The organism is Streptomyces sp. NPDC008150, assembly GCF_042956945.1.
In the GTDB taxonomy this organism is placed as follows: domain Bacteria; phylum Actinomycetota; class Actinomycetes; order Streptomycetales; family Streptomycetaceae; genus Streptomyces.
Genome location: NZ_JBIBHJ010000018.1, coordinates 115,344 through 170,035, shown reverse-complemented (window position 1 = coordinate 170,035; position 54,692 = coordinate 115,344). Strand labels below are relative to the sequence as shown.

At 71.7% G+C, this 54,692-nt stretch carries 43 protein-coding genes and 1 pseudogene (1 of these 44 only partly in view); 22 read left to right on the top strand and 22 right to left on the bottom strand.

Annotated elements, in window-relative coordinates:
• From ACFZA0_RS33420 to ACFZA0_RS33405, 4 genes and pseudogenes are all read right to left on the bottom strand, one after another.
• Positions 1-116, bottom strand: a pseudogene (locus ACFZA0_RS33420) (sulfate adenylyltransferase small subunit); the annotation flags it as partial.
• Positions 113-664, bottom strand: a complete 552-nt coding sequence (gene cysC, locus ACFZA0_RS33415; protein ID WP_391023955.1) for an adenylyl-sulfate kinase — start codon at positions 662-664, stop codon at positions 113-115. The gene cysC and the pseudogene ACFZA0_RS33420, both read right to left, overlap by 4 nt.
• A gap of 201 nt (positions 665-865) precedes the next feature.
• The gene (locus tag ACFZA0_RS33410; protein WP_391023953.1) at positions 866-1,678 is read right to left on the bottom strand and encodes a PaaX family transcriptional regulator C-terminal domain-containing protein; all 813 of its coding nucleotides are present in this window, start codon (positions 1,676-1,678) and stop codon (positions 866-868) included.
• Between the two features lie 123 nt (positions 1,679-1,801).
• Positions 1,802-1,996, bottom strand: a complete 195-nt coding sequence (locus tag ACFZA0_RS33405; RefSeq protein WP_391023951.1) for a DUF5999 family protein — start codon at positions 1,994-1,996, stop codon at positions 1,802-1,804.
• A gap of 281 nt (positions 1,997-2,277) precedes the next feature.
• On the opposite strand from ACFZA0_RS33405, the gene ACFZA0_RS33400 reads away from it, so the two are divergent.
• Positions 2,278-2,727: a DUF6299 family protein gene (locus ACFZA0_RS33400; protein ID WP_391023949.1), complete on the top strand. Its 450-nt coding sequence runs from the start codon at positions 2,278-2,280 to the stop codon at positions 2,725-2,727.
• Positions 2,728-2,796: 69 nt separating this feature from the next.
• Here ACFZA0_RS33400 and ACFZA0_RS33395 read toward each other — a convergent pair whose 3' ends face one another.
• Positions 2,797-3,426, bottom strand: coding sequence for a hypothetical protein (locus ACFZA0_RS33395; protein WP_391023948.1), 630 nt, complete (start codon positions 3,424-3,426; stop codon positions 2,797-2,799).
• Positions 3,427-3,776: 350 nt separating this feature from the next.
• On the opposite strand from ACFZA0_RS33395, the gene ACFZA0_RS33390 reads away from it, so the two are divergent.
• Positions 3,777-4,202 (top strand): SAV_915 family protein, encoded by a 426-nt coding sequence (locus ACFZA0_RS33390; protein ID WP_391023946.1) that lies wholly within the window; start codon positions 3,777-3,779, stop codon positions 4,200-4,202.
• 16 nt (positions 4,203-4,218) lie between these two features.
• On the top strand, positions 4,219-5,583 hold the full coding sequence (gene lysA / locus ACFZA0_RS33385) for a diaminopimelate decarboxylase (protein WP_391023944.1): 1,365 nt from the start codon (positions 4,219-4,221) through the stop codon (positions 5,581-5,583).
• Between the two features lie 40 nt (positions 5,584-5,623).
• On the opposite strand, the gene ACFZA0_RS33380 is transcribed toward lysA, so the two are convergent.
• The 3 genes from ACFZA0_RS33380 to ACFZA0_RS33370 form a co-directional block, all read right to left on the bottom strand.
• The gene (locus tag ACFZA0_RS33380; RefSeq protein WP_391023942.1) at positions 5,624-6,505 is read right to left on the bottom strand and encodes a sigma-70 family RNA polymerase sigma factor; all 882 of its coding nucleotides are present in this window, start codon (positions 6,503-6,505) and stop codon (positions 5,624-5,626) included.
• Positions 6,502-7,455: a haloalkane dehalogenase gene (locus ACFZA0_RS33375; protein ID WP_391023940.1), complete on the bottom strand. Its 954-nt coding sequence runs from the start codon at positions 7,453-7,455 to the stop codon at positions 6,502-6,504. The genes ACFZA0_RS33380 and ACFZA0_RS33375 overlap by 4 nt, the downstream gene beginning before the upstream one ends.
• Before the next feature lie 88 nt (positions 7,456-7,543).
• Positions 7,544-8,479 (bottom strand): alpha/beta fold hydrolase, encoded by a 936-nt coding sequence (locus tag ACFZA0_RS33370; protein WP_391023938.1) that lies wholly within the window; start codon positions 8,477-8,479, stop codon positions 7,544-7,546.
• A 274-nt stretch (positions 8,480-8,753) separates the two neighbouring features.
• Here ACFZA0_RS33370 and ACFZA0_RS33365 point away from each other — a divergent pair, with 274 nt between their 5' ends.
• The gene (locus ACFZA0_RS33365) at positions 8,754-9,752 is read left to right on the top strand and encodes a helix-turn-helix domain-containing protein (protein ID WP_391023936.1); all 999 of its coding nucleotides are present in this window, start codon (positions 8,754-8,756) and stop codon (positions 9,750-9,752) included.
• Between the two features lie 407 nt (positions 9,753-10,159).
• Here ACFZA0_RS33365 and ACFZA0_RS33360 read toward each other — a convergent pair whose 3' ends face one another.
• Complete coding sequence (locus ACFZA0_RS33360; protein ID WP_391023934.1) at positions 10,160-11,419, bottom strand: amidohydrolase; 1,260 nt, start codon at positions 11,417-11,419, stop codon at positions 10,160-10,162.
• A gap of 116 nt (positions 11,420-11,535) precedes the next feature.
• Positions 11,536-12,210 (bottom strand): hypothetical protein, encoded by a 675-nt coding sequence (locus tag ACFZA0_RS33355; protein WP_391023933.1) that lies wholly within the window; start codon positions 12,208-12,210, stop codon positions 11,536-11,538.
• A gap of 265 nt (positions 12,211-12,475) precedes the next feature.
• Between ACFZA0_RS33355 and ACFZA0_RS33350 the strand changes: the two genes are divergently transcribed.
• The 4 genes from ACFZA0_RS33350 to ACFZA0_RS33335 all read left to right on the top strand — a co-directional run bounded on the left by ACFZA0_RS33350 (position 12,476) and on the right by ACFZA0_RS33335 (position 18,519).
• The gene (locus ACFZA0_RS33350; protein WP_391023931.1) at positions 12,476-13,699 is read left to right on the top strand and encodes a HupE/UreJ family protein; all 1,224 of its coding nucleotides are present in this window, start codon (positions 12,476-12,478) and stop codon (positions 13,697-13,699) included.
• 156 nt (positions 13,700-13,855) lie between these two features.
• A complete protein-coding gene (locus ACFZA0_RS33345; protein WP_391023929.1) occupies positions 13,856-15,832 on the top strand; it encodes a fibronectin type III domain-containing protein in 1,977 nt (658 codons plus the stop codon).
• A gap of 101 nt (positions 15,833-15,933) precedes the next feature.
• Complete coding sequence (locus ACFZA0_RS33340) at positions 15,934-17,010, top strand: WxL protein peptidoglycan domain-containing protein (RefSeq protein ID WP_391023927.1); 1,077 nt, start codon at positions 15,934-15,936, stop codon at positions 17,008-17,010.
• A 123-nt stretch (positions 17,011-17,133) separates the two neighbouring features.
• Positions 17,134-18,519, top strand: a complete 1,386-nt coding sequence (locus tag ACFZA0_RS33335) for a DUF3500 domain-containing protein (protein WP_391023926.1) — start codon at positions 17,134-17,136, stop codon at positions 18,517-18,519.
• A 31-nt stretch (positions 18,520-18,550) separates the two neighbouring features.
• On the opposite strand, the gene ACFZA0_RS33330 is transcribed toward ACFZA0_RS33335, so the two are convergent.
• Positions 18,551-19,600, bottom strand: coding sequence for a lysylphosphatidylglycerol synthase domain-containing protein (locus ACFZA0_RS33330; RefSeq protein ID WP_391023979.1), 1,050 nt, complete (start codon positions 19,598-19,600; stop codon positions 18,551-18,553).
• A 494-nt stretch (positions 19,601-20,094) separates the two neighbouring features.
• Here ACFZA0_RS33330 and ACFZA0_RS33325 point away from each other — a divergent pair, with 494 nt between their 5' ends.
• Positions 20,095-21,411 (top strand): hypothetical protein, encoded by a 1,317-nt coding sequence (locus ACFZA0_RS33325; protein WP_391023924.1) that lies wholly within the window; start codon positions 20,095-20,097, stop codon positions 21,409-21,411.
• Between the two features lie 608 nt (positions 21,412-22,019).
• Here ACFZA0_RS33325 and ACFZA0_RS33320 read toward each other — a convergent pair.
• From ACFZA0_RS33320 to ACFZA0_RS33310, 3 genes are all read right to left on the bottom strand, one after another.
• A complete protein-coding gene (locus tag ACFZA0_RS33320; protein ID WP_391023922.1) occupies positions 22,020-23,549 on the bottom strand; it encodes a UDP-N-acetylglucosamine 1-carboxyvinyltransferase in 1,530 nt (509 codons plus the stop codon).
• A 136-nt stretch (positions 23,550-23,685) separates the two neighbouring features.
• Positions 23,686-23,883, bottom strand: coding sequence for a DUF4236 domain-containing protein (locus ACFZA0_RS33315; protein ID WP_391023920.1), 198 nt, complete (start codon positions 23,881-23,883; stop codon positions 23,686-23,688).
• A 159-nt stretch (positions 23,884-24,042) separates the two neighbouring features.
• Positions 24,043-24,561, bottom strand: a complete 519-nt coding sequence (locus ACFZA0_RS33310; RefSeq protein WP_391023918.1) for a DUF6193 family natural product biosynthesis protein — start codon at positions 24,559-24,561, stop codon at positions 24,043-24,045.
• 288 nt (positions 24,562-24,849) lie between these two features.
• On the opposite strand from ACFZA0_RS33310, the gene acnA reads away from it, so the two are divergent.
• The 11 genes from acnA (at position 24,850) to ACFZA0_RS33255 (ending at position 41,981) form a co-directional block, all read left to right on the top strand.
• Positions 24,850-27,564: an aconitate hydratase AcnA gene (gene acnA / locus ACFZA0_RS33305; protein WP_391023916.1), complete on the top strand. Its 2,715-nt coding sequence runs from the start codon at positions 24,850-24,852 to the stop codon at positions 27,562-27,564.
• A gap of 611 nt (positions 27,565-28,175) precedes the next feature.
• Positions 28,176-29,630 (top strand): N-acetylglucosamine/diacetylchitobiose ABC transporter substrate-binding protein, encoded by a 1,455-nt coding sequence (gene ngcE / locus ACFZA0_RS33300; protein WP_391023914.1) that lies wholly within the window; start codon positions 28,176-28,178, stop codon positions 29,628-29,630.
• A gap of 82 nt (positions 29,631-29,712) precedes the next feature.
• Complete coding sequence (locus tag ACFZA0_RS33295; RefSeq protein ID WP_391023912.1) at positions 29,713-30,639, top strand: ABC transporter permease subunit; 927 nt, start codon at positions 29,713-29,715, stop codon at positions 30,637-30,639.
• A gap of 4 nt (positions 30,640-30,643) precedes the next feature.
• A complete protein-coding gene (locus tag ACFZA0_RS33290; protein ID WP_391023910.1) occupies positions 30,644-31,579 on the top strand; it encodes an ABC transporter permease subunit in 936 nt (311 codons plus the stop codon).
• Positions 31,580-31,841: 262 nt separating this feature from the next.
• Complete coding sequence (locus ACFZA0_RS33285) at positions 31,842-33,041, top strand: ROK family protein (RefSeq protein ID WP_391023908.1); 1,200 nt, start codon at positions 31,842-31,844, stop codon at positions 33,039-33,041.
• A gap of 133 nt (positions 33,042-33,174) precedes the next feature.
• Entirely contained in the window at positions 33,175-34,278 is a 1,104-nt protein-coding gene (locus ACFZA0_RS33280) for a substrate-binding domain-containing protein (RefSeq protein WP_391023977.1), read from the top strand.
• 185 nt (positions 34,279-34,463) lie between these two features.
• The gene (locus tag ACFZA0_RS33275) at positions 34,464-35,255 is read left to right on the top strand and encodes an ATP-binding cassette domain-containing protein (protein WP_391023906.1); all 792 of its coding nucleotides are present in this window, start codon (positions 34,464-34,466) and stop codon (positions 35,253-35,255) included.
• A complete protein-coding gene (locus ACFZA0_RS33270; protein WP_391023904.1) occupies positions 35,252-36,544 on the top strand; it encodes a sugar ABC transporter permease in 1,293 nt (430 codons plus the stop codon). The genes ACFZA0_RS33275 and ACFZA0_RS33270 overlap by 4 nt, the downstream gene beginning before the upstream one ends.
• 306 nt (positions 36,545-36,850) lie before the next feature.
• The gene (gene dxs, locus ACFZA0_RS33265) at positions 36,851-38,776 is read left to right on the top strand and encodes a 1-deoxy-D-xylulose-5-phosphate synthase (protein ID WP_391023975.1); all 1,926 of its coding nucleotides are present in this window, start codon (positions 36,851-36,853) and stop codon (positions 38,774-38,776) included.
• 145 nt (positions 38,777-38,921) lie between these two features.
• A complete protein-coding gene (locus ACFZA0_RS33260; RefSeq protein ID WP_391023902.1) occupies positions 38,922-40,445 on the top strand; it encodes an amino acid permease in 1,524 nt (507 codons plus the stop codon).
• 72 nt (positions 40,446-40,517) lie between these two features.
• On the top strand, positions 40,518-41,981 hold the full coding sequence (locus tag ACFZA0_RS33255; protein ID WP_391023900.1) for a glycosyltransferase family 39 protein: 1,464 nt from the start codon (positions 40,518-40,520) through the stop codon (positions 41,979-41,981).
• Positions 41,982-43,326: 1,345 nt separating this feature from the next.
• Here ACFZA0_RS33255 and ACFZA0_RS33250 read toward each other — a convergent pair.
• Positions 43,327-43,698 (bottom strand): NTP pyrophosphohydrolase, encoded by a 372-nt coding sequence (locus ACFZA0_RS33250; protein ID WP_391023898.1) that lies wholly within the window; start codon positions 43,696-43,698, stop codon positions 43,327-43,329.
• Between the two features lie 149 nt (positions 43,699-43,847).
• Here ACFZA0_RS33250 and ACFZA0_RS33245 point away from each other — a divergent pair, with 149 nt between their 5' ends.
• Positions 43,848-44,867, top strand: a complete 1,020-nt coding sequence (locus ACFZA0_RS33245; protein ID WP_391023896.1) for a hypothetical protein — start codon at positions 43,848-43,850, stop codon at positions 44,865-44,867.
• A 31-nt stretch (positions 44,868-44,898) separates the two neighbouring features.
• On the opposite strand, the gene ACFZA0_RS33240 is transcribed toward ACFZA0_RS33245, so the two are convergent.
• From ACFZA0_RS33240 to ACFZA0_RS33215, 6 genes are all read right to left on the bottom strand, one after another.
• Positions 44,899-45,999: an LCP family protein gene (locus tag ACFZA0_RS33240; protein WP_391023895.1), complete on the bottom strand. Its 1,101-nt coding sequence runs from the start codon at positions 45,997-45,999 to the stop codon at positions 44,899-44,901.
• Between the two features lie 339 nt (positions 46,000-46,338).
• Positions 46,339-48,468, bottom strand: a complete 2,130-nt coding sequence (locus tag ACFZA0_RS33235) for a 3-hydroxyacyl-CoA dehydrogenase NAD-binding domain-containing protein (protein WP_391023893.1) — start codon at positions 48,466-48,468, stop codon at positions 46,339-46,341.
• The gene (locus ACFZA0_RS33230; RefSeq protein ID WP_391023891.1) at positions 48,465-49,682 is read right to left on the bottom strand and encodes an acetyl-CoA C-acyltransferase; all 1,218 of its coding nucleotides are present in this window, start codon (positions 49,680-49,682) and stop codon (positions 48,465-48,467) included. The genes ACFZA0_RS33235 and ACFZA0_RS33230 overlap by 4 nt, the downstream gene beginning before the upstream one ends.
• Before the next feature lie 213 nt (positions 49,683-49,895).
• Positions 49,896-51,188, bottom strand: coding sequence for an HRDC domain-containing protein (locus ACFZA0_RS33225; protein WP_391023889.1), 1,293 nt, complete (start codon positions 51,186-51,188; stop codon positions 49,896-49,898).
• Positions 51,189-51,368: 180 nt separating this feature from the next.
• Positions 51,369-52,031: a LuxR C-terminal-related transcriptional regulator gene (locus ACFZA0_RS33220; protein ID WP_391023887.1), complete on the bottom strand. Its 663-nt coding sequence runs from the start codon at positions 52,029-52,031 to the stop codon at positions 51,369-51,371.
• 386 nt (positions 52,032-52,417) lie between these two features.
• Positions 52,418-53,044: a DUF3000 family protein gene (locus ACFZA0_RS33215; RefSeq protein ID WP_391023973.1), complete on the bottom strand. Its 627-nt coding sequence runs from the start codon at positions 53,042-53,044 to the stop codon at positions 52,418-52,420.
• A gap of 185 nt (positions 53,045-53,229) precedes the next feature.
• Between ACFZA0_RS33215 and hemE the strand changes: the two genes are divergently transcribed.
• The gene (gene hemE / locus ACFZA0_RS33210) at positions 53,230-54,345 is read left to right on the top strand and encodes a uroporphyrinogen decarboxylase (protein ID WP_391023885.1); all 1,116 of its coding nucleotides are present in this window, start codon (positions 53,230-53,232) and stop codon (positions 54,343-54,345) included.
• A 42-nt stretch (positions 54,346-54,387) separates the two neighbouring features.
• On the opposite strand, the gene ACFZA0_RS33205 is transcribed toward hemE, so the two are convergent.
• Positions 54,388-54,692: the 3' portion of a ricin-type beta-trefoil lectin domain protein gene (locus ACFZA0_RS33205; RefSeq protein ID WP_391023883.1), read on the bottom strand. The gene runs 994 nt beyond the window's last position; only the last 305 of its 1,299 coding nucleotides appear in the window; its start codon lies beyond the right edge, outside the window; its stop codon occupies positions 54,388-54,390.

The following is a 54,692-nucleotide window of genomic DNA, read 5'->3' as shown; positions in this document are numbered from 1 at the left end:
TCCTTGCCGCCGGAGAAGAGGATCACCGGCCGTTCGAACTCGCCCGCGACCTCGCGGAAGATGTGCACCGCCTCCGACTCCAGGGCGTCCAGGTGAGAAAGCGTGAAGGAACTCACACCAGCCCCCGTTCGGCCAGCACCGCGTAGACGGCGTCCGCGGACTCCGCGGGCGTCTGGGACTGCGTCCGCAGGACCAGGGAGGGGTCGGCGGGTTCCTCGTACGGGTCGTCGACACCCGTCAGGCCGGACAGTTCACCGGCGGCCTGCTGCGCGTACAGGCCCTTGACGTCGCGCTCGCTGCACACCTCGACCGGGGTCGCCACGTGCACCTCGATGTACGGGGTGGCGCTCGCCTCGTGCCGTTTGCGCACCGCCTCGCGGCTGTCCGCGTAGGGGGCGATCACCGGCACCACCGACAGGACGCCGTTGCGGGCGAGTACCTCGGAGACGAGGCCTATGCGCTGAACGTTCGTGTTGCGGTCCTCTCGTGAGAATCCAAGTCCCGCGGAGAGAAAACGGCGGATCTCGTCGCCGTCGAGGACCTCCACGCGGTGTCCCTCGGCCTTCAGCCGATCGCCGAGACATCGGGCGATGGTGGTCTTGCCCGCGCTCGGCAGGCCGGTGAGCCAGACCGTGGCTCCCTGAGCCCTTGCCGTGGTGGTCATGCGCAATAGACCTCTTTCTTACCTGGCGTACGACATCTCGCAGCGTAGGTAAGAAATCTGAGAGCAGTGCCGGAGGAGTCTGAGGTTTGTCTGAGTGACTGGTGGTGCCCGTGGGGTGACTGTGAAAGGGGTGGCGGAACCGGGACGGAACGGCCGACGACGTGAGCGGCGGAACCGGTGGGACCGGTGGGACCGGTGGGGTCACAGTCCGGCGAACGTCGCTCCCGCGTCCCGCAGCCGCGCGTGCAGGCTCCGGAACACCGCCGTCGACCGGATGCCCGGCCAGTCGGCCGGCAGCAGCCGCGCGGGCAGCCCCGGGTCGGTGTCCGGCAGCCGCCGGAAGGAGTCGACGGCCAGCAGATAGTCCCGGTACGCCTCCTCGGGCGGGGTGTCCGGGCGCGTCTCCCACGCGCGCAGCACGTGCGCGTGGGAGTCGAGGAACGCCTCGTGCCGCTTCGCTATCGCCGCCAGGTCCCACCAGTCGGCGACGGCCTCCTCGGTCGCCGCGAACCCGAGGTGCTCGCCGCGGAAGAAATCCACGTACGGCTCCAGGCGCAGCAGCCGCAGGGTGTGCCGGGTCTCCTCGTAGCGGCCGGCCGGGGCGATCCACACGCCGGGCGCCGCCGTCCCGAAGCCGAGTCCCGCGAGCCGGGAGCGCAGGACGTGCCGCTTCTGCCGCTCCGACTCCGGCACGGAGAACACCGCGAGCACCCAGCCCTCGTCGTCCCGGGTGGCCGGGGCGAACACGCGGCGGTGACCGTCCTCCAGCAACTGCCGGGCACCGGGGGAGAGTTCGTAGGCCGCCGCGCCCTCCGGCGTGCGGGCCGGACGCAGCAGGCCGCGCCGCTTCAGCCGGGACACCGAGGAGCGGACGGACGGGGCGTCCACGCCGACCGCCGCCAGCAGCCGGATCAGCTCGGCGACGGGCAGCGGGCCCGGCAGAAGACGGCCGTACGCGCCGAAGAGCGTGACGACGAGAGACCGGGGTGCGTGCGGGTCGGACACGTTGATCATCTTAGGTCGTCGGTATCACCGCTGGTCACCGGGTCGTGTCCGGTCGCCCGGGGTGCGGCGCGGTGACCGCGGGGGCCGTGCGCCGCACGCTTTCGGACGGCCCGTCAGCAGGCCCGGGGAAGCTCAGACGGTGGTCGTGGCACGGGGCAGGACGGCGCGGCGCGGGGCCACCACCCGTCCGTCCGGGCTCAGTTCACCGCTGTCGTCGAAGACGATCGCACCGTCGCACAGCAGACTCCAGCCCTGTTCGGGATGGGCGGCGACGATGTGCGGCGCGTCCGGTCCCGCCGTGCGGGACGAGGTCTGGTGGGAACACATGGCGCACCTCCACGTCGGATGCGATGGATGCCGGCGGCGCCGTCGCCGCCTCGCACGACGCAACCATGCTCCCGGCGTGAGCTCATCGGAACAGCCTGCCGCGAAGCGTGACAACACGCGGACAACACGCGGACGTTTCCACGACGGGCCGCGCGGACTCGCCCCGAAGGGGTGAGGGTCACCGGTCCGGGGGCGGCGGCCCGGTACCAGTAGGGGTACCTGTCGGCACCCGCCGAGCGCGCGGCCGGCCCACCCCCGCACCGTCCTCCTGGAGGTACTCCATGTCCCTGCGCCCCGTCCTCGGCGCCCTCACCGGTGCCGTGCTCGTGCTCGCGGCACCCCTCGCGTCGGCCCCGGCGGCGAACGCCGTGGTGTCCGCCCCCGGGGGCACCGAGGCGGTGACCGTCGACCCGACCGGCACCCTCGCGTCGGACGGCACGGTCACGCTCTCCGGTACCTACCGCTGTTCGGGCAACACCGGTCCCGCGTACGTCAGTTCGTCGGTCGCCCAGGGCGACTCCACGGTCCGGCACGGCATCGGCGGCAGCACCGCCGTGTGCGACGGCGCCGAGCACGCGTGGCGCAACACGGGCCGGGTCGGCGCCGACGCGCTCGAACACGGCACGGCCCAAGTCGAGGCCACCGTCATGGAGTTGCGTCCCTCCGGCGGCCTTCCGCTGCCCCACTTCCACGCGGCGCGGCGGCAGGACGTCACCCTGACCGCGGTCTGATCCGCCGGGACGTGAGGCGGGGGCGGGCCGGAGGCGGGGGCGACTCCCGTGCCTCCGGCCCGCCCTCCCTCACTCCAGTCCCGACGTCCGGAACACGTTCAGGGCGGTCTCGCGGTCGATGCGTTCGGCGACCCCGTGCAGCAGGGCCGCTCCGTACGCCAGCGAACCGCACCGCTCCGACCGGCGCGCCCCCTCGTCGAGGCGGTGCCACAGGCCGGGGTTCTCGCTCAGCACGGCCGGGTCGATCTCGACCCGGCCGCCGAACACGTCCTGGAGGGCCAGCGCGCCGGACACGCCGTTCACGCACCGCACGCTCACCAACAGGTCGGTGCGGACGCGGTGTTCGCGCAGCAGGCCGCGGGACGCGAGCCAGCCGTCACCGGCCCGCACCCGCGCCGGGCAGAGCACGGCGAACAGCAGCACCGCGAGGCCGAGCCACAGCGCGGCGCGGACCGGCGTGAGCCCGCCGAAGCCGTAGTCGACGCCCAGCAGCAGCACGAACGACAGCGCCGCGCACCGCGCCCCGCTGCGCACGTCCCGCGCCCAGTTGCGGTCGTACTCCTCCGCCCGGTCGCGCGGCACCGGACGCGCCCCCCGCCCGCCGGCCGCTCCCGGCTCCGGCAGTGGCCCCGGCAGCGGCCCGGGGAGCGGCCCCGGGCCGGCTTCCGGTTCCCGTCGTGTGTCGTCGTCGCGTCCCATGCCGCCGACGGTAGGAGCGGTGGGGGCCGGGACACCGTTCCTTGACGGCCCTCTGACGGGAAACGTCCGTATTTTGACGCGCGGGGACCGGGGCGGACCGGAAAGGGCCGGGGCGAGCGCCGTCGGGGCCGGACGGGGCCGTGACCAGGCGTGTCAACGTCGTGTCAGCGTCGCGTCAGGAACCTGTCGGCCGCCGTCAGTGTCGCGTCAGGAGGGGCCCGAGGGGCGGCGGGGGCGGGCATAACGTCGGCAGCGGCGCGTCCCGGACACCTCCCCGTGTCCGGGGCCGCCGCCAACCGGCGCACAGCGCCCGTCACTTGCGTCATCGCGTCGTCATCTGGAGGACCGACATGGCTGACTTCCCGTACGGCGAGGACCCCGAGCCCTCCGATCGGTTCCCGGCCGGACCCCGCCGCGCATCCCTCTGCGTGCCGGTCCGGCCGGGACCGGCGGGCCACACCGTCCGCCTCTTCCGCACCCCGCTCGGCGCCCGCACCGCGGTGGCCTTCACCTCCGAGAGCGCCCTCACCGCCGCCCTCGGCCCCGGCCGGCCCTGGATCCGCCTGGCCGAGCCCGCGCTGCGCGCCCTCACCGCACCGCTCGGTGTCACCGCCCTCACGGTGGACCCCCAGCTCTCCGCCCCGCCCGCCGCCCCGGCCCGCCCGGCGCCCGCACCCACCACGGCCCCGGCACCGGCACCTGCGAGGGCACCGGCATCCACGCCGGTACTCGCAACGGCAACGGCAACGGCAACGCGGCTCGGCCGACTCGGCTGAACGGAAGGGGAACACCATGACCACCCTCGACACCACTCCCGCACCCACCCCCGTCCCGGCCCTCGCCGCCCCCGCCCCCGCGGCCGACCCCCTGTCGGTCTGGCCCGCCTCCACCGCCGAGCCCCGCCAGGGGGACATCGAGGTCGGCGGAGTGCCCCTGGCCGAGTGCGCCGAACGGTTCGGCACCCCCGTCTACGTACTCGACGAGAACGAGGTGCGCGACCGCTGCCGCGGCTACCGGGCCGCCTTCCCGGAGGCCGAAGTCCTCTACGCGGCAAAGGCGTTCCTGTGCCGGGCCGTCGCCCACTGGATCGAGGAGGAGGGTCTCGGCCTCGACGTCTGCTCGGCCGGCGAACTCGAACTCGCCGTGACCACCGGCTTCCCGCCCGACCGGATCACCCTGCACGGCAACGCCAAGTCGCCGCGCGACCTGGAGACCGCGCTGCGCCTCGGTGTCGGCCGGATCGTGATCGACAGCCCGTCCGAGATCGCCCGGCTCGCGGCCGCCGTCGGGCCGGACGGCCGGCAGAAGGTCATGGTCCGCGTGGTCCCCGGGATCAGCGCGGGCGGCCACGCCAAGATCCGCACCGGCACCGACGACCAGAAGTTCGGCATGTCGATCTCCGACGGCTACGCCCAGCACGCCATCGTCCGCATCCTCGACCAGCCGCAGCTCGAACTCACCGGACTGCACTGCCACTTGGGCTCCCAGGTGACCAGCGTCCGCCCGTACCTGGCCGCCGTGCGTCGGCTGGTGGGTCTGATGGCGACCCTGCGGCGGCAGCACGGGCTGCTGCTGCCCGAGCTCGACCTCGGCGGCGGCCACGGCATCGCCTACCGCCCCGGCGACCCGGTCCTGGACGTCGCCGCGCTGGCCCGCCGGGTCCGCGCGGAACTCGCCTCGGCGTGCGCGGCGGCCGGGCTGCCCGTGCCCCGCCTGGTGCTCGAACCGGGCCGCGCGATCACCGGCCCGGCGGGCGTCGCCGTCTACCGGGTGCTCGCCGTCAAGCGCACCGGCGGGCGGGTCTTCGTCGCCGTGGACGGCGGCATGAGCGACAACCCGCGGCCCGCGCTGTACGGGGTCCGGTACGCACCACGCCTGACGGGCCGTCACAGTGCGGCGGCGAGCGCACCGGTGACCGTCGTGGGCCGGCACTGCGAGGCGGGCGACGTGCTCGCGGCCGACGTCCCGCTCCCGGCCGACGTGCGCCCCGGCGACCTGCTGGCACTCCCGGTCGCCGGCGCCTACCACCTGTCGATGGCCTCCGGGTACAACCTGGTCGGCCGCCCGCCCGTGGTCGCCGTCCGCGACGCCCGCGCCCGCCTCCTGGTGCGCCGCGAGTCCCTGGACGACATCCGCGGCAGGGACGTGGGCCTCTGACGGCACGCCGCACGGGGGGAGCCCGGCCCGTGCCTCACCCTCACCCCAGCAGCGGGAACCGCCCGGACCGCAGCACCGTCAGCACCGCGTCCGTACGGTCGCGGGGTGCCGCGTAGTCCGGGTGGGCGCGCAGGACGGCCGCCGTGTCGTGCAGGCGCGCCAACTGCGCCGCCGCGTCGGCCACGTCGCGGCCCGGCCGGGTCACCGGATGACCCGCGTACACCGGGCGGCGCGGGTCGACGCGGCCGGAGGCGACCGCCCTGTCCACCCTGCGGGCGCACCGGCAGAACGCCTCCGGGTTGACGATCCCGCACGTCGACTCCATGAACGCCCGGATCCGCCGACGGGCCCGCTCCAGCCGCTTGCGGTACGCGGCGGGCCCGACGCCGAGCACGTACGCGGCCTCGGCGGAGGACAGTTCGAAGACGTCCGCGAGGACGAACGCGACCCGTTCCCCTCGCTCCAGGCACTGCAACACCGCCTGGGTGCAGCCCAGTCGGACCTCCGCGGTCAGCAACTCCGCCTCGGGGCCCGTGTGGTCGGCGGCGGCGAGACCGTCGGCGAGGTCGGCCCCGAACTCGTCCAGGCTCAACGACCGCTGCTCCTGGGGTGACTTGCGCCGCAGGTTGAGGAGATGGTTGACGCCGATCCGGTAAGCCCAGGTCAGCAGCCGGGCCTCGGCGCGCCAGGTGGAGAGGCTGGTGACCGCCCGGACGAGGATCTCCTGCGTCGCGTCCTCGGCGTCCGCCGGGCGCCACACCATCCGCAGGGCCAGCCGGTAGAGGGGATCCTGGAGCAGGCGGACGACCTCCTCCAGCGCGGTCGCGTCGCCACCGGCCGCCCGCGCGACCAACTCCCGCTCTGCGGACGGGACATCACCGCTGCGGCCGTCGTCCCCGCCGTGCTCTACGGTGCCGTTCACGCGGGTCCCTTCGCGATGCCGTGCCGGAGCAGCCAGCCGGCCACGGCCGTGCCGATGGCGTCGGGCCGGTCCTCCGGCGCCTGGTGCCCGGCGGGTCCGATGCCCTCCACCTCCACCGACGCGAAGGTCTCCCGCGCCCACGCGGCCGTCTCCGCCGATCCCATGCCCACACCGCCGTCGACGGTCATCAGCAGTTTCGGTACCTCGGGCGTGCGGGCCATCCACGCGCCGTAGGCGAGCATCCGCGCGTGCACGTCGGCCGGTTCGCCGTCGAAGGGGATCTCGCGCGGCCACGCCAGAAGCGGCCTGCGGGAGGCCGCGTCGGGATACGGGGCGCGGTACACGTCGTGGTCCTCGGCGGCCAGGCCGCCGAGCACCCCGTGGGGCAGGTTGAACTCGATGAAGCTGTTGTCGCGCAGGACCATCTCCTCGCCCGCGGGCGAACGGATCGCGGTGAACACCTCGCGCCCCAGGGGCGGCATCTCGGCCCAGCTCAGGGGCCGCAGGAACGTCTCGACGAGCGCCACGCCCCGCACCCCGGGGTGCCGGGCCGCCCGGTCCATGCCGAGGGCACCGCCCCAGTCGTGCCCGACGAGCACGAACTCGTCGAGGGCCATCTCCTCGAACCACGCGTCCAGGTACGCCGCGTGGTCCGTGAAGCGGTAGCCGGACTCGGGCCTGCCGGAACCGCCCATGCCGATGAGGTCCGGTGCCAGGCAGCGGGCCAGCCCCGCCACGTGCGGCACGACCCTCCGCCACAGGTACGACGAGGTGGGGTTCCCGTGCAGGAACACCACCGGGACCGAGGACGCGCCGCCCCCGGGCTCCCCGGTGTCGGTGTGGACCATGAACGAGTCGCGCACCCGGACCGTCGTGAGCGGCGTGCCCGCCGCGTCCGCGGTGCCGCCCGTGCCGCCCGTGCCGCGCGTGCTGTTCTCCGTGTGTCCCATGCGGGTCGCCTCTTCCCCGGTCGAGTGGGTGTGTCACTCGGTTGGACACGGCGCGCGCGGGGCCTGTGACACCCTCGGGGGAAGTTTCTCAGTCGCCCGCGACGAACTGCAGGGCGTTGCAGTACGGGAGCTGGTCGATGGCTTGGTCGGTGCAGAACAGGCCCAGCAGGTCGGCGAGTTCCTCGCTCCGCTCGACCGGCAGCAGATGGTCGGCGTCCTTGACGGTGGTGAACCAGGCCCCGTTGAGGCAGCGCGCGGCCTGGAGGCCCATCGCGGGCGGCGTCAGCGTGTCGTGCTCCCCGGTCAGCACCAGCGAGGGGACACGCGCCGCCGGGTGCCGTACGTACCAGGGGTGCGCCATGAGGCGGTGGTTGTGCTCCACGTCCATGCGGACCTCCTCGGGGCTGCGCCCCGCGAACTGCCGGTACAGCAGCCGGGACACGGCCGCGTGCCGCCGTACCTCGCCGGTGCCCTCGGGGGACATGAAGCGGTCGACCAGTTCGCGGGCGATCTCGTCGTTGCGGCCGTCCGCCAGCATCGCCATCCACCGCGGCACGCAGTCGGTGTAGTCGCTCGGCAGGTCCCTGGTCATGCCGATCAGCACGAGGCGCTGGACCCGCTCGGCGTGCCGCTGCGCCAGACGCAGCGCGACGGCCCCGCCGAAACAGGCGCCCAGCAGGTTGACGCGCTGCGCCCCGAGGTCGTCCAGGGCGTACCGGGCCGCGTCGGCGAGGAAGTCGATGCCGTGCTCGGCGGGCAGGAAGTCGGCGCCGCCGTAGCCGGGCAGGTCCACGGTGACGACGTGGCCCAGGGGACGCAGGACACGCTCGTGCCGGGTCCAGGACAGCCGGTCCTGCGACGAGCCGCCCAGGATCAGGAACGGCTCCGTCACGGGCTCCTCGCACCACGCCACCCGGACGACGAACCGGAAGCCGCCGGCGCGCAGTTCGCGTTCCTCGACCCCGCTCCGGTGGCCGGTGCCGTGCTGGACGGGCAGAAAGGCCGTCGGCGTAGTGATAGTCATACCGGGATGCTCCAGGTTTTTCGGACAGGGCGAAGTTGCATGCCTATCACGACGGCACACACGCGCGGAGCCGTCCGCCCGCTCCGGCCCCGGGGCACGTCCGTACCCGCGTTACCCCTTGCCGGGGACGCCCGTACCCGCGTGCGGCACCGGCCGCCCGGCCGTCCGCGGCGCGTTCGGGGCGGCGGCGGGCGGAGGATTTTCGCGGATACGGTTCTGCCCGTGCCGCGGCTGCCACATGCTGGGAACAGAAGCGACAGTTCGGGGGACGGTTGTGACAGCGGAGACATCGGAACGCGGACGGGAGGCCGTCTACAGCAGGTACCGCACGCGCTCCCTGGAGGAGATCCGGGACGCGCTCTCGGTCCACTACTACGACCTGGCGGTGGATCTGACGGGGTCGCGGGAGGACTTCCGGGCGAACCTCGGCGTCAGCGACCTCGGGCCGTTCACCATCGGCAGACTCAGCCTGGGAACGGAAGTACGGCTCGCCTTCGGCGAACCCGGCTACTACCACCTGGCCGTGCCGCTGGTGGGTGCCTTCAGCGTCCAGCAGGGTTCCGCCGAGGCCACCTGGGCCACCCCGCGGCAGGCGGTGTTCTTCGACCCCGAGTACGACATCCGCGTCGACGACTGGTCCGGCGACTGCGACGCCCTGACCGTCAAGCTCGACAAGGCCGCCGTGCACGCCCAGTTGGAGAACCTGCTGGGCCGGCGCCTCGCCCGCGCGCCCCGCTTCGACCCGTCCTTCGACGTCACCCGGGGAGCCGGACGCAGCTGGGTGAGCCTCGCGACGTGGGGGCTGCGCGACCACGAGGAGGACGGCGGGCTGCTCCAGGAGGACCTGTTCCGCGCCCGCTTCGAGCAGTCGCTGATGTCGGGGCTGCTGCTCGCCGTGGGGCACTCGCACCGCGAGCAGTTGGAGACCCCCCGCCCGTCCGTGCCGCCGGTGGCGGTCACCCGGGTGATGGACGCCGTCCGGGAGCGGCCCGGCGACCCCTACGACGCGGCGGCACTCGCGGCGATCGCCCGGGTCGGGGTGCGCAGCCTCCAGGACGCCTTCCGCCGGTACGTGGGCATGTCGCCGACGGCGTTCGTCAACGAGGTGCGTCTCCAGCACGCCCACACCCAACTGCTGCGCGGGGAACCGGGGATGACGACCGTGGCGGAGGTCGCCTACCAGTGGGGGTTCTCGCACCTGGGCCGCTTCGGGCAGCGCTACCGGGCCCGCTTCGGCGAGACTCCCTCACAGACGCTCCGCAGGGCCGTGTGACGACGCCGGACCCCCGCGCGTGCGCCGCCGGTCCCGGGGTGCGCGTACGAAACCGTGCACGAATCCGCACGCGACGGCGCGGGCCGCGGCGCCGTGGCGCCGGGTGCGCACGCGCGAATGGGAGTACGGCCGCGCGAAGCGGAGCGACACTCCCCGGCGCGCGCTTATACGGTTCACCTGTCACCAGGGCCCGGCGGAAGGTGTGAGAACGAACGGTGTCGGCGCCGCTCGTCTCCACCCGGTTACCGGTTCACCCGGCGGTGTCCACACGGACGGCGAACGCCGAACCGTCCGGCGTGCACCCGGGTCCGGCCTCCCCTCGAGAACAGCGGCCGGACCCGGATCGGCGAACCGGAACCGGAACCCGCGGCCCGGGGAGCCGGTTGAAGCGGTCACAACGCCCTTGCTCAGCGCGCGAGTTCACCCAGCCAGGTGAGGGCGGCCACGACGAGGGCCTCGACGCCCGTGCTCAGCGTCGGCTCGATCAGCGGCGCGAAGTGCGGCGAGTGGTTGCCCGGCAGTTCGTCGAACCGCCCCTCCATCAGGGCCGTGACGACCGTCTCGGGGTCGAGTCCGCCCCAGAACCAGAAGACGGTGGGCACCTGGAGCACCTCCCCGAACACCCCTACGTCCTCACTGGCGTTGACCTGCGGGATGGGCTGCACACGGTCCTTGCCGAAGTGCTCGGTGAACGCCGCCACGGTGGTCCGCGTGCTCTCCGGGTCGCTCACCAGCGCCGGCGCGCTCGCGAACCACTCCAGGGTGGGCTCGGCGACCGCGGCGCTCGCGTCGGACTCCGCCCGGACGATCCGTTCGACGGCCGCGCGCACGGTCGTGCGCACCTCGGGCGTGAACGTGCGCATGTTGACGCCGAGTTCGGCGTTGTCCGGGATGATGTTCTCCTTCGTGCCCGCGTGCAGCCGGCCCACCGTGACCACGGCCGTCTCGCCCGGCGGCACCTCGCGGGAGACGACGCCCTGGAGCCGGGTCACGACGTTCGCGGCCATCAGCACCGGGTCGACGCCGGCCTCCGGGCGGGAGCCGTGGGCGCCGCGGCCGTGCAGGGTGACGTTCAGCGAGTCGGTGGCGGCCATCACCGGGCCGCTGCCGTGCCCGACGTATCCGGCGGGCAGCGGTCCGACGTGCTGGCCGAGCACGATCTGCGGCTTCGGGAAGCGCTCGAACAGCCCGTCGTCGATCATCGCCCGTGCCCCGGAGGCGAGTTCCTCGGCGGGCTGGAACACGACGAGCAGGGTGCCGGCCCACTGCTCGCGCGTCGCCGCGAGCAGGGTGACGGCACCGATCAGGCAGGTGGTGTGCATGTCGTGCCCGCACGCGTGCATCACCGGAACGTCGCGGCCCTCGCCGTCGACCGCGCGCGCCGTGCTCGCGTAGGGCAGGCCCGTCTTCTCCTCCACGGGCAGCGCGTCGAAGTCGGCGCGCAGCATCACGACCGGTCCGTCGCCGCTGCGCAGCACGCCCACGACCCCGGTCCCGCCGACGTGCTCGGTGACCTCGTCGCAGCCCGCGTCGCGCAGCCGCCCGGCGACGATCGCCGCCGTCCGCGTCTCCTGGCGCGAGAGTTCCGGGTTCCGGTGCAGGTCCCGGTACAACCCGGCCAGGTCCTCACTGATCGTGGCCAGCCCGGCGGTCACTGTCTGCTGCATGTCCCGAACCTCCTCGCGCACCGATGTACGCCCGCACCGTACCTCCGCGGTGATCACGCGTTCGGGAAGCACGCGTCGGGCGGACGCGGCGGCCGGACCGGACGCCCGCACCGGCCCTACGCGTAGTCGTCCATCCACACCACGACGCCCGTGACGCCCGAGACCACCGCCGCCGTGCCCGCGCGGACGGCGGCGGCGCAGCGGGCGGAGGTGAAGGTGGCGGCGTCGTACTCCGAGGACGCGCCGAGGCCCTCCCCGCGGAAGGACGCCCCGGTCCAGTCGACGGCGGTGACGTTGCCGGTGGGCTCGGCGAGTTCGGCGCCGACGACCAGGAACCGCTGGGCCAGGTGGTTGGGCGTGATCATGGCGAGCGGGTCCACGAGGTCGTCGCCCGCGCTGACGACGAGGTCCGGGCGCAGGGCGAGCGCCCTGTTGATCGCGGGGACGAGGTCGGTGTCGTCGGCGGCCGTCTCGGTGCGCAGGTCCACGTCCGCGTCCTTCGCCCACTGCCGCACGGCCGCCACGAGCGTCTTCGTCGGCCGCCCGGTGCCGGCGCTCAGCAGCACGACGCGGTAGCCCTCGCCCGGCCGGACGCCGGACCACGAGCCGGGCGCCGGGGTAATGGTCGACTCCGGCACGGGTGTGGCGGACGGGGCGACGAAGCCGGCCTCCAGTTCGCCGATCGCGGACGGCTGCGGGCGGGGCTGTGACCAGTCGTCACCCCGCGCGCAGCCGCCCAGGAGTGCGACGGCCGCGGCGGCGAGGGCCACGGCCAGGTACGGGCGGCGCAAGGTCGTCCTCCGAGGGGCTCCGGCGCCGGGCGCGGCGCGGTTCGTGCGGTGCGTGCGGGTGGTGCGGCTCGCCGAGTGGCGCGACCGGCGCCGTGGGGCGGGACGCGGTTCGCGGGGGTGCCGCGCCCACATCCTGCGGCGTCCCGTCACGTTTTCTCCATCCCGCGACCCCCGTTCGATCACCTGTTCCCGCACGGTTCTCCGAATCGCCGGTTCCGGTTCACCTCCGGCCCCCACGGTGCACGGGCAACCTCAAGGAGTTCCCATGTCACACCGTGTTCGCCGCCTTCTGCTCGCCTGTGCGGCGGCGGTACTCACCCTCGTCGGGGGCCTCGCCCTCGCCCAGCCCGCCGCCGCGCACGGCTTCTCGTCCACCGTGTACGCCCACGTCACGGGCGACGGCAACGGCCCCCTGCGCACCCAACTCAGGCTGGAGTACGACCTCTTGGTCGTCTCGGCGGCCGACGCCGGGCACGACGACGCGCTGTTCCGGGCGGGCACCGCCGCGTTCGACGCGCAGGACGACGCGGCCCAGGCCGCGGCCCTCACCGCGCACACCCGCTCCGTCGTCGACTACGTCACCGGCCGCCTCACCGTCACCGCGGGCGGCGAGGCGTGCGTCCCGTCCCGTCGCGGCGGCTTCCGCACCACCACGGCCGACGGCGTTCCGTACGCCGTGCTGACGCTGGACTGGGCGTGCGGCGGCCACGACGGCGACGACCACGTGGTCCGCGCCGGTCTCTTCCCCGACTCCGAGGGCTACGTCAAGGGCACCAAGACGATCGTCACGTACGCGGTCGGCGGTCACGACGGCAGCGCGGCGCTCGACGCCGCGCGGCCCTCGTTCTCCGTCGGCCAGTCCTGGACCACGCGCTTCTGGGAGTTCTTCCGGCTCGGCGCCGAGCACCTGCTGACCGGCATCGACCACATCCTGTTCCTGCTGGCCCTCATCGCCGGCTCCCGCAGACCCCGGGAGATCGTGCTCGCGGCGACCTCGTTCACGCTGGCCCACTCGGTGACGTTCCTGCTCGCCGCGCTCGGCCTGGTGGACGTGCCGTCCCGGGTCGTCGAACCCGTCATCGCGCTGTCCATAACCGTCGTCGCCGCCTGGCACCTGTGGCGGCTGCGCGAGCTCGGCACCCAGGTCTACGACCTCCAAGTGCCGGACGAGGAAGGCAGGTTCGGCCTCGACCGGGCCGGCCGGCTGCGCCTGGCCGTCGTGTTCTGCTTCGGCCTCGTGCACGGTCTGGGGTTCGCCGGGGCGCTCGGCATCGACGCGGCCTGGTCCTGGACCCTGCTGTGGTCGCTGCTGGTCTTCAACGTCGGCATCGAGACCGTGCAACTCGGCATCGTCGCGGCGGTGTTCCCCCTGCTGATGCTGCTGCGCCGCAGGCACCCCCGGGCCGGTCTGTGGGCCACCGGGACCATCGCAGCGGGCGTGACCGCGATGGGCCTGGTCTGGTTCGTGCAGCGCCTGGCAGCGGGCTGACGGGTCGTCAACAACTGGCAAAAACCCCTGGTGAAGCAGCAGGTCCCCGACGTTCAGCCATTTCCAAGATCGCATTCGCACGCCGTTCATCTCTTACCGAAAACTTACTGTCTCCACCACATGCGCACGTCATGTGCACAGAAGAAACGAAACCGAATGAGACCCAAGCACTCCGGCAGGGCCCGCGGGCCCCTGCGTCACCGCGTGGCCGCCGGTGCCACCGCGGCCCTCCTCGGCCTGGCCGTGGCCCTCGCGGGCTCGGCGGCCACCCCGGCCGCCGCGGCCGACACCGCCACCGTCTCCGGCATCGTCCTGGGCGTCGGCGCGAACGAGACCCAGCGCACGCTGAGCTGGTACTCCTCCGCCGACACCGCCCAGGCGGTGCAGCTCGCGCCGACCTCGCAGCTCGTCGCGGGCGACTTTCCGGCCGGCGCCGCCACGTTCGACGCCCTGGGCGCCGCCAACATCGCGACCAGCGGCGGCTACAACCGGCACGCCACCGTCACCGGCCTGAAGGAGAACACCACTTACTCCTACCGGGTCGGCTCCGCGGGCAACTGGTCGGCGACGTACTCCTTCAAGACGCAGGACTTCGAGGGCGACTACGACTTCCTGTTCCTCGGCGACCCCCAGATCGGCTCCTCCGGCGACACCGCCGAGGACGGGACGGGCTGGAAGGACACGCTCGACGTGGCCACCACGGCCAACCCGAACGCCGAACTCCTCGTCTCCGGCGGCGACCAGGTCGAGACCGCCAACAACGAGACGCAGTGGAACTCGTTCCTCGCCCCCGACGAACTGCGCCAGTACCCGTGGGCCGCGACCATCGGCAACCACGACGTCGGCGGCAAGGCGTACGAGCAGCACTTCGCCACGCCGAACACCGACAACTCGGCCGCGTACTACGCCAACGGCCAGCCCGCGTCGAACACTTCGGGCGGTGACTACTGGTACATCTACAAGGACGTGCTGTTCATCGACCTGAACAGCAACAGCTACTCCGCCTCCACCGGCGGCGGCGGCGACGAGGCGCACACCAAGTACGTCACCGACGTCGTCAACGCGCACGGCGCCGAGGCCAAGTGGAAGGTGCTGGTCTACCACCACTCCATCTACTCGCCGGCCTCGCACGCCAAGGACAGCGACAACAAGACGCGGCGGACGGACTTCCCGACCACGTTCTCCAAGCTGGGCATCGACCTGGTCCTCCAGGGCCACGACCACAGCTACTCCCGCAGCTACCTCATCAAGAACGGCCAGAAGGCCGACGCGGCCGAGCAGCCGGGCCAGGACGAGGTCTACCCGGGTCCCGGCGGCGTCCTCTACGTCACCGCCAACTCGGCCTCGGGCTCGAAGTACTACGACATCACGGCGCCCGACAGCAGCGGCACCAGCGGCTCCGGCAACGGCGCCGACCCGCTGAACCCCGGCAACTACTGGTACAACTCGGTCGAGAACCAGGAGCACGTCCGCTCCTACGTCAAGGTCCAGGTCCGCGACGACAAGCTCGTCGTCGAGAACCTGCGCAGCGGCACCTGCGCCGCGCCCAACTCTGAGGTAGAGCACGGTGCTTCGTGCACCAACACCACCACCACGAAGGGCGTCGGCTCGGTCGTCGACAAGGTCACCGTCCACCCGTACAACGGTGACGGCCAGTCCCTCCAGGTCGACGTCCCGACCGCCGCACCCGGCGAGTTCGGCTGGACCGTCGACGGTTACAACGGCCTGGTCGACCTCGGCACCGCCGAGGAGACGGAGAACTTCAACTTCGTCGCCTCCGGCAGGATCAACCCGATCGTCGTCAAGGACACCCGCCGCACGCTCTCCCCGTGGTCGGTCTCGGCCGACGTGAGCGACTTCGCCGACGCCGGCAAGACGTTCTCCGGCGCGTACCTCGGCTGGACGCCGCACGTGACCGAGGCGGGCGCCGGTGCGCGGGCCGGGGCCACCGTGGCCTCCGGCTACGACGACAAGGGCCAGGGCCTCGCGGTCTCCCGCAGCCTCGCCTCCGCCGCACAGGGCCACGCCCGCGGCTCGGCGAAGCTGGGTGCCGACCTCGACCTGAAGATCCCGGACAGCGTCGACAAGGGCGACTACCGGGCCACCCTCACGGTCACCGCGCTCAGCAGCTGACCTCCCCGTTCCACCCCCGGGGACGGGTCGCCGGACCGTCCGGACCCGCCGCGGTCCGCGCCCGGCGGCCCGTCCCGCCCCCTGTCCAGGAGAAGCCCGACATGCACGCGTCCCCGTCCCGCCTCCTTCACCCGGTCGTCGCCCTCACCCTGGCCGTCCTCGCCGCCGTCGCGACCGTCTGGGGGTCCACCGCTCCCGCCCGCGCCGCCGACGGCGACGTCACCTGGACGGTCCGCACGGCCGCCAACGGGTACGGCGACGACCGGTCGAGCTTCAGCTACACCGTCAACCCCGGCGGCACCGTCAAGGACGAGATGGTCGTCGCCAACAAGGGCGACGAACCGCTCACCCTCACCCTCTACGCCGCCGACGGATTCACCACGGACAAGGGCCAGTTGGACGTCCTGACCAAGGAAGGCAGGTCCACCGGCGTCGGCGCCTGGGTCCGCCCCGCGAAGAGCGCGGTCACCATCGGGGCCGGGCGGACGGCCACCGTCCCCTTCACCGTGCGCGTCCCCGCGAACGCCACCCCCGGCGACCACGTCGGCGCCCTCCTGACCTCCCTGCGCCAGGCCGACGACACCGAGGGCATCAACGTCGACCGGCGCCTCGGCATACGCGTCAAGCTCCGCGTCAGCGGCCCGCTCAGGCCCGCCCTCGCCGTGGAGAACCTGCGCGTCGCCTACGACGGCACCGCCGCGCCCTTCGCCGGGGGCGACGCCACCGTCACCTACACCCTGCACAACACCGGCAACGCGATGCTCTCCGGCAACCAGAAGGTGCGCGTCGACGGCCCCTTCGGCACGCTGCGCACCGACGCCCCGAAGATCGCCGCCGCGCCCCAACTCCTGCCGGGCGAACGGTGGAAGGTCTCGGTGAAGGTGCACGACGTGCCCCCGGCCGTCCGCCTCAGCGCGACCGCGACCGTCACCCCGCTGCTCACCGACGACGCCGGTTCCACCAGCTCCCTGCGCGCCGTCACCGCGACGGCCGGCACCTGGGCGGTCCCGTGGACGCTGCTCGCCCTGGTACTGCTCCTGCTCGCGGCCGCCGTCGGCGCGTTCCTCCTGGTGCGCCGCTCCCGTGCCCGGGGCCGCGACCGCGAGGACGCCCGCGTCCGCGAGGCGGTGGACAGGGCGCTGCGCGCGAACGGGAAGGAAGACGCACGCAAGGCCTGAGTCCACAACTGCCGTACATGGCACAGCAATTGACACCAAAGTGCGATGGCTCGGCGAAGACTCACATCGCCCGCACAGCGTCCTGCCACGGCAGCCTTATCTCCCGCCGACAGGGTGTTTGGCATGACCGAATCACCGAACGGACACAAGCCGCGCACCCCGGGGGCCCACCGCTCCCGCCGCTGGTTCATGAACAAGACACTGCTGGCGGGCGGCGTCTCCGCCGTCGCCGTCATGGGCGGCTACGTCGCCACCACGGCCGACGCGGAGGAGCCGGCCGCCGATGCCACCGCCGGCGCGTCGGCGAGCGCGACTCCCTCGGGCCCGCCCGCCGGCGGCGGCTTCGGCCAGACCATCGCCTACGACGACTTCGTGGGCGTCACCACGGACGGCACGGTCGACTCCGGCCTCTACGCGGTCCACTCGACGGGCGTGTCCACCACACCCGTCGTCCGCGCGGCCAGGGCCTTCGTCGACTCGCTCACGACGGCCCAGCGGGCGGCCACCCTCTACGACGTCGACTCCGACCAGTGGCTCGACTGGACGAACGTCGACTCCAACGATCGCGACGGCGTCGCCCTGCGCGACCTGACCGCGAAGCAGTACGCCCTCGGCACGAAGCTGCTGAAGTCCGCGCTCTCGGCCCGCGGCCTCAAGCAGGCCACCAGCATCCGCAGGCTCAACCAGTTCCTGGGCGAGTACTCCGGCGACACCACCAAGGCCCTGAACGAGGACGCCTACTGGTTCACCGTGATGGGCACCCCGTCCGCGAGGGAGCCGTGGGGCTTCCAGTTCGAGGGCCACCACCTCGTCGTCAACTACTTCGTCCTGGGCGACCAGGTCGTGATGACCCCGACCTTCATGGGCTCCGAGCCGACGAAGATCACGTACGGCGGTGTCGACTACCACCTGTTCCGGGAGGAGACGGCGGCCGGTCTCAAGCTGCTGCGCTCCCTGGACGCCACGCAGCTCGCGGCGGCGCTGTCCACGGCGGAGAAGACCGGCACCGACCTCGTCGTGGGCGCCGGCAACGACAACGCCGTCCTCGCGTACGCGGGCGTCAAGGGCTCCGCGCTCGGCCACCGCCAGCAGCAGCTCCTGCTCGACCTGGCCGAGGTGTACGTCGGCTACCAGGACGAGGGCCATGCCCGGGTCCGCATGCGGGAGATCGAGAAGCACCTCGACGACACGTACTTCTACTGGATCGGCGAGCACGAGGACGACTCCGCGTTCTACTACCGCGTGCACAGTCCGGTCGTCCTCATCGAGTACGACGCGGAGTCGCCGCTCGCCTACCACGAGGACGGGACCGGCACGTCCGCCTCGCCCTCGGCCTCCGCGTCCCCCACCGGCACGGCCTCGGCGTCGGCGGGTCCCGGCGGCGGTCTCCCCGGCGGCGGCCCCCAGGGCACCCCGACCCAGCAGCACATCCACACCATCGTCCGCACGCCCAACGGAGGCGACTACGGCGTGGACCTGCTCAAGCTCCACAAGGAGACGGACCACTGAGAACGGCCGGGGCCCACCGTCCCGGGCGTGCTCACAGCGCCTCGCGCTGCACCAGCGCCGACAGCACGAGCACGCCCGGGACCAGGGGCAGCCAGACCGTCAGGACGCGGTAGCCGATCACCGTCGTCGTGGCCAGACCCAGCGGCGCCCCGAGCGCCGTCATGGCGAACACCAGCGCCGCGTCCACCGGCCCGATGCCACCGGGCGCGGGCACGGCCCCGGCGGCGGTGCCCGCGACGAGGAACGCGAGCAGCACCTGCGCCCAGGGCAGCGGCAGCCCCAGCGCGGTGCCGACCGAGGCGATCACGCACCCCTGGAGCACCGGCGCGAGGGCCGCGCCGCCCCACAGGGCGAGGACGCGGCAGGGCCGGGTGTGCACCGCCCGCGCGTCGCACAGGGCGGTGCGCAGGAAGGCGAGCACGGGCCCGCGCAGTGACCGCACGGTCGTCACCAGCAGGAGCGCGGTCGTGAGCGCGAGCAGCAGGCCCCCGGTGACCAGGAACAGCGAGTCGCCGTCCGGGACGAGTTCACCGAACTCCAGCGCGCCGGGCACGGTCAGCACCAGGACGACCAGGACCGGGATCTTCGCCAAGGGTCTGACCAGCGAGTACAGGGCGATCGAGGCGGTGCCCCGGGCGAGCGGCACGCCTTGGCGCCGCAGGAAGCGCAGGGTGACGGCGTGGGCGCCGACACCGGCGGGGAGCACGTGGTTGGCGGCCCCGGCGGCGACCTGCGAGGCCAGCAGCAGCCCCGGCGGCAGCCGGTCGGGCACGGCCCCCTGCCGGACACAGGCGGCGACCACCCAGCCCAGGCAGGTGAACAGCACCCCGAGCAGCAGCCACCGGGGATCGGCGGCGAACAGCCGGGTCGCGCCGTCGCGCACTCCGGGCCAGTCGACGACGGCCCAGACACCGATCAGCGCGACCGGAAGCAGCACCGCGGCCCGCTGGAGGAGCCGGGAGCCCGGGGGAGCGGCGAAGGGGGAGGGGGAGCCGACGGCGGGGCCGACGGGAGAGACCGGAGCGATGGCGACCGGGCCGGGAAGCGGCCCGGACGAGTCGTCGAGCGGCAGCAGGGGCACGAGGGAGAGATGCCCGCCGGGGATGACGCGCAAATGTCCGGAGGCCAACAAGGCGCGGACGGGCGGGAGTTCGGCGAAAACCGCCGACATCCGAAGCGCTGCGTCCGATCGGCCGGCATCGAGACGCGTCACAACCGCCCCAGAGGCGCGGGCGGGTACGAGGACGACACCGCGCACGGACTCACCGCCGGGCAGATCGAAGAACCGAGGACGTGGGCGTCGGAGTGGAGGGATGCTCTGGGAGCACTGATCCACGGCGGTCCGGCACCCACGGGACCGCGTCGGCCTCATCGTTAACCCCATGGCGTACTCAGTCATGATCACCCGTACCGGGGACCGGCCTGGGCCGCGCGGTGGGGAGTTAACTACCGAGGCACCTGCCCGAGTTGGCAGGATGGATCTGGATGGAGTCGCGGTGACGGGACACCGACGACCGGGCGGCGCTCTCGTCCGGTGCGACACACGCGCTGGTGCAAGGAAAACAGGGGAAGACGATGACTGACGACCGCAGGACGACCGTACCTGTGTGGACGCTGGCGACCGCCGACGTCCGGGTGCCGGGACTGACCATGGGCGAGTCGATGACCGCCGAGCGCCTGGCCGAGATGCGCGGGGTGCTGGCGGTCATGGCCGACCAGCCGATCGTCACGCTGGAGGCGCACCCGCTGTCCGACAAGCTCGACCGCGACCTTGGTCTTCCGCTCGACGCCGCCAGCCCCCTGGCGCAGCACCTGTCGCAGTTCATCACACAGACCACCCGCACGTCCCTCACGGCGGCCAGGGCGACGGCGTCCGGCGAGACCCTCTTCCGCATGGTCGTCCCGGCCAAGGTCGCTTCCCAGCTCGGGCAGGGCTGCGTCCGTTCGATGACGGCGAAGGGGGGAGCCGGGGCCATCCTGAGCCCACTCGTGGACCGGTCGGGCAAGATCGTCGCCGGCGCCACGTTCGTGCCGGTGGGCGGGGCGGCCGCTGCGGGTACGGCAGGCGGGGCGGCAGCCACGGCCGGTGCCGCTGCGGCCGGTGGGACGCTGCTCACCGTGGCCGCGCCACTCGTGCTCATGGCCGTCGCGGTGGGGGTGAGCGCGCACGCCGATCAGAAACGGCAGCAGGCCGTCGCGCACATCACGGAGTTGCTCGAGCAGCTACAGGAGGATGCACTCGACAAGGAGCGCAGTGCGCTCAGCGGCTGCCGTGCGGCGGTCGACAAGGCAACGTCTATCCTGCTCGACCAGGGCAGGCTCGGTGTCTCACTGGGGCTCGACTCGGCGGTGCACGCCATCGACACGGCCTTGAGCGACGTCGAGATGCGCCTCGGCCGTTGGCGGAGCGCGCTCGACGCACTGCCCGTGGGGCAGGCCGTCGAACTCGCCACGCTGACCAAGGCGTTCCCGGGTTTCGACGACGAGGGCGGCACGTTCCGCACCCACCTCGAACTCGCTTCTCTAGCCGTCGCGTTGAAGCGCCGGGTCGTCGTCCTCCAGGCCGTGGAGCATGCCCAGAGCGATCCCGGCAACCCGTTCGAGAACTTCACCCGGCAGCTCAGGAGCGATCAACGGTGGCTCGATGAACTGGAGTCGGGCATCGGAAGTGTCCTGATCCGCCTGTCCTCCCTGGAGCTCGCGCGCCCGGGCGGCCGGCGGCCCGTCTTCACGAACAGTGAGGTCGAACGCCTCCTGAACGCGTCGCACCGGCTTCACCAGTTGGGCCGTGGCGTCACACCCGACGGCCGCCCGGCCGACGTGGCGATCGAGATCGCCCGTGACAAGGACGGCTCCGTGACCGTCTTCCCGGCGCTCTCCGTGCAGGTGTGACGCGGCCCGGGCACGGCGGTGAGCGGTACAGGGCGCCGGACGCCCCGAACGTGTTGTGATCGGAGACTGTGTTCTCGACGGGATCACCCAAGTCATATATATCAAGGTCGAGTTGACCGGTACCCACGGCAACGGCGCCCCTTCCCTGCCGCAGGTGCGAGGGCTGCCACCCCGCCTGTACCCGCGTGTTCCCCATGCGTAACGGCGATCCCCCCGCGGGCCGTACGGTCTTGCCGCTGGGCGGAAGGCCGCTGGGGCAGTCGAAAGCGGCGGTGGGTCAACGCGGCACGTCGCCAGCGGACTGGGCGGGACAGGAGGTGAGGACTCGGTAGCGCAGGGGCAGCGGTCGGGTCCTTCTGCGGGGCCACGGTCGCGCCGGTTACCCCTCGTGGGGACAGGCCGTTCTTGAAGTCGCCCCGCGACAGGCTCAGTCCGGTCGACTCGCGAAGGTCTGGTCGGCGTAGCGGGCGGCATCGTCCAGGTTTGCTGGCCTCGCAGGCGGGCCGGGAGATCGCCTGCGGGTGCCGCGCTATTCACAGTGCATGACTCTGAAGACGCCGCCGCGCCCCCACCCGTCGTGCTCGGGTGAGGGGCGCGGCGGCTGTCCGTCAGATGTCCCGGAAGATCTCGATCTGCGCCCCGATCGAGTTCAGCCGTTCCGCCAGGTCCTCGTAACCGCGGTTGATGACGTAGACGTTGCGCAGGACCGACGTGCCCTCCGCCGCCATCATCGCCAGCAGGACGACCACCGCCGGGCGCAGGGCCGGCGGGCACATCATCTCCGCCGCGCGCCAGCGGGTCGGGCCGTCCACCAACACCCGGTGCGGGTCCAGGAGTTGGAGGCGTCCGCCGAGGCGGTTCAGGTCGGTGAGGTAGATCGCGCGGTTGTCGTAGACCCAGTCGTGGATCAGCGTCTGGCCCTGCGCCGAGGCCGCGATGGCCGCGAAGAAGGGGACGTTGTCGATGTTGAGGCCCGGGAACGGCATCGGGTGGATCTTGTCGATGGGCGCCTCCAGCTTGGAGGGCCGGACCGTGAGGTCCACCAGCCGGGTGCGGCCGTTGTCGGCGACGTACTCCGGCGTGCGGTCGTGGTCGAGGCCCATCTCCTCCAGCACGGCCAGCTCGATCTCCAGGAACTCCACCGGCACGCGCCGCACGGTGAGTTCGGACTCGGTGACCACCGCGGCGGCGATCAGGCTCATCGCCTCGACCGGGTCCTCGGAGGGCGAGTAGTCGACGTCGACGTCGATGTCCGGCACGCCGTGCACGGTGAGGGTGGTGGTGCCGATGCCCTCGACGCGGACGCCGAGCGCCTCCAGGAAGAAGCAGAGGTCCTGGACCATGTAGTTGGAGGACGCGTTGCGGATGACCGTGACGCCGTTGTGGCGGGAGGCGGCCAGCAGCGCGTTCTCGGTGACCGTGTCGCCGCGCTCGGTCAGCACGATGGCCCGGTCCGGGGAGACCGAACGGTCCACCTGCGCGTGGTAGAGCCCCTCGGTGGCCGCGATGTCCAGGCCGAAGCGGCGCAGCGCGATCATGTGCGGCTCGACGGTGCGCGTGCCGAGGTCGCAGCCGCCCGCGTACGGCAGCTTGAAGTTGTCCATGCGGTGCAGCAGCGGGCCGAGGAACATGATGATGGACCGCGTGCGGCGGGCGGCCTCGGCGTCGATGGCGGCCATGTCGAGGTCGGCCGGCGGCACGATCTCCAGGTCCTTGCCCTCGTTGATCCAGCGGGCCCGCACGCCGATCGAACTCAGCACCTCCAGGAGGCGGTACACCTCCTCGATGCGGGCGACCCGGCGCAGCACCGTGCGGCCCTTGTTGAGGAGCGAGGCGCACAGCAGGGCCACGCACGCGTTCTTGCTCGTCTTCACGTCGATGGCGCCGGAGAGGCGGCGTCCGCCCACGACCCGCAGGTGCATCGGGCCGGCGTAGCCCAGGGAGACGATCTCGCTGTCGAGCGCCTCGCCGATGCGGGCGATCATCTCAAGGCTGATGTTCTGGTTGCCGCGCTCGATCCGGTTGACGGCGCTCTGACTTGTGCCGAGCGCCTCGGCGAGCTGTGCCTGTGTCCAGCCGCGGTGTTGCCGGGCGTCACGGATGAGCTTGCCGATGCGTACGAGGTAGTCGTCTGCCATGAGGTTGAGGCTATCTCAGATATGAGATTGCGCATGCGCAGGGGGCCGTCCGGGTGACGGACGGCCCCCTGAGTGGCGCCGATGGGATGCCGGTGCGATACCGGCGGCACGAGCCTCGCGGGCGACGGGCCGCGGGTCAGTCCTTCTTGGCGTTGCGGGTGCGCCGCCAGCCGAAGGGGCCGGGCAGGTCCATGGAGGTGGTCCGGCGGCCGGTGGTGCTGTGGGTGTAGTGAGGTCCGTGCTTGGCGCCGGTGCTGATGGACAGCGACTTCTTGTTGATGTTCAGGCGCACGCCGGGGAAGATCTTGAAGCTCTTGCGGAATGTGAGCGGCATGGTGTCTCCCGTCGAGGATCCGCCGGGAGGCTCCCGGCCCCCACCTCGTACCCCCACTTCTCGAACTGATGGCTGGGAAGCGGGGGTTGGGGAAAACAGCCGGCCCGGCTGCCGCGCCCGGGTGCCGCGCGCGGGTGCCTCGCCCGGCTGCCGCGCGGCTCAGCCGTCCAGCGCCGTCGCGTCGGCCACCGCGGGCCCGAGTCCCTCGGGCAGATGGGCGCGCACGAGGGCGACGGCCTCCGCGGCGCTGCCGACGACGCCGAGCATCGCCGGGACCTCGCGCCGGTGGACGCGGTACGTCCCGTCGGGCAGCGGTGTGACCGACGGTGCCCGCACCACGTAGGGGAACTTCACGGTGCTGCTGAAGCTCACCGTGAAGTGGCTGGTGAAGGGGTAGAGCCGCCGCAGCTCCGGGTCGGCGCGGGCCGCCTCCAGCAGGGCGACGATGCCCGGGTAGGGGGTGTCCGGCGCGTTCGCCTCCTGGCGCTTGCGCTCCCACTGCCAGACCAGTACGAGCTGTCGCCAGCGCGCTTCGACGGCCGTCCCGACCGCGTGGTCGGCGGCGGTTCCGTCCCCGCCGCCGTCCGCGAGGCCGCGTGCGGTCGCCGGTTCGGGGAAACCGGAGGAGGGCGGCACCGGCCCGGGGCCGTCCGCGCGGATGGTGCCGTCGGCGTTCACCGCGTCAGTGTGCCTCCGCGCCGCCGTAAGGGGAAGATCCGCGCACATGCGCCCTCGGGCGACATGTCCGGGCGGGGATCCCGGGGCGCGGCGGGCCGTCGCCGGAGGCCGGGCATGACCAGTCGGCGCCCATGTACTAGAGTTATCTCGACATCGAGATATCTGCCGAGGCGCACCGCAGTCGCCACCCCGGTAAGGCTTACCTAACTTAGCCCTACCTTAGCGGATCGGCCAGGACGTGTGGCGGCAGGATGCGGTGGAACGCGCACAAAAATGAAGGAGACTGTCGTGTCGGCGAACAGCTTCGACGCCCGTAGCACGTTGCAGGTGGGCGACGAGTCGTACGAGATCTTCCGCCTGGACAAGGTGGAGGGCTCTGCCCGGCTCCCTTACAGCCTGAAGGTCCTGCTGGAGAACCTGCTCCGCACCGAGGACGGCGCGAACATCACCGCCGACCACATCCGCGCGCTCGGCGGCTGGGACTCCCAGGCGCAGCCCGCGCAGGAGATCCAGTTCACGCCCGCCCGTGTGATCATGCAGGACTTCACCGGCGTGCCCTGCGTCGTCGACCTCGCCACCATGCGCGAGGCCGTCAAGGAGCTCGGCGGCGACGCGGCGCAGATCAACCCGCTGGCCCCCGCCGAGCTGGTCATCGACCACTCGGTGATCGCCGACAAGTTCGGCACCAACGACGCGTTCAAGGTGAACGTGGACCTGGAGTACGGCCGCAACAAGGAGCGCTACCAGTTCCTGCGCTGGGGCCAGACCGCCTTCGACGAGTTCAAGGTCGTCCCCCCGGGCACCGGCATCGTCCACCAGGTCAACATCGAGCACCTGGCCCGCGTCGTCATGGTCCGCGAGGGCAAGGCGTACCCCGACACGCTGGTCGGCACCGACTCCCACACCACCATGGTCAACGGCCTCGGTGTGCTGGGCTGGGGCGTCGGCGGCATCGAGGCCGAGGCCGCGATGCTCGGCCAGCCGGTCTCCATGCTGATCCCGCGCGTCGTCGGCTTCAAGCTCACCGGTGAGCTCCAGGCGGGCACCACCGCCACCGACCTCGTGCTGACCATCACCGAGATGCTGCGCAAGCACGGTGTCGTCGGCAAGTTCGTCGAGTTCTACGGCGAGGGCGTGGCCGCGACGAGCCTCGCCAACCGCGCCACCATCGGCAACATGTCCCCGGAGTTCGGCTCCACCGCCGCGATCTTCCCGATCGACGACGAGACCCTCAACTACCTGAAGCTGACGGGCCGCAGCGAGCAGCAGGTCGCGCTCGTCGAGGCCTACGCCAAGGAGCAGGGCCTCTGGCTGGACCCGCAGGCCGAGCCCGACTTCTCCGAGAAGCTGGAGCTCGACCTCTCCACGGTCGTCCCCTCCATCGCCGGCCCGAAGCGCCCGCAGGACCGCATCGTCCTCGCGAACGCCGCCGAGCAGTTCAAGAGCGACGTGCGCAACTACGTCGCCGACGACGACGAGGCGGGCAAGGAGTCCTTCCCCGCGTCCGACGCCCCGGCCGCCTCCAACGGCGTCCCGACGAACCCGGTCCCCGTGACCGCCCCCGACGGGACCACGTACGAGCTGGACCACGGCGCCGTGACGGTCGCGGCCATCACGTCGTGCACCAACACCTCGAACCCGTACGTCATGGTCGCCGCCGCGCTCGTCGCGAAGAAGGCCGTGGAGAAGGGCCTGACCCGCAAGCCGTGGGTCAAGACCACGCTCGCCCCGGGCTCCAAGGTCGTCACCGACTACTTCGACAAGGCGGGGCTCACCCCCTACCTCGACAAGGTCGGCTTCAACCTGGTCGGTTACGGCTGCACCACCTGCATCGGCAACTCCGGCCCGCTGCCGGACGAGGTCTCCAAGGCCGTCAACGACCACGACCTCGCGGTCACCTCGGTCCTCTCCGGCAACCGGAACTTCGAGGGCCGCATCAACCCCGACGTCAAGATGAACTACCTGGCGTCCCCGCCGCTGGTCGTCGCCTACGCGCTCGCGGGCTCCATGAAGGTGGACATCACCCGCGACGCCCTGGGCACCGACCAGGACGGCAAGCCGGTGCACCTCGCGGACATCTGGCCGACCGAGGCCGAGGTCAACGAGGTCGTCGCCTCCGCCATCGGCGAGGACATGTTCAACAAGTCCTACCAGGACGTCTTCGCGGGCGACGCCCAGTGGCAGGCGCTGCCGATCCCGACCGGCGACACCTTCGAGTGGGACTCCGAGTCCACCTACGTGCGCAAGCCCCCGTACTTCGAGGGCATGACGATGGAGACCACCCCGGTCTCGGACATCGCCGACGCGCGCGTGCTCGCCAAGCTCGGCGACTCGGTCACCACCGACCACATCTCGCCGGCCGGTGCCATCAAGGCCGACACCCCCGCGGGCAAGTACCTCACCGAACACGGTGTGGAGCGCCGTGACTTCAACAGCTACGGCTCGCGCCGCGGCAACCACGAGGTCATGATCCGCGGCACGTTCGCCAACATCCGCCTGCGCAACCAGATCGCGCCGGGCACCGAGGGCGGCTACACCCGCGACTTCACGCAGCCCGACGCGCCCGTGTCGTTCATCTACGACGCCTCGCGCAACTACATCGAGCAGGGCGTGCCGCTGGTCGTCCTGGCGGGCAAGGAGTACGGCTCCGGTTCGTCCCGCGACTGGGCCGCCAAGGGCACCGCGCTCCTCGGCGTCAAGGCCGTCGTCGCCGAGTCGTACGAGCGCATCCACCGCTCGAACCTGATCGGCATGGGCGTCCTGCCGCTCCAGTTCCCCGAGGGCGCCACGGCGCAGTCGCTCGGCCTGACCGGCGAGGAGAGCTTCTCCATCACCGGTGTCACCGAGCTGAACGACGGCACCACGCCGCGCACGGTCAAGGTCACCACCGACTCGGGCGTCGAGTTCGACGCGGTCGTCCGTATCGACACCCCCGGTGAGGCCGACTACTACCGCAACGGCGGCATCATGCAGTACGTGCTGCGCAGCCTGATCCGCAAGTAGGCGGACGGTCCGCGCGGCGGACAGACGCACCGGCCACCACCAAGGGCCGGTACGGCACAACGAAGTGGGCCGCACCCCCGACCGGGGGTGCGGCCCACTTCGTTGTCCGGACCCAACTCCCGCGGCGGGCAGGGGGATTGCCGCGGCCGCCCGCGCCACGGCTCAGGCGGCGGTCAGGGGCCGGGAGGGGGCGGTACCGGGGGTCGTACAGGAGTTCCCCGGCCCGCGAGGGGTTCGGGGGCTCACAGACGGCTCATATTTCCGCGAGGTCTCAACTCGGAAAAGACCAACGGCCAACCTTGTGTTCGATCTTGCTCCGCCGACCGGAAGTGGACTATACCTGTCGGCGTCCGGGTAGCCCTTCGACCGGTCGCCGGCGGGCCCGCGAGGGTCCGGACCGGGGTGCTCCGGTGCCCCGAAAGCGCAGGCCACAACTGCGCACGCCCGGCCCGGACTTCACGCACGGCGCACGTCCAGCACGATCCGCACACCCCGTACGGACCGCACGTCCCCGTACGGCAGCACTTCCTGCACGACCCAGTACGACCAGAACGCGGTGCCGGGAGGATCCGGTTCACCGCCTGAGTCCTGGAGAAGGCGAGGACTTGAGCATGGGATCCACAACTGCCGGTAACCACGGTTCCGAAGGCGTCGGCCGCCGCGACCTGATCAAGCGGTCCGCTGCGCTCGGCCTGATCACCGTACCGACGATGAGTTTTCTGTCCGCGTGCGCCAGCAGCGGCGACGGGGACAACGACGACAAGGCGAAGACCGGGACGAAGTCCGCGAAGAACCCGCTGGCCGTCAACGCCACGGCGCAGATGGAGTTCGTCCTCTTCGACGGCGGCTTCGGCAAGGAGTACGCCGAGGACGCGACGAAGATCTACCAGAAGGACTTCCCCAAGGCGAAGGTCAAGTTCTCCGCCACGCAGAAGATCCAGTCCACCCTCCAGCCCCGCTTCAACCAGGGCACCCCGCCGGACCTCATCGACAACTCCGGCGCCGAGCAGATGGACATGGGCGTTCTCGTCGGCAAGAAGCAACTGACCGACCTCACGCCGCTGTTGGACGCCGCGTCCTACGACGACCCGTCGAAGAAGGTCCGCGACACGCTGCGGCCCGGCATCGTGGAGATGGGCCAGTTCGACGGCGACCCGGTGTGGATCATGTACTACGCGTACACGGTCTACGGCGTCTGGTACTCGCAGAAGGCGCTCGACTCGCTCGACGCGACGTACCCGGAGACCTGGGACGAGATGCTCGCGGTCTGCGCCAAGGCCAAGAAGAAGGGCATGGCGGGCTGGACCTACGCGGGCAAGTACCCGTACTACATCCCCTTCTCGCTCTACCCGATGATCGGCAAGGTCGGCGGGCGCGAGGTGCTCGACGCGATCGACAACCTGGAGCCGAACGCCTGGAAGGCGCCCGCCGTCAAGGCGTGCTTCGAGGCGTACTACGAGCTCTACAAGAAGGGCTACATCCTCAAGGGCACCCCCGGCCTCGACCACATCCAGTCGCAGACCGCGTGGGCCCAGGGCAAGGCGCTGTTCATCCCGAACGGCTCCTGGGTGGAGAACGAGTCCGCGAACGTCATCCCGAAGGACTTCGACCTCGCCGTCTCCGCGCCCACCGGCATCGACAGCTCCGACAAGATGCCCTTCGGCACCATCTGGGCCTCCGGCGGCGAGCCCTTCATCGTCCCCGCCAAGGCCAAGAACGCGGCCGGCGGCATGGAGCAGCTGCGCATCATGCTCAGCGAGGCGTCGTCGAAGAACTTCACGGCCAAGGTGAAGTCGCTGACCGCCTTCAACGGCGGCACCACCGGCATCAGCCTCACCCCGGGCCTCAAGTCCGGTGTCGCGGCGCTGGAGAAGGCCGGCGACAACGTCCTCAACCCCCGCCTCCAGGACTGGTACGTGCAGCTCCAGAAGGAGAAGATCGGCGTCTCCGGTCTGGGCGAGATGATGGCCGGCCGCCTCACTCCGGCCGAGGCGATCAACAAGATCCAGGGCTACGCCGACGAGGCCGCCAAGGACTCGTCGATCAAGCACTACAAGCACCAGTGAGCCAGTGAGGATCCGCCGCCGGGGCCCGTCGGCGGGCGCGCCCCGGCGGCGGCACCTGCCCACAGATCGGGGTCGGTAGCACATGCAGCACGGCAAGTACCGCTTCATCGTGGGGTTCCTGGTGGTTCCCCTGGGGCTCTACGCCCTGTTCGTCGTCTGGCCGTTCGTCCAGTCCATCTACTACTCGTTCACGGACTGGACCGGTCTGAGCCCCGAGTTCAAGATGGTCGGCTTCGACAACTACACGAGGATGCTGCACGACGACATCTTCTGGAAGTCGCTGGAGCACAGTCTGCTGTTCGCCCTGGTGCTGCCGGTAGTGACCATCTCCCTCGCGCTGTTCTTCTCGTTCATGCTCAACGTGGGCGGCCGGCACGGCGGGGGCGGGCCGGCGGTCGGCGGTGTCCGCGGCTCCGCGTTCTACAAGATCGTGTACTTCTTCCCGCAGGTGCTGTCCATCGCGATCGTCGCGTTGCTGTTCGCTTTCGCGTACAACCCGGACAGTGGCGCCATCAACTCCCTGCTGCGCGGGGTGGGGCTCGACAGTGTCCAGCCGCTCTGGCTCGGCGATCCGAGCCTCGCGTTGTGGTGCGTGATGGCGGTGCTGGTGTGGTCCTCGGTCGGCTTCTTCGTGGTGCTCTTCTCCGCCGGAATGGCTTCCATCCCCGCGGACCTCTACGAGGCGGCGCTGCTCGACGGCGCCGGACGGGCGGCCACGTTCTTCCGCATCACCCTGCCGCTGCTGTGGGACACCGTGCAGTCCGGCTGGGTCTACATGGGCATCCTCGCCCTGGGCGCCGAGTCGTTCGCGGTCGTACAGATCATGACGACCGGACCGGGCGGTCCCGACTACTCGACCACCGTCATGGTCCTGTACGTGTACCAGAAGGCGTTCCGCGACGGACAGGCCGCCTACGCAACCACCATCGGCGTCGCCCTGCTCGTCGTGACCCTCGCCTTCGCCGCCGTGGTGCTGCGGCTGGGCCGGCGCGAGCGGCTGGAGTACTGATCACATGAAGACCACTGAGACACCCGCGGGTTCCGGCTCCGGCCCCGGCGGCCCGATCGACAGGACGGACCCGCAGGCGCCGACGGCGCCCGGCGGCGGAGCGCGCAGGAAGAGCAAGGGGGGAGTGCTCAACGTCTTCTCCCACGGCATGCTCGTCCTGTGGGCGTTCATGGTCGTGCTGCCCCTGCTGTGGGCGGTGATGACGTCCTTCAAGTCGGACGGCGCGATCTTCAACTCGCCCTGGGCGCTGCCCGACAAGCTGCACTTCGACAACTGGGCGCGGGCCTGGACCGACGCCAACATGAGCGACTACTTCCTCAACACCATTCTGGTGGTGGGCGGTTCGCTCATCGGCACGCTGATCCTCGGCTCCATGGCGGCGTACGTGCTGGCCCGGTTCGACTTCCCGGGCAACCGGTTCATCTACTACCTGTTCGTCGGCGGCATGAGCTTCCCGATCATGCTCGCCCTGGTCCCGCTGTTCTACGTGGTCAACAACATGGGGCTGCTGAACACCATCCACGGCCTGATCCTCGTGTACATCGCGTACTCGCTGCCGTTCACGGTGTTCTTCCTGACCTCGTTCTTCCGGACACTGCCGACCTCCGTCGCCGAGGCGGCCTTCGTCGACGGGGCCTCGCACAGCCGGACGTTCTTCCAGATCATGCTGCCGATGGCCAAGCCCGGTCTGATCAGCGTCGGCATCTTCAACTTCCTGGGCCAGTGGAACCAGTACATGCTGCCGACGGTGCTGAACACCGACCCGGACAAGCACGTCCTCACCCAGGGGCTGGTCGAACTCGCGGCCAGCCAGGGCTACAAGGGCGACTGGTCCGGGCTGTTCGCCGGTCTGGTGATGGCGATGCTCCCCGTGCTCGCGGCGTACATCGTCTTCCAGCGCCAGGTGGTGCAGGGACTGACGGCCGGTGCGCTGAAGTAACGCGCCGGGCGGTCCCGGCCCCCGTCGGCCGGACGCCTCCGCCCTGGTCCCGGCGCACTCGCGCCCCTCGCGCGCCCGTCCTACGCGCCCCCGCGCTCGCGCGGGGGCGCGTTCCCGCGCGTAGCCCACGCCGTGTGCCCACGTAAGGACCCGATGTGGTTCAACCTCTTGACGGGAGGCAACCCGAACGGCTCAGCTTAGAGTTCACTAGTTGGACATAGACGGGGTCTCATCGAGGCGACCCCGTGCGCAGGAGGTCGTCGTGGAGACTCCAGGGTCGCAGTCGTCGCTGCACCGAGCCAACCTGGAGCGGGTGGTACGCGCGGTCCGGCTGGCCGGATCCCTCACCCAGGCGGAGATCGCGAGGGCGACGGGCCTGTCGGCGGCGACGGTGTCCAACATCGTGCGGGAGCTGAAGGACGGCGGGACCGTCGAGGTCACGCCCACGTCGTCGGGGGGCCGCAGGGCCCGCAGCGTCTCCCTGAGCGGGGACGCCGGCATCGTCGTCGGCGTGGACTTCGGGCACACGCACCTGCGCGTCGCCGTCGGCAACCTCGCCCACCAGGTGCTGGCCGAGGAGGCCGAGCCGCTGGACGTGGACGCCTCCGCCGCGCAGGGCCTGGACCGGGCCGAGGAGCTGGTCAACAGGCTGATCGAGTCGACCGGCGTGCACCGTACGAAGGTGGCCGGCGTGGGGCTCGGCGTGCCCGGTCCCATCGACGTCGAGTCGGGCACCCTGGGGTCCACCGCGATCCTGCCGGGCTGGACGGGCACCAAACCCGCCGAGGAGCTGCGCGGGCGCCTGGGCGTGCCCGTGCACGTGGACAACGACGCCAACCTGGGCGCCATGGGCGAGCTGGTGTGGGGCAGTGGCCGCGGGGTCAGGGACCTCGCGTACATCAAGGTCTCCAGCGGTGTCGGCGCCGGTCTGGTGATCGACGGGCGCATCTACCGCGGGCCGGGTGGCACAGCGGGTGAAATCGGTCATATCACCCTCGACGAGTCCGGCCCCGTCTGCCGCTGCGGCAACCGCGGTTGCCTGGAGACGTTCGCCGCCGCGCGGTACGTCCTGCCGCTGCTCAGATCGACCCACGGGACCGGTCTGACCATGGAGAAGGTGGTCCGCCTCGCCCGTGACGGAGACCCCGGCTGCCGGCGTGTGATCGCCGACGTGGGGCGTCATGTGGGCAGTGGCGTCGCTCACCTGTGCAACTTGCTGAACCCGAGCCGGGTCGTCCTCGGGGGCGATCTCGCGGAGGCCGGGGAGCTCGTCCTCGGCCCCATCAGGGAGTCCGTGGGGCGCTATGCGATCCCCAGCGCCGCGCGTCAACTGTCCGTACTTCCAGGGGCACTTGGCGGTCGTGCGGAGGTGCTGGGCGCCCTCGCGCTGGCGCTGAGCGAGATGGGCGATTCGACCCTGTTGGACGGTGCTCTGTCCACCGAAGCACCTGTCTTCACTTAGAGAACGGATGGCATCGTTGCCATCTCGTTAAGGATTTACTTCTTGACGCCGCACTCGGGGCCGAGTTGACTTCCAGCCACCTCGGCCGCAACGTCGCGGCCTCGTCAGGGAGGTTTCTGAAGTGAACACGCGTATGCGTCGTACCGCCTTTGCCGTCGCCGCCGGTGCGATGGCTGTCTCGCTGGCCGCCTGTGGCAGTGCCAAGGAGTCCAAGGACGACGACAGCAAGTCTTCCTCGTCGGCCGCCAGCAAGGGCGACGCCATCAAGGTCGGCCTGCTCCTGCCGGAGAACCAGACCGCTCGTTACGAGAAGTTCGACAAGCCCCTGATCGAGAAGAAGGTCAAGGAGCTCACGAACAACAAGGGTGAGGTCGTCTACGCCAACGCCAAGCAGGACGCCAGCACGCAGAGCCAGCAGGTCGACACCATGATCACCAACAAGGTGGACGTGCTGATCATCGACGCTGTCGACTCCGCCGCGATCAAGAGCTCGGTCCAGAAGGCCAAGGACGCCGGCATACCCGTCGTCGCGTACGACCGCCTGGCCGAGGGCCCGATCGACGCCTACACCTCGTTCGACAACAAGTCGGTCGGTGTGGCCCAGGGCGAGGCGCTGCTGAAGGCGCTCGGCTCGAAGGCCAAGAGCGGCAAGATCGTCATGATGAACGGCTCCGTCACCGACCCGAACGCCAAGCAGTTCAAGGAGGGCGCGCACTCCGTCCTCGACGGCAAGGTGAACATCGGCAAGGAGTACGACACCAAGGACTGGAAGCCGGAGAACGCCAACGCCAACATGGAGGGCGCGATCTCGGCCCTCGGCAAGAAGAACATCGTCGGCGTCTACTCCGCCAACGACGGCATGGCCGGCGGTATCATCACCGCCCTCGACGCCGCGGGCATCTCCGTCCCGGTCACCGGCCAGGACGCCGAGCTCGCCGGTGTGCAGCGCATCGTCGCCGGTACGCAGTACATGAGCGTCTACAAGCCCTACGCGCCGGAGGCCGACGCCGCCGCCGAGATGGCCGTGGACCTCGCCCAGGGCAAGGCCCTGACCTCGGTCGCCAAGGACTCGGTCGACAGCCCGACCACGAAGGCCGTTCCGTCGGTCCTCGTCCCGGTCACCTCGCTGACCAAGGACAACGTGAAGGACACCGTCATCAAGGACGGCGTCTACACGGCCGCCGAGATCTGCACCGCCAAGTACAAGGCGGCCTGCGACAAGATCGGCCTCAACTAACCAGGTCAAGTCCCTTCTCTTCCACGGCAGTTCGTCCTTGAATTGCCGTGGCGGGACAGCCTGCTTCACAGCTCCTCCGGTGCCCCGCGTACACCAGCCCCGCAAAGCTAGGCGCGGGGCGCCGGACGGAACACCTCCCCCCAGTCTTTCTGCACAACCTCCCGCCGGGTCAGGCGGCGAAGGAGTTGGTTAACGTGTCCGCTACGCCCGTGCTGGCGTTGCGCGGGGTCTCCAAGCGATTCGGTGCCGTTCAGGCGCTCACCGATGTCGAGCTTGAGGTCCACGCCGGTGAAGTGGTCGCCCTGGTGGGCGACAACGGAGCCGGAAAGTCCACGCTGGTGAAGACGATCGCCGGCGTGCACCCCATCGATGAGGGCGCCATCGAGTGGGAAGGCAAGAAGGTCTCCATCAACCGGCCGCACGACGCCCAGTCCCTCGGCGTCGCGACCGTCTACCAGGACCTCGCGCTGTGCGACAACATCGACGTCGTCGGGAACCTCTACCTCGGGCGTGAGATCGTCCGCGCGGGGATCCTCGACGAGGTCGAGATGGAGCGCCGTTCCCGCGAGCTGCTGGACACGCTGTCGATCCGCATCCCCAGCGTCCGCATCCCGATCGCCTCTCTCTCCGGCGGTCAGCGCCAGACGGTGGCCATCGCCCGTTCCATGCTCGGTGAGCCCCGCCTCGTCATCCTCGACGAGCCCACCGCCGCGCTCGGTGTCGAGCAGACCGCGCAGGTCCTCGACCTGGTGGAGCGGCTGCGGGAGCGCGGCCACGCCGTGCTCCTGATCAGCCACAACATGGCCGACGTCAAGGCCGTCGCCGACAAGGTGGCCGTCCTGCGTCTGGGCCGCAACAACGGCGTCTTCGAGGTCAAGTCGACCTCGCAGGAGGAGATCATCTCCGCCATCACGGGCGCCACCGACAACGCCGTGACCCGTCGTGCGGCGCGCAGCACTGGGGAGACCTCGAAGTGAGCATCGACAAGACCTCGGCGTCCACCGAGGCTCCCACCGCGGAGAACCCGGAGGCGGCCGCCAAGTCCGTCGCCGCCGTCGACCCCCGGCTGCTCGTGCGCGAGCAGGGATTCGCGGGCTACCTGGGCGAGTTCAAGCGCAAGATGAAGGCCGGCGACCTGGGTTCCATACCCGTCGTCGTGGGTCTGCTCATCATCTGGATCATCTTCCAGAGCCTGAACTCCAACTTCCTGTCCGCGGGCAACCTCTCCGACATCTCCGTCGCGATGGTCGGCACCGGCATGATCGCCGTCGGCATCGTGTTCGTGCTGCTGCTCGGTGAGATCGACCTGTCGGTCGGTTCGGTCTCCGGTGTCTCCGGTGCCGCTTTCGCGGTGCTCAACGTGACGCACGGCATGAACGAGGTACTCGCCTTCGTCCTGGCGATCCTCACCGGCACCGTCGCCGGCGCGATCCACGGCTTCGTGTTCGCCAAGATCGGTGTCCCGGCCTTCGCGGTCACCCTGGCGGGCCTGCTGTTCTGGAACGGCTTCATGCTCCAGATCCTCGGCTCCGACGGCACGATCAACCTGGACAGCGACGGCCTCGTCGGCAACCTCACCGGCTACTACTTCACCGACGTCGCGGCCGCCTACGGCCTCGCGATCGTCGTGACGATCGCCTACTTCCTCAGCGCCTTCTACGACAACCGCCGCCGCGAGGCCGCGGGCGTGCCGTCCAAGCCGCTGAGCGAGACCATCGTCCGCACGGTCCTGCTGGCGATCCTCGCCTTCGTCGTCGCCGCGGTCTACAACCAGAACAAGGGTCTGCCGCTCGCGGTCGTGCTCTTCCTGGCGGTCCTGTTCGTCACGGACTTCGTCCTGCGCCGCACGACCTACGGCCGCAAGATCTTCGCGCTCGGTGGCAGCGTCGAGGCCTCGCGCCGTGCCGGTATCAACGTGGTCTGGGTCCGGATCTCGGTCTTCGCGATCTCCGGCACCTTCGCCGCCATCGGCGGTCTGTTCATCGCCTCGAAGATCGCCTCCGCCAACCAGGGCGCCGGCGCCGGCGACCTGCTGATGAACGCCATCGCGGCGGCCGTCATCGGTGGCACCAGCCTCTTCGGTGGCCGCGGCCGCACCTGGAACGCCCTCCTGGGTGTCCTCGTGATCGTGTCCATCCAGTACGGCCTGGCCCTGGAGGGCATCGCCTCCCCGGTCCAGTACATGATCACCGGTGGTGTCCTGCTCGCGACGGTCGTCATCGACGCCATCACCCGCAAGACCCAGAAGTCGGCCGGCCGCGCCTAACCGCACAGCCCGACCGCTTCACCGAGTGCCCGGCGTCCCCCTGGGGGTGCCGGGCACTTCCCGTGGGTCCCACCCGTACGGCCGCCACCAGCGACATCGGCGGTCGTACGGCTGTTCCGCCGCCCCGCCAGGCATGGCCGCCGGGCGCGGCGGGAACGGCTCACACACCGTCCCGTGGGCGGTCCGCCCCGCCGTGCGTCCGTTCGCGTGACGTACGACGCGGGATCCGGACGCAGCCACGAAAGGCGGAACATTAGACTCGACAAGCCCGCCAAGCTCGAACAGCTCTACTGCAAGGAGGCACGGGTGCCGCTGCTGAACCGCATCAGGGGACCGCGCGATCTGGACCGGCTCACCCTGGAGGAGCTCGACCAGCTGGCAGAGGAGATCCGGACCTTCCTCGTCGACGCCGTCTCCAAGACCGGTGGCCACCTCGGCCCGAACCTCGGTGTCGTCGAGCTCACCATCGCCCTGCACCGGGTCTTCGAGTCGCCCGTCGACCGCGTCCTGTGGGACACCGGCCACCAGGCCTACGTCCACAAGCTGCTCACCGGCCGCCAGGACTTCTCCCGGCTGCGCTCCAAGGAGGGCCTGTCCGGCTACCCCTCGCGCGCCGAGTCCGAGCACGACGTCATCGAGAACAGCCACGCCTCCACGGTGCTCGGCTGGGCCGACGGCCTCGCCAAGGCCAACCAGGTGCTCGGCCGCGACGACGCCGTCGTCGCCGTGATCGGTGACGGCGCGCTGACCGGCGGCATGGCCTGGGAGGCGCTGAACAACATCGCCGCCGCCAAGGACCGCCCGCTCGTCATCGTCGTCAACGACAACGAACGCTCGTACGCGCCGACCATCGGCGGCCTCGCCGACCACCTGGCGACCCTGCGCACCACCGACGGCTACGAGCGCTTCCTGGCCCGCGGCAAGGACCTCCTGGAGCGCACCCCGGTCGTCGGCCGCCCGCTCTACGAGACCCTGCACGGCGCCAAGAAGGGCCTGAAGGACTTCATCGCGCCGCAGGGCATGTTCGAGGACCTGGGCCTGAAGTACGTCGGGCCCATCGACGGCCACGACATCGAGGCGCTGGAGTCCGCGCTGATCCGCGCCAAGCGGTTCGGCGGCCCGGTCATCGTGCACTGCCTCACCGAGAAGGGCCGCGGCTACCGCCCCGCCGAGCAGGACGAGGCCGACCGCTTCCACGGCATCGGCCCCATCCACCCGGACACCGGCCTGCCCGTCAAGACGTCCGCCGCGAGCTGGACCTCCGTCTTCGGCGACGAGATGGTGAAGATCGGCCAGGAGCGCGAGGACGTCGTCGCGATCACCGCCGCGATGCTCCAGCCCGTCGGCCTGAAGAAGTTCGCGGACGCCTTCCCGAACCGCATCTACGACGTCGGCATCGCCGAGCAGCACGCCGCGGTCTCCGCCGCCGGCCTGGCCACCGGCGGCGCCCACCCCGTCTTCGCCGTGTACGCGACGTTCCTGAACCGGGCCTTCGACCAGGTCCTCATGGACGTCGCCCTGCACCGCTGCGGCGTGACGTTCGTGCTCGACCGGGCCGGCGTCACCGGCGACGACGGCGCCTCGCACAACGGCATGTGGGACATGTCGATGCTCCAGGTCGTGCCCGGCCTGCGCATCGCCGCCCCGCGCGACGCCGAGCAGCTGCGCTCCCAGCTCCGCGAGGCCGTCGCCGTCGACGACGCGCCCACCGTGCTGCGCTACTCCAAGGGCGTCGTCGGCCCCGCCGTCCCGGCGGTCGGCACCGTCGGCGGCATGGACGTGCTGCGCGAGCCGGGCACCGACACCCCCGACGTGCTCCTCGTGTCCGTCGGCGCGCTCGCCCCGATGTGCCTGGAGATCGCGAACCTGCTGGACCGGCAGGGCATTTCGGCGACCGTCGTCGACCCGCGCTGGGTCAAGCCCGTCGACGAGGCCATGGCCCCGCTCGCCGAGCGTCACCGCGTCGTCGTCACCGTCGAGGACAACTCCCGTGTCGGCGGCGTCGGTTCCGCGATCGCCCAGGCCCTGCGCGACGCGGGCGTCGACGTCCCGCTGCGCGACTTCGGCATCCCGCCGCGCTTCCTGGACCACGCCTCGCGCGCCGAGGTCATGGCCGAGATCGGGCTGACCGCCCCGGACATCGCCCGCCAGGTCACCGGACTCGTCTCCCGCCTCGACGGCTACGACCGTCCCGGCGCCCGGGTCGACTCCGTGGAGCCCGCCCGCGACTGAGCCCTTCTCAGGGGCCGTACGGCCGGTTCCGCCACCCGTGCAGGTGGTGGAACCGGCCGTTTGCGTGAACCTGCCCGCGTCGGGGAAGGCGAACTCCCAACCCTCTCGATCATGTCGAGCGAGGACGACAAGCGTGGGAGGCCCCGTGAGCAACACCCTGTTCAGAACAAAGAACATCGAACAGTCCGTCAAGGACACCGAGGAGCCCGAACACGCCCTCAAGAAATCCCTGTCCGCCCTGGACCTGACGGTCTTCGGCGTCGGGGTGGTCATCGGCACCGGCATCTTCGTGCTGACCGGCCAGGTCGCCAAGGAGAACGCCGGACCCGCGACGGCCCTGGCCTTCGTGGTCGCCGGTGTCGTGTGCGGGCTCGCCGCGCTCTGCTACGCCGAGTTCGCCTCCGCGGTCCCCGTCGCCGGCTCCGCGTACACCTTCTCGTACGCGTCGCTCGGCGAACTGCCCGCCTGGACCATCGGCTGGGACCTCATCCTGGAACTGGCGCTCGGCACGGCGGTGGTGGCCGTCGGCTGGTCCGGCTACATCAGGTCCCTGCTGGACAACGCCGGCTGGCACCTGCCCGACTACCTGAGCAGCCGCGACGGCGCGCACGGCTTCGGCTTCGACGTTCTCGCGGCCCTCCTCGTGCTGATCCTCACCGGCATCCTGGTGCTCGGCGCGAAGCTGTCCGCGCGGGTCACCTCGGTCGTCGTGGCCGTCAAGGTGGCCGTCGTCCTCATCGTGATCATCGCGGGCGCCTTCTTCATCCACGGCGACAACTACAAGCCGTTCATCCCCAAGGCCCAGCCCGTCGACGCCGGCGGCGGCCTCCAGGCCCCGCTGATCCAGCTCATCGCCGGATGGGCGCCCTCGAACTTCGGCGTCATGGGCATCTTCACCGCCGCGTCCGTCGTCTTCTTCGCCTTCATCGGCTTCGACGTCGTCGCCACCGCCGCCGAGGAGACCCGCAACCCGAAGCGGGACATGCCGCGCGGCATCCTGGGCTCGCTCGCCATCTGCACCGTGCTCTACGTCGCCGTGTCGATCGTGGTGACCGGCATGCAGAAGTACACCGACCTGTCCGTGGAGGCCCCGCTCGCCGACGCCTTCAAGGCGACCGGGCACCCCTTCTTCTCCGGCGTCATCAGCTTCGGCGCCGCGGTCGGCCTGACCACCGTGTGCATGATCCTGCTGATGGGCCAGTCCCGGGTGTTCTTCGCGATGAGCCGCGACGGACTGCTGCCGACGTTCTTCTCCCACGTCCACCCGCGGTTCCGCACCCCGTACCGGCCCATCATCCTGCTGGGTGTGATCATCGCGATCGTCGCCGGGTTCACCAGCCTGAGTGAACTCGCGGAACTCGTGAACATCGGCACGCTGTTCGCGTTCATCGTCGTCGCGGTCGGCGTGATCATCCTGCGCCGCACCCGTCCCGACCTGCCGCGCGCCTTCCGCACCCCGTGGGTGCCCGTCATCCCGGTCCTGTCGGTCTGCGCGTCGCTGTGGCTGATGCTGAACCTGCCGGCCGAGACCTGGCTGCGGTTCGTCGTCTGGATGGCGATCGGATACGTCGTCTACTTCCTCTACGGCCGCGGCCACAGCCGCCTCGCCCGGTCCGGCGCCGACACCGCGTCCGCCGGCTCGCACGCCCCGGGCGACGACGCGCGGTAACCGCCCGCCGCGCCCACCGGCCCCGTATGTCCCGTTACGGCGTGGACTGCGGGGCCGGATAACGTGCCCCCCATGCTCGTCGAGCCCCACGCACCGCCACGTGTCACGACCGTGCCGCGGTCCCCTCTCGCCGTACGGGGTTACTGGACCCGCCAGTTGCCCCTGCTGGCGCTGCTCGCCCTCGTCACCCGGGTGCCCTCCTTCGCGCGTCCGCTGTGGAACCCCGACGAGGGCTATCTCGCCGTACAGGCCCGGATACTGGCGGCGGGCGGGCACCTCTACGGCGACGTCGTGGACCGCAAGCCGCCGCTGCTGCCCTGGCTCTACGAGGCCGTGTTCGCGGTGGCCGGCTCCGGATCGCTCACCGCGGTCCGACTCCTCGCGGTACTGGCCCAGTTGACCACCGCCGTGCTGCTCGCCTCCCTCGCGCGGCGGCACTGGGGCGACGACGCGGGCCGCACCGCGGGCGTGCTCTGCCTGCTGGTCTCCGTCGGGCTGAACCCCGAGGACGCGCAGGCCGCCACCTTCGAGGTGTTCATGCTGCCGTGCACCGCCGCCGCGATGTGGTGTGCCGACCGGGGCCGCTGGGCCGCCGCGGGCACCGCCGTGGCCTGCGCGTTCCTCGTCAAGCAGACCGGCGCCGCCGTGCTGCTGCCCGTGCTGTGGCTGTGCGGCCCGCGGCGCGGCCCCCTGCTCGCGGTCGCCGCCGGGACGGTCCTGCCCGTGCTGGGCGCGGCCCTGGTCACCGATCCGGCGGGCTTCCTCTTCTGGACGGTCACCGGCTCCTCCGCCTACGCCTCCTTCGCCGGGTCCGAACTGCACGTACTGGGACGCGCGTTGGCGAACGCCGCGATCCTCGCGGTGGCCTGCGCGGGCCTGCTGCCGCCGGTAGTACGGGCGTTGCGGACGCGACGGACCGGGGCGGCCGAGACCTGGGGGTGGCTGTGGCTGTGGCTCACGGGGGCCGCCGTCGCGGTCGTCGCGGGCTTCCACTTCTTCGGCCACTACTACCTCCAACTGGTGCCCCCGCTGGCCCTGACGGCGACCGCGGCCCTCCAGACGCTGCCGCCCCGCAGCTCTCGGACCGCCGTCCTCACCTCGGCCTGCTGCTGCGCGGTCTTCCTCGCCTGGGGGCTGCTCGCCCCGCGCCCCGAACTCGACCACGTCCGCCGTCTCGCCGCCGTCACGGACCGGCGCACGGCGCCCGGCGACCGGGTCCTGTTCTGGGGCATGCACCCCGAGTCCTACTGGTTCGCCGACCGCGCCCCCGCCAGCCGGTTCCTCACGGCCGGGCTGCTCACCAACTACAGCGGCGGCCGGGACGGCCCCCGGGTCGGCGAGCGGTACGCGGTCGCGGGCTCGTGGAGGACGTTCCGCACCGAGACGGCGGCCCGCCCCCCGGCCCTGGTCGTGGACGACTCACGGGGCGCCCCGTACGGACCCGACCGCATCCCGGCCCTCCGCCGCTGGCTGGCGGCGCGTTACGAACGGGTGGGGGAGGTGGACGGGGCGGTGCTGTACGCGCGGAGCGGGTGAGTGCCGGGTTCTCCCGGGGCTCGGCGGCCTCGGCCCCGCCCCTGCCCGTGGCGGCACCGTTCCGGGGCGCCGCCCGTGCGGGGGCGGGGCGGGGAGGGGGACGGTGGCCGTGCGTTGCGGTTCGTCCGCATGTCGTTCTGCCCTCCAACTCGGCGCCGCAGTACGGCGGATCGGCAGATCGGTGGATCGGCGGCTTGCCGCGCCGGTGAGTCGGCCGGTGGTGTGGGCGGGGACTGGGTGCCGGTGCCCGCGATGACCTGGGCACGGCGAGAGGGGGCGGCTCCGGGCTGCACGGTGGGGCGCGTCAGGGTCTGGATCGGCCGCCGAGCCCCGTTGTCGGTGGGTGGGCGGTTGGGTGGGGTGCGTGGTGGTGGGCGCGCGGGGAGGTCGGTGGGAGCGGTTGGGTCCGGCCGGTGTCGTGCGGGGCCGTTCGGTGGCCGCTTGGGGGTCGACTTGCCGGTCCCGCGCTGCTGTTGGGGGTGGTGTGGGCGTGCCCCGGGTGGGGTGCGTGCCGGGGTCGGGGCCCAGGGTGTCGCGCGTGCGGGCTGCCGCGGGGCGGGTGGCCTGCCTGGTGAGGGTGTTGGCGGCGTGGATCGGCGAGTCGGGCGGGGGCGTGGTGGACGTGGCGGCGTGGCGCGGAGGTCGGTGGGAGCGGTTGGCTCCGGTCGGTGTCGTACGGGGCCGTTCGGTGGCCGCTTACGGGTCGACTTGCCGGTCCCGCGCTGCTGTTGGGGGTGGTGTGGGCGTGCCCTGGGTGGGGTGTGTGCCGGGGTCGGGGCACAGGGTGGGGTGCGTGCGGCTGCCGCGGGGCGGGTGGCCTGCCTGGTGAGGGTGTTGGCGGCGTGGCTCGGCGAGTCGGGCGGGGGTGCGTGGTGGTGGGCGCGCGCGGAGGTCGGTGGGAGCGGTCGGCTTGCTCCGATCGGTGTCGTGCGGGCCGCTCAGGGGTCGACTTGCCGGTCCCGCGCTGCTGTTGGCGGCGGTGCGGGCGTGCTCCGGGTGGGGTGCGTGCCGGGGCCGGGTGACCTGCTCGGTGGCGGCGTGGCTCGGCGAGTCGGGCGGGGGCGTGGCGGCGTGGCGCGGAGGTCGGTGGGAGCGGTTGGCTCCGGTCGGTGTCGTGCGGGGCCGTTCGGTGGCCGCTTGGGGGTCGACTTGCCGGTTCCGCGCCGCTGTTGGGGGTGTGGGCGTGCTTCCGGGTGGGGTGCGTGCCGGGGTCGGGGCCCAGGGTGTCGCGCGTGCGGGCTGCCGCGGGGCGGGTGGCCTGCCCGGTGATGGTGTTGGCGGCGTTGCCCGGAGAGGCGGCGGTGTTGTGCGGGTGTGCGGTGTCCGGTGGTAGCCGGTCCGGGCCTCAGCCCCGTACCGTTCGTGGGCCCGTTACCTCCGCGCCCAACTCGGCCACCCTGCGGCGCAGTTCACGGTCCGCTGTGACGACGAGGCGGCGGCGGTCCCTCGCCTCGGCGGTCAGTTCGACGATGCGGTCGTCGCCGCTGCCCGGTGCGTCCTCGACCCGGACGCCGGGCACGGAGGCGACGCCCCGCGCGGTGCCCTCGACGACGAGCACGATCTCCACGGGACCGGTCTCCGCGGGCAACCCGTGCGCCGCCAGCCGGTCGCGCAGGCGTTCCGCGGCGCCCTTGCGGTCCCGCCACCAGCCGTCGGGCACCGACCCGACGACGTTCGCGGCGTCGACGATCACGAGCAGCGCGGAGTCCTCGTCCATGGGCCAAGGGTCGCACGGCGGTCCCGTCGCCCGGACCGGCGGTGGCCCGCGGAGGTTCGCGGGGCAGTAGGGCAGGGCCCGGGGAAACGGCTGTGACCAGCGGGGGCCCTGCACGTGGCGGGCACGGGCGGGACGCATAAAGTGAAGCGGTGAACGGCGACTGGCTCATACGCGGCCGCGACGGCCGGCTCAGTGTCCATCTGGCGTCCGGCGACGGCGTCCTGTGCCGTGCCGAGCGGCGGCCGGGCGGTGCCTTCGATCCGCCGCGGCGGATCGCCGGCACCCAGAAGCTGCACCCCGGCACCGCGGCCGTCGGCCACGGCCCGGACCGGTACGTCCAGCTCGCCGCCTGGCGGCCGACCAGGCCGGGCGAGTCGGGTCTCGTGCACTCCACGCAGTTCCGGCCGCTGCTGGCCGCTCTGGACTGGTCCCCGGTGGGCCACCCGAACGGCAGCGGCGAGCGCACCGGCACACCGGCGGTCGCGGTCGACGCCGAGGGGCGCACCCATCTCTTCGTGCGGAACGCGGGCGGCGGCATGAGCATGCGCGCGCAGAAGGAGAAGGGCGGCTGGGACCCCTGGCGCGACCTGAAGGGCAGTGACGTCCAGGACGGGCCGGCCGCGGTGGCGGGGGAGTCGGGGCGCGTCGAGCTGTACGCGGCGGTGCCGGGCGGCATCCTGCACTGGGTCCAGGAGGAGCCGGGCAGGCAGCCGGTCCTCCAGGAGGCCGTCGAGGCGGCCGCCCGCCCCGGCACCCTGCGGGCGCTCGCGACCTCGCCGCGGTCCACCACGCTCTTCTACACCGACACGGCCGGCGACCTGTGCGCCTGGCGCGCGGGCGGGCGGCCCACGCGGCTGCTCGCGGCGGCCGGGCCCGGCCCGGTGTCGGCCGTCCGCTGCGAACTCGACGGTCACGACTGCACGTTGGTCGCACAGCGGTCCGCCACCGGCCGGGTCGCCTTCGCCGCCTACCCCACCGAGCAGGAGGAGGCCGGTGCCTGGTGGGCGGAGTCGGGGCCCCAACTGCCCGTGGACGCCGAGGTGTCGCTCGCCGTGGACGCGGACGGCCGGGTGACCGCGGCCAGTTGCTCCCCGTCCGGCGGGCAGTTGTTCCTCACCCGCCGCAAGGACGAGCCGGGGCTGGCGCTGCGGGCCTGGGAGCAGGTCTGACCGGTACGGCGGCCTGCCGCCCCGCGGAGGTCTAACTCGCGCCGTGGGCGGGGGACTTCTTCGCCGAGTCGGGCACAGTGGTGTCCGTGCGGATCGCCTTCCACAACTGGCTGTCCTGCGGCTCGGCGGGGACCACCCGGTTGGGGTCGGCCTTGTCGTACGCCACCGGCAGCATGATGGTCTCCATCGCCTGCGGGTCGACGTTCTTCACGCTCTTGCCGAAGTCCGCGAGGGAGGTCAGCGACGCAAGGCCGGAGTCGGTGTTCAGGGAGGCCGTGAGCTGGTCCGCGATGCGGAAGAGCTTCACCGGGCTGCTCAGCAGGTCCTGCTTCTTGATCTCGCCGAGCAGGGCGAGCAGGAACTTCTGCTGGAGGGTGATGCGCCCGAGGTCGCTGCCGTCGCCGTAGCCGTACCGGGTGCGCACGAGCCGCAGCGACTGCGTCCCGTCGAGGCGGTGCGTGCCGGCGTCGAGCTTGAGCGCGGCGGTGTCGACGGGCCGGTCGAGGGTGACGGAGACGCCGCCTATCGCGTCGACGAGATCCTTGAAGCCGGCGAAGTCGACCTCGATGAGGTGGTCCACCCGCACGTCGCTGAGCTGCTCCACGGTCTTCACCGTGCACGCGGAACCGACCTGCGAGAAGACGGAGTTGAACATCACGCGGGACGCGCCCGGCACCACCGTGCCGTCGGCCTTCCGGCACTGCGGCCGGTCCACGAGGGTGTCGCGCGGGATGCTGACCGCGACCGCCTTGTCGCGGCCCTTGGCGATGTGCACGAGCAGCGCCGTGTCGGACCGGGCCCCGCCGAGCTTGCTGCCGCCGTCCAGCGCGGAGTTGGCACCGGCGCGCGAGTCCGAGCCCAGCACCAGCAGGTTGAGCGCGTCCCCGGCCGCTGCGTCCTTCTGCGGGCGGGTCTTCCCGTCGCCCAGCGCCTTGTCCAGGTCGACGGAGCCGTGCTTCAGGTTGTCGTTGAGCCCGTCGTACATCCACCAGCCGGTGCCGGCTGCTGCGAGCACCAGCACGAGCAGGGACAACGACACGACGAGCAGCACCCTGCGGCCCCGTCTGCGGCGCGGCGCGGGCTGCTCGGTGCCGGACTTCTGGTCGTCGCCGGTGACGTCGGTGGTGGTCATGTCGCTCCGCTTCTCGGTCGGTGGGTGCGCTGGAAGGCGGGGGGAAGTGGGGAGACGTGAGACACGCGGGTACCGCAGAGGGTTGTACAGATGTGCGGGGAGCAAGGGGAACTTTAAGCACGCGTGGTCGTAGTGTGAAGATTTATTGGCGTGTTCGCATGTCGTTCGGCCAACTTCGTTCTCCGACGGTGATGTTGGAGCAGACCTGACTGCCCGTCAGTGAGGACGGCGACGGGCGGTCGGCCGCACCGGGGGCCCGGCACCGCGGGCCCGGCCCGGACGCGCCGAAGGGGCGCCCACGGCCGGTGCGGCCGTGAACGCCCCTTCGGGGCAACCTGGTTACGCGGGAACGCTCGCCACGCCCTGTTCCAGGAACCGCTTGCCGGTGACGCGCTCGGAGACGCCCTCACGGTCCAGGTACGGCGTGACGCCGCCCAGGTGGAAGGGCCAGCCCGCGCCGGTGATCAGGCACAGGTCGATGTCCTGGGCCTCGGCGACGACACCCTCGTCGAGCATGAGCCCGATCTCCTGGGCGACGGCGTCCAGCACCCGGGCGCGCACCTGCTCCTCGGTCAGGGCGGTGTCGCCCTGCTTGAGCAGCGCGGCGACCTCGGGGTCCAGCTCCGGCCTGCCGCTGTCGTAGACGTAGAAGCCGCGCTTGCCGGCCTCGACGACCGCCTTGAGGTTCGGCGAGACGGTGAAACGCTCCGGGAAGGCGCGGTTGAGCGTCTCGGAGACGTGCAGACCGATCGCCGGGCCCACCAGTTCCAGCAGGACCAGCGGCGACATCGGCAGGCCCAGCGGCTCGACCGCCTTCTCGGCGACGGCGACCGGGGTGCCCTCGTCGATGACGTTCTGGATCTCGCCCATGAAGCGGGTCAGGATGCGGTTGACGACGAACGCCGGGGCGTCCTTCACCAGTACCGCGGTCTTCTTCAGCTTGCGGGCGACGGCGAACGCCGTGGCCAGCGAAGCGTCGTCGGTCTGCTCGCCGCGCACGATCTCCAGGAGCGGCAGCACGGCGACCGGGTTGAAGAAGTGGAAGCCGACGACCCGCTCGGGGTTCTTCAGCTTCGACGCCATCTCCGACACCGACAGCGACGAGGTGTTGGTGGCGAGGATCGCGTGCGCCGGGGCGACCGCCTCGACCTCCGCGAACACCTGCTGCTTGACGCCGATCTCCTCGAAGACCGCCTCGATGACGAAGTCGGCGTCCGCGAAGCCCTCGGCCTTGTCCAGCACACCGGACACCAGCGCCTTGAGGCGGTTGGCCTTGTCCTGGTTGATGCGGCCCTTGCCGAGCAGCTTGTCGATCTCGGCGTGGACGTAGCCCACACCCTTGTCGACGCGCGCCTGGTCGATGTCGGTCAGCACGACCGGCACTTCGAGGCGGCGCAGGAACAGCAGCGCGAGCTGCGAGGCCATCAGGCCGGCGCCCACGACGCCGACCTTGGTGACCGGACGGGCCAGGTTCTTGTCCGGGGCGCCCGCGGGGCGCTTGCCGCGCTTCTGCACCAGGTTGAACGCGTAGAGCCCGGCGCGCAGTTCGCCGCCCAGCATCAGGTCGGCGAGCGCCTTGTCCTCGGCGTCGTAGCCCTGCTGGAGGTCGCCGTTCTTCGCCGCGGAGATGATGTCGAGGGCGCGGTAGGCGGCCGGGGCCGCACCGTGCACCTTGCTGTCGGCGACGAACCGGCCGCGCTCGACGGCCTGGTCCCACGCGTCGCCGCGGTCGACGACCGGGCGCTCGACGACGATCTCGCCGCGCAGCACGGCCGCCGTCCACAGCAGCGACTGCTCCAGGAAGTCCGCGCCCTCGAACAGCGCGTCGGCGATGCCGAGTTCGTAGACCTGGGCGCCCTTGAGCTGACGGTTCTGGTTGAGCGAGTTCTCGATGATCACCGTCACGGCCTTGTCGGCGCCGATCAGGTTCGGCAGCAGCGTGCAGCCGCCCCAGCCGGGGACCAGGCCGAGGAAGACCTCGGGCAGCGAGAACGCCGGCACGGACGCGGAGACCGTGCGGTAGGCGCAGTGCAGACCGACCTCGACACCGCCGCCCATGGCCGCGCCGTTGTAGTACGCGAACGTCGGCACGGCGAGCTGGGCGAGACGCTTGAAGACGTCGTGGCCGCCCTTGCCGATGGCGAGCGCGTCGTCGTGCGCCTTGATCTGCTCGACACCCTTGAGGTCGGCGCCGACGGCGAAGATGAACGGCTTGCCGGTGACACCGACACCGACGATCTCGCCGGCCGCGGCCTCCTTCTCCACCTGGTCGATCGCCAGGTCGAGGTTGGCCAGCGAGGCCGGACCGAAGGTGGTCGGCTTCTTGTGGTCGTGCCCGTTGTCCAGCGTGATCAGGGCGAACCGGCCCGCGTTCGACGGCAGGTCGAAGTGCCGCACGTGGGCGGTGGTGACGACCTCGTCCGGGAACAGCGCGGCCGCGCCCTTCAGCAGTTCGGCGGTGTTGCTCACTTGTCCCCCTCGAAGTTCGGGTTCTCCCAGACGACCGTGGCGCCCATGCCGAAGCCGACGCACATGGTGGTCAGCCCGTAGCGGACCTGCGGGTTGTCCTCGAACTGCCGGGCCAGCTGCGTCATCAGGCGCACGCCCGAGGAGGCCAGCGGGTGGCCGAACGCGATGGCGCCGCCGTACTGGTTGACGCGCGCGTCGTCGTCGGCGATGCCGTAGTGCTCCAGGAAGGCGAGCACCTGCACGGCGAACGCCTCGTTGATCTCGAACAGGCCGATGTCCGAGATGTCGAGGCCCGCCTTGGCGAGCGCCTTCTCGGTGGCCGGGATCGGGCCGTAGCCCATCACCTCGGGCTCGACGCCCGCGAACGCGTAGGAGACCAGCCGCATCTTGACCGGCAGGTCGTTCTCGCGCGCGAAGTCCTCGGAGGCCAGGATCGAGGCGGTGGCACCGTCGTTGAGACCGGCGGCGTTGCCCGCGGTGACCCGGCCGTGCACGCGGAACGGCGTCTTCAGGCCGGCCAGGTTCTCCAGGGTGGTGCCGGGGCGCATCGGCTCGTCGGCGGTGACCAGGCCCCAACCCGTCTCACCGACCTCGGAGTTGGTGTTGCGCACCGAGATCGGCACCAGGTCCTGCTGGATCTTGCCGTTGGCGTACGCCTTGGCGGCCTTCTCCTGCGAGCGCACCGCGTACTCGTCGGCGCGCTGCTTGGTGATCGTGGGGTAGCGGTCGTGCAGGTTCTCCGCGGTCATGCCCATGAACAGGGCCGACTCGTCGACGAGCTTGTCGCTGACGAACCGCGGGTTCGGGTCGACGCCCTCACCCATGGGGTGGCGGCCCATGTGCTCGACACCGCCCGCGATGACGACGTCGTACGCGCCGAAGGCGATGGAGCCGGCGGTCGTGGTGACGGCGGTCAGGGCGCCCGCGCACATGCGGTCGATCGAGTAGCCGGGCACGGACGACGGCAGGCCCGCGAGGATGCCCGCGGTGCGGCCGAGGGTCAGGCCCTGGTCGCCGATCTGGGTGGTGGCGGCCACCGCGACCTCGTCGACCTGCTGCGGGTCGAGACCGGGGTTGCGGCGCAGCAGCTCCCGGATCGCCTTCACGACGAGGTCGTCGGCGCGGGTCTCGTGGTAGATGCCCTTCGGGCCCGCCTTGCCGAACGGGGTGCGGACGCCGTCTACGAAGACGACGTCCCTGACGGTACGAGGCACGATGGCTCTCCTCCAGGGTGCGGGACGGCACTGCTGCGTTGTGCGCACGGCTGAGCGCGCGCTCACCCCATCATGCTACTTGTGAGTAACCACGGTGCCCACCCCCGGCGCCGACAGCGGCGAACGTCACACTCGGCGCCCGGACCGGATCACGCCGGGCCCGGACGGCCCGAGGGGGCGCGGACACCGGGTCCGCGCCCCCTCGGGCCGTTCTCACTCCTGTGCGGCCTGGTCCCGCAGCGCCTTCGCCAGCACCGGCGCGACCTGCTCGACCTGCCACTGCCGCGCCCCGTGCGAGGCGAGCGCGGCGGCGACCGCCTCCGTGTCCGGCTCGGCGGGGGGCTCCCAGCACACCCGGCGCACGGTGTCCGGCGTGATCAGGTTCTCCTGCGGCATGTGCAGTTCCTCGGCGCGCGCCGAGACCGCGGCCCGCGCGGCGGAGAGCCGGGCGGCGGCCACCGGGTCCTTCTCCGCCCAGGCCCGCGGCGGCGGGGGACCGGTGACCGGCTGCCCCGGCTGCGGCAGCGCCACGTCCGGCAGCGCCCGCGCGCGGTCCACGGCGGCCTGCCACTGGTCGAGCTGGCGACGGCCGGTGCGGTGCCCGAAGCCGTTCAGTGCGGCCAGCGCGTGCACGTTGGGCGGCAGGGCGAGCGCCGCCTCGACGATCGCCGCGTCGCCGAGCACCTTGCCGGGGGAGACGTCCCGGCGCTGCGCGATGCGGTCCCGGGTCTCCCACAGCTCGCGGACCACCGCGAGCTGGCGGCGCCTGCGGACCTTGTGCATGCCGGAGGTGCGGCGCCAGGGGTCCTTGCGGGGCTCGGCCGGCGGTGCCGCCGCGATCGCGGCGAACTCCTGGAGGGCCCACTCCAGCTTGCCCTGGCGGTCCAGCTCCTTCTCCAGGGCGTCCCGCAGGTCGACGAGGAGTTCGACGTCGAGGGCCGCGTAGCGCAGCCACGGCTCGGGCAGCGGCCGGGTCGACCAGTCGACCGCCGAGTGGCCCTTCTCCAGGACGAAGCCGAGCACGCTCTCCACCATCGCGCCGAGCCCGACCCGGGGGAACCCGGCGAGCCGGCCGGCCAGCTCGGTGTCGAACAGGCTGGTGGGGACGAGGCCTATTTCGCGCAGGCACGGCAGGTCCTGCATCGCGGCGTGCAGCACCCACTCGGTGTCCTGGACGGCCGCGGAGAGGCCCGAGAGGTCGGGGCAGGCGACGGGGTCGACGAGCGCGGTGCCGGCGCCCTCGCGGCGCAGCTGCACGAGGTAGGCACGCTGTCCGTAGCGGTAGCCGGAGGCGCGCTCGGCGTCGACGGCCAGGGGCCCGGTGCCGGCCGCGAAGGCGGCGACGGTCGCGGCGAGCGCCTCGGCGTCGGCGACGACGGGCGGGATGCCCTCGCGCGGCTCCAGCAGAGGGACCGGCGCCCCGGCAGATGTTCCGACCTCGTCCGGAGGGGCGCCTCCGGTGGTGCGCAGTGAGCTGTCTGCTGCGGTCTCTTGGGCGTCGGTCACCTGTCAAGGGTATCCGTGGATGGACGGCGCCCGCCGACGGAACGTTCCGTCGGCGGGCGCCGGGGGGTCGTAAACCAGTCAGGAAAGGGAAACGTCCGGTTCACGGCCGGTCGTGGGCGGGCGGTGGACCGTCGGGTCCGGGGCCGCCGCGGGGGACGGGGGCGTGGTGGTGGGTCGGTGTCAGTGGATGATGCCGGTGCGCAGCGCGACCGCGACCATCCCGGCGCGGTCGCCCGTGCCGAGCTTGCGGGCGATGCGGGCGAGGTGGCTCTTGACGGTCAGCGCGGACAGGCCCATCGAGACTCCGATGGCCTTGTTCGACTGGCCCTCCGCGACGAGTCGCAGCACCTCGACCTCTCGGCCGGACAGTTCGCGGTAGCCGCCCGGGTGGCTCGGGGCACCCGGGGGACGGCGGTGCATGCGGGCCGCCGCCGACCCGATGGGGGCGGCACCCGGCCGGGTGGGGAGCCCGACGTTGGTACGGGTACCGGTGACGACGTAGCCCTTCACACCGCCCGCGAGGGCGTTGCGCACGGCGCCGATGTCGTCGGCGGCGGACAGCGCGAGACCGTTGGGCCAGCCTGCGGCCCGGGTCTCCGACAGCAGGGTGAGCCCGGAACCGTCGGGCAGGTGGACGTCCGCGACGCAGATGTCACGCGGGCTGCCGATGCGGGGGCGGGCCTCCGCGACGGACGACGCCTCGATGACGTCGCGGACGCCGAGCGCCCACAGGTGACGGGTGACGGTGGAACGGACGCGGGGGTCGGCCACGACGACCATGGCGGTCGGCTTGTTGGGACGGTAGGCGACCAGGCTTGCGGGCTGCTCGAGGAGAACGGACACCAGGCCTCCTGGGGGGGGGATGGCGGGACGGGGCCGGCTCTGGGGATGAAGCCGGGACGAACCGTGCTTTCAAGGTCACACACGTCTTCGGCAGCTAACCCGTCCGGCTTTAGAGAAAGATCACGATCTAGTGAGTAACAATCCGTGCAATTCGGACACTCGCTCGGTCATCCGAAGATCGAATCGGTTCGATACGGCTCGATCGGGCTCGTTCGGGTTCGCCGTGTGCACGTGTCCGGACCACGGTCACGGAGGCCGGACCGCGGTCACGGAGACCGGAAAACGCCGACGGCGGCCCCGAACCCCCGTACGGAACAACGGGGTTCGGGGCCGCCGGGTGGCGTCGTACGCGCGTACGCGACGTCAGTTCGGGGCGGAGCGCCGGGTCAGCAGGACTGCGGGCCCCTGCGCTGGGGGAGCGTCACCACGGACGCGTCCCCCGGACCCGCCGGCGGCAGGCCCGCGACCTGCGCCAGCAAGTCGCACCACGCCGCCAGATGGGCCGCCGTGTCCGGCACCCCGCCCAGACCCTCGCGCGGCGTCCAGGACGCCCGGATCTCGATCTGCGAGGCGGACGGCCGCTCCGAGAGACCGCCGAAGTAGTGGGAGCTCGCCCGCGTCACGGTGCCGCTCGCCTCCCCGTACGTCAGCCCGCGCGCCTGGAGCGCCCCCGTCAGCCACGACCAGCACACGTCCGGCAGCAGCGGGTCCGCGGCCATCTCCGGCTCCAGTTCCGCCCGGACCAGCGTCACCAGCCGGAACGAACCCCGCCAGGCGTCGTGCCCGGCCGGATCGTGCAGCAGCACGAGACGCCCGTCGGCGAGATCCTCGTCGTCCTCCACCACCGCGGCCTCCACGGCGTACGCGAAGGGCGCGAGGCGCTGGGGCGCGCGCGTCGGTTCCACCTCGACCTGTGGTCGCAACCGCGCGCCCCGCAACGCGTCCACGGCCGCGCGGAAGGGCGGTGGTACCGCCCTGCCCCCATGGGGGTCCCCCTCGTTCGCGTCGTCCATCCCGCCAGCGCCGTCCGACAGTCGTCCCTGAGCCGCAGCCATGCGGGGAAGATTAAGGGGAACGGGCGCTCCGCGCAGGGAGGGACACCCGCGCGCGGCCCGCTGTCCGGATCGCGCTGCGCGAACGCGGATCGGGTTTGCACCGCGGTCCGGCCGTGCGGGCCGGGCGTGGGACACTCTCCGTCGTGAGTGCCAACGACATTCCCCGGACCGCAGACGCCGCGCCGACGGGCGCCGCCCCCGCCCCCGCAGGGCAGCCGCCGACGGCGTCCGCCGCGCACGACTCCGCCTTCCTGCGGGCCTGCCGGCGCGAGCCCGTGCCGCACACCCCGGTGTGGTTCATGCGCCAGGCCGGGCGGTCGCTGCCCGAGTACCACAAGGCCCGCGAAGGCACCGCGATGCTGGAGTCCTGCATGCGGCCCGACCTGGTCACCGAGATCACGCTCCAGCCGGTGCGGCGGCACCGCGTGGACGCCGCCGTCTACTTCAGCGACATCGTCGTCCCGCTCAAGGCCATCGGCGTCGACCTGGAGATCAAGCCCGGCGTCGGGCCCGTCATCGCCCAGCCGATCCGCAGCCGCGCCGACCTCGCGCGACTGCGCGACCTGACGCCCGAGGACGTCTGGTACGTCACCGAGGCCATGGGGATGCTCACCGCCGAACTCGGCACGACGCCGCTCATCGGCTTCGCCGGCGCGCCCTTCACGCTGGCCAGCTACCTCGTCGAGGGCGGCCCGTCGCGCAACCACGAGCACACCAAGTCGCTCATGTACGGCGACCCGCAGCTCTGGGCCGACCTGCTCGACCGGCTCGCGGACATCACCGCCGCCTTCCTCAAGGTGCAGATCGAGGCCGGCGCGAGCGCCGTCCAGCTGTTCGACTCATGGGTCGGCGCGCTGGCCCCCGCCGACTACCGCCGCTCGGTGATGGCCGCCTCGGCGAAGGTGTTCGACGCGGTCGCCGGATACGGCGTCCCCCGCATCCACTTCGGCATCGGTACCGGTGAACTCCTGGGCCTCATGGGCGAGGCCGGCGCCGACGTCGTCGGTGTCGACTGGCGCGTGCCGCTGGACGAGGCCGCCCGCCGCGTCGGCCCCGGCAAGGCGCTCCAGGGCAACCTCGACCCGGCCGTCCTCTTCTCCTCCACGGCCGCCGTCGAGGAGAAGACCCGCGAGGTGCTGGACGCGGCCGCCGGCCTGGAGGGCCACGTCTTCAACCTCGGGCACGGCGTGCTGCCGGCGACCGACCCGGACGCGCTGACCCGGCTCGTGGAGTACGTCCACACGCAGACCGCGCGCTGACGCGGGCGGCACCCGCCGGCACCGCGTCCTCGCGGGCCGGTGTCAGCGGGTGCTCCACTTCTGGTTGTCCTGCCCGTTGCAGTCCCAGAGTTGCAGCCGCGTGTTGTTGGCGGTCACCGCGTCCTTGACGTCCACGCACTTGTTCGCCTGCGGATTGACCAGGTCCGCGCTGGAGTTGAGCCGGAACTGCTGAGCCGGGTTCCCGCTGCACACCGCGAGTTGGATGACGGCGCCGTTCGCCGACGAACCCCACGCGACGTCCATGCACAGCCCCATCGAGCGGATCGTGCCGTCCGAACGGAAGTCCCACTTCTGCCAGTTGGCGCTGTTGCAGCTGTAGATCTCCA

Coding starts and splice junctions, on each gene's coding strand:
- cysC (WP_391023955.1), bottom strand. CDS start 664: ATGACCACCACGGCAAGGGCTCAGGGAGCCACGGTCTGGCTCACCGGC.
- ACFZA0_RS33410 (WP_391023953.1), bottom strand. CDS start 1,678: ATGATCAACGTGTCCGACCCGCACGCACCCCGGTCTCTCGTCGTCACG.
- ACFZA0_RS33405 (WP_391023951.1), bottom strand. CDS start 1,996: ATGTGTTCCCACCAGACCTCGTCCCGCACGGCGGGACCGGACGCGCCG.
- ACFZA0_RS33400 (WP_391023949.1), top strand. CDS start 2,278: ATGTCCCTGCGCCCCGTCCTCGGCGCCCTCACCGGTGCCGTGCTCGTG.
- ACFZA0_RS33395 (WP_391023948.1), bottom strand. CDS start 3,426: ATGGGACGCGACGACGACACACGACGGGAACCGGAAGCCGGCCCGGGG.
- ACFZA0_RS33390 (WP_391023946.1), top strand. CDS start 3,777: ATGGCTGACTTCCCGTACGGCGAGGACCCCGAGCCCTCCGATCGGTTC.
- lysA (WP_391023944.1), top strand. CDS start 4,219: ATGACCACCCTCGACACCACTCCCGCACCCACCCCCGTCCCGGCCCTC.
- ACFZA0_RS33375 (WP_391023940.1), bottom strand. CDS start 7,455: ATGGGACACACGGAGAACAGCACGCGCGGCACGGGCGGCACGGGCGGC.
- ACFZA0_RS33370 (WP_391023938.1), bottom strand. CDS start 8,479: ATGACTATCACTACGCCGACGGCCTTTCTGCCCGTCCAGCACGGCACC.
- ACFZA0_RS33360 (WP_391023934.1), bottom strand. CDS start 11,419: ATGCAGCAGACAGTGACCGCCGGGCTGGCCACGATCAGTGAGGACCTG.
- ACFZA0_RS33350 (WP_391023931.1), top strand. CDS start 12,476: ATGTCACACCGTGTTCGCCGCCTTCTGCTCGCCTGTGCGGCGGCGGTA.
- ACFZA0_RS33345 (WP_391023929.1), top strand. CDS start 13,856: ATGAGACCCAAGCACTCCGGCAGGGCCCGCGGGCCCCTGCGTCACCGC.
- ACFZA0_RS33340 (WP_391023927.1), top strand. CDS start 15,934: ATGCACGCGTCCCCGTCCCGCCTCCTTCACCCGGTCGTCGCCCTCACC.
- ACFZA0_RS33335 (WP_391023926.1), top strand. CDS start 17,134: ATGACCGAATCACCGAACGGACACAAGCCGCGCACCCCGGGGGCCCAC.
- ACFZA0_RS33325 (WP_391023924.1), top strand. CDS start 20,095: ATGACTGACGACCGCAGGACGACCGTACCTGTGTGGACGCTGGCGACC.
- ACFZA0_RS33320 (WP_391023922.1), bottom strand. CDS start 23,549: ATGGCAGACGACTACCTCGTACGCATCGGCAAGCTCATCCGTGACGCC.
- ACFZA0_RS33315 (WP_391023920.1), bottom strand. CDS start 23,883: ATGCCGCTCACATTCCGCAAGAGCTTCAAGATCTTCCCCGGCGTGCGC.
- ngcE (WP_391023914.1), top strand. CDS start 28,176: ATGGGATCCACAACTGCCGGTAACCACGGTTCCGAAGGCGTCGGCCGC.
- ACFZA0_RS33295 (WP_391023912.1), top strand. CDS start 29,713: ATGCAGCACGGCAAGTACCGCTTCATCGTGGGGTTCCTGGTGGTTCCC.
- ACFZA0_RS33290 (WP_391023910.1), top strand. CDS start 30,644: ATGAAGACCACTGAGACACCCGCGGGTTCCGGCTCCGGCCCCGGCGGC.
- ACFZA0_RS33280 (WP_391023977.1), top strand. CDS start 33,175: ATGCGTCGTACCGCCTTTGCCGTCGCCGCCGGTGCGATGGCTGTCTCG.
- ACFZA0_RS33255 (WP_391023900.1), top strand. CDS start 40,518: ATGCTCGTCGAGCCCCACGCACCGCCACGTGTCACGACCGTGCCGCGG.
- ACFZA0_RS33250 (WP_391023898.1), bottom strand. CDS start 43,698: ATGGACGAGGACTCCGCGCTGCTCGTGATCGTCGACGCCGCGAACGTC.
- ACFZA0_RS33240 (WP_391023895.1), bottom strand. CDS start 45,999: ATGACCACCACCGACGTCACCGGCGACGACCAGAAGTCCGGCACCGAG.
- ACFZA0_RS33215 (WP_391023973.1), bottom strand. CDS start 53,044: ATGGACGACGCGAACGAGGGGGACCCCCATGGGGGCAGGGCGGTACCA.